This is a genomic window from Prevotella sp. oral taxon 317 str. F0108 (assembly GCF_000162415.1).
Lineage (GTDB): Bacteria > Bacteroidota > Bacteroidia > Bacteroidales > Bacteroidaceae > Prevotella > Prevotella conceptionensis.
Genome location: NZ_GG740077.1, coordinates 6,996 through 64,666 on the forward strand (window position 1 = coordinate 6,996; position 57,671 = coordinate 64,666).

General features: G+C 48.7%; 41 protein-coding genes, 1 tRNA gene and 1 pseudogene. 24 read left to right on the forward strand and 19 right to left on the reverse strand.

Features of this window, described 5'->3' with window-relative positions; translation table 11 throughout:
- The 15 genes and pseudogenes from HMPREF0670_RS17235 to HMPREF0670_RS13595 all read left to right on the forward strand — a co-directional run.
- Window positions 1-340 (forward strand): annotated as a pseudogene (locus HMPREF0670_RS17235) (IS5/IS1182 family transposase); the annotation flags it as partial.
- A gap of 75 nt (window positions 341-415) precedes the next feature.
- Window positions 416-739, forward strand: coding sequence for a hypothetical protein (locus HMPREF0670_RS13530; RefSeq protein WP_009231711.1), 324 nt, complete (start codon window positions 416-418; stop codon window positions 737-739).
- A gap of 1,774 nt (window positions 740-2,513) precedes the next feature.
- Window positions 2,514-2,819: a hypothetical protein gene (locus HMPREF0670_RS13535; protein ID WP_044078348.1), complete on the forward strand. Its 306-nt coding sequence runs from the start codon at window positions 2,514-2,516 to the stop codon at window positions 2,817-2,819.
- Complete coding sequence (locus HMPREF0670_RS13540; RefSeq protein WP_009231713.1) at window positions 2,803-3,423, forward strand: hypothetical protein; 621 nt, start codon at window positions 2,803-2,805, stop codon at window positions 3,421-3,423. The genes HMPREF0670_RS13535 and HMPREF0670_RS13540 overlap by 17 nt, the downstream gene beginning before the upstream one ends.
- 1,151 nt (window positions 3,424-4,574) lie before the next feature.
- Window positions 4,575-5,813, forward strand: coding sequence for an exo-beta-N-acetylmuramidase NamZ domain-containing protein (locus HMPREF0670_RS13545; protein ID WP_009231714.1), 1,239 nt, complete (start codon window positions 4,575-4,577; stop codon window positions 5,811-5,813).
- A 116-nt stretch (window positions 5,814-5,929) separates the two neighbouring features.
- Window positions 5,930-7,381, forward strand: a complete 1,452-nt coding sequence (locus HMPREF0670_RS13550) for a sodium:solute symporter (RefSeq protein ID WP_009231715.1) — start codon at window positions 5,930-5,932, stop codon at window positions 7,379-7,381.
- A gap of 12 nt (window positions 7,382-7,393) precedes the next feature.
- The gene (locus HMPREF0670_RS13555; protein ID WP_009231716.1) at window positions 7,394-10,144 is read left to right on the forward strand and encodes a xanthan lyase; all 2,751 of its coding nucleotides are present in this window, start codon (window positions 7,394-7,396) and stop codon (window positions 10,142-10,144) included.
- Between the two features lie 286 nt (window positions 10,145-10,430).
- Entirely contained in the window at window positions 10,431-11,843 is a 1,413-nt protein-coding gene (locus tag HMPREF0670_RS13560) for a glycosyltransferase family 2 protein (RefSeq protein WP_009231717.1), read from the forward strand.
- Window positions 11,844-12,083: 240 nt separating this feature from the next.
- On the forward strand, window positions 12,084-13,448 hold the full coding sequence (locus tag HMPREF0670_RS13565) for an MFS transporter (protein WP_009231718.1): 1,365 nt from the start codon (window positions 12,084-12,086) through the stop codon (window positions 13,446-13,448).
- Window positions 13,438-14,688: an exo-beta-N-acetylmuramidase NamZ domain-containing protein gene (locus HMPREF0670_RS13570; protein WP_044078349.1), complete on the forward strand. Its 1,251-nt coding sequence runs from the start codon at window positions 13,438-13,440 to the stop codon at window positions 14,686-14,688. The genes HMPREF0670_RS13565 and HMPREF0670_RS13570 overlap by 11 nt, the downstream gene beginning before the upstream one ends.
- A 19-nt stretch (window positions 14,689-14,707) precedes the next feature.
- Entirely contained in the window at window positions 14,708-15,907 is a 1,200-nt protein-coding gene (locus HMPREF0670_RS13575) for an acyltransferase family protein (protein ID WP_009231720.1), read from the forward strand.
- A 240-nt stretch (window positions 15,908-16,147) separates the two neighbouring features.
- On the forward strand, window positions 16,148-16,987 hold the full coding sequence (locus HMPREF0670_RS13580) for an ATPase (protein WP_009231721.1): 840 nt from the start codon (window positions 16,148-16,150) through the stop codon (window positions 16,985-16,987).
- A gap of 224 nt (window positions 16,988-17,211) precedes the next feature.
- Window positions 17,212-18,033 carry an N-acetylmuramic acid 6-phosphate etherase gene (gene murQ / locus HMPREF0670_RS13585; RefSeq protein WP_009231722.1) on the forward strand — a complete coding sequence of 274 codons (822 nt, stop codon included), beginning with the start codon at window positions 17,212-17,214 and terminating at the stop codon, window positions 18,031-18,033.
- Between the two features lie 21 nt (window positions 18,034-18,054).
- Entirely contained in the window at window positions 18,055-19,908 is a 1,854-nt protein-coding gene (locus HMPREF0670_RS13590; protein ID WP_009231723.1) for a serine hydrolase, read from the forward strand.
- 34 nt (window positions 19,909-19,942) lie between these two features.
- Window positions 19,943-22,246 (forward strand): GH92 family glycosyl hydrolase, encoded by a 2,304-nt coding sequence (locus tag HMPREF0670_RS13595; RefSeq protein WP_255346301.1) that lies wholly within the window; start codon window positions 19,943-19,945, stop codon window positions 22,244-22,246.
- Window positions 22,247-22,273: 27 nt separating this feature from the next.
- Here the strand turns inward: HMPREF0670_RS13595 and HMPREF0670_RS13600 are convergent, their stop codons facing one another.
- From HMPREF0670_RS13600 to hpt, 11 genes are all read right to left on the reverse strand, one after another.
- The gene (locus HMPREF0670_RS13600; RefSeq protein WP_009231725.1) at window positions 22,274-23,413 is read right to left on the reverse strand and encodes a DUF4369 domain-containing protein; all 1,140 of its coding nucleotides are present in this window, start codon (window positions 23,411-23,413) and stop codon (window positions 22,274-22,276) included.
- A 1,359-nt stretch (window positions 23,414-24,772) separates the two neighbouring features.
- Entirely contained in the window at window positions 24,773-25,783 is a 1,011-nt protein-coding gene (locus tag HMPREF0670_RS13605) for a class II fructose-bisphosphate aldolase (protein WP_009231726.1), read from the reverse strand.
- 198 nt (window positions 25,784-25,981) lie between these two features.
- Window positions 25,982-27,817: an SLC13 family permease gene (locus HMPREF0670_RS13610; RefSeq protein WP_009231727.1), complete on the reverse strand. Its 1,836-nt coding sequence runs from the start codon at window positions 27,815-27,817 to the stop codon at window positions 25,982-25,984.
- Between the two features lie 265 nt (window positions 27,818-28,082).
- The gene (locus tag HMPREF0670_RS13615) at window positions 28,083-29,285 is read right to left on the reverse strand and encodes a sugar MFS transporter (RefSeq protein ID WP_044078350.1); all 1,203 of its coding nucleotides are present in this window, start codon (window positions 29,283-29,285) and stop codon (window positions 28,083-28,085) included.
- Window positions 29,286-29,910: 625 nt separating this feature from the next.
- A complete protein-coding gene (locus tag HMPREF0670_RS13620) occupies window positions 29,911-31,722 on the reverse strand; it encodes a MutS-related protein (RefSeq protein ID WP_009231729.1) in 1,812 nt (603 codons plus the stop codon).
- Between the two features lie 203 nt (window positions 31,723-31,925).
- Complete coding sequence (locus HMPREF0670_RS13625; protein WP_009231730.1) at window positions 31,926-32,480, reverse strand: hypothetical protein; 555 nt, start codon at window positions 32,478-32,480, stop codon at window positions 31,926-31,928.
- Between the two features lie 5 nt (window positions 32,481-32,485).
- Window positions 32,486-33,778, reverse strand: a complete 1,293-nt coding sequence (locus HMPREF0670_RS13630; RefSeq protein WP_044078351.1) for a M23 family metallopeptidase — start codon at window positions 33,776-33,778, stop codon at window positions 32,486-32,488.
- A gap of 75 nt (window positions 33,779-33,853) precedes the next feature.
- Window positions 33,854-34,642 carry a peptidoglycan editing factor PgeF gene (gene pgeF, locus HMPREF0670_RS13635; protein WP_232213936.1) on the reverse strand — a complete coding sequence of 263 codons (789 nt, stop codon included), beginning with the start codon at window positions 34,640-34,642 and terminating at the stop codon, window positions 33,854-33,856.
- Window positions 34,620-35,786 (reverse strand): GTPase ObgE, encoded by a 1,167-nt coding sequence (gene obgE, locus HMPREF0670_RS13640; RefSeq protein ID WP_044078352.1) that lies wholly within the window; start codon window positions 35,784-35,786, stop codon window positions 34,620-34,622. Before obgE ends, pgeF begins: the two co-directional genes overlap by 23 nt.
- A gap of 7 nt (window positions 35,787-35,793) precedes the next feature.
- Window positions 35,794-36,366: an adenylate kinase gene (locus HMPREF0670_RS13645; RefSeq protein ID WP_009231735.1), complete on the reverse strand. Its 573-nt coding sequence runs from the start codon at window positions 36,364-36,366 to the stop codon at window positions 35,794-35,796.
- Between the two features lie 69 nt (window positions 36,367-36,435).
- Window positions 36,436-36,975, reverse strand: a complete 540-nt coding sequence (hpt, locus tag HMPREF0670_RS13650) for a hypoxanthine phosphoribosyltransferase (protein ID WP_009231736.1) — start codon at window positions 36,973-36,975, stop codon at window positions 36,436-36,438.
- Between the two features lie 1,803 nt (window positions 36,976-38,778).
- On the opposite strand from hpt, the gene HMPREF0670_RS13665 reads away from it, so the two are divergent.
- The 3 genes from HMPREF0670_RS13665 (at window position 38,779) to HMPREF0670_RS13675 (ending at window position 42,497) form a co-directional block, all read left to right on the forward strand.
- Window positions 38,779-40,293 carry an NAD(P)H-hydrate dehydratase gene (locus tag HMPREF0670_RS13665; protein WP_009231737.1) on the forward strand — a complete coding sequence of 505 codons (1,515 nt, stop codon included), beginning with the start codon at window positions 38,779-38,781 and terminating at the stop codon, window positions 40,291-40,293.
- A 398-nt stretch (window positions 40,294-40,691) separates the two neighbouring features.
- Window positions 40,692-41,744 carry a DUF4831 family protein gene (locus HMPREF0670_RS13670; RefSeq protein ID WP_009231738.1) on the forward strand — a complete coding sequence of 351 codons (1,053 nt, stop codon included), beginning with the start codon at window positions 40,692-40,694 and terminating at the stop codon, window positions 41,742-41,744.
- 165 nt (window positions 41,745-41,909) lie between these two features.
- On the forward strand, window positions 41,910-42,497 hold the full coding sequence (locus HMPREF0670_RS13675; protein ID WP_044078354.1) for a TlpA family protein disulfide reductase: 588 nt from the start codon (window positions 41,910-41,912) through the stop codon (window positions 42,495-42,497).
- A 218-nt stretch (window positions 42,498-42,715) separates the two neighbouring features.
- On the opposite strand, the gene HMPREF0670_RS13680 is transcribed toward HMPREF0670_RS13675, so the two are convergent.
- From HMPREF0670_RS13680 to HMPREF0670_RS13705, 6 genes are all read right to left on the reverse strand, one after another.
- Window positions 42,716-45,226, reverse strand: a complete 2,511-nt coding sequence (locus HMPREF0670_RS13680; protein WP_232213937.1) for a TonB-dependent receptor — start codon at window positions 45,224-45,226, stop codon at window positions 42,716-42,718.
- A 532-nt stretch (window positions 45,227-45,758) separates the two neighbouring features.
- Entirely contained in the window at window positions 45,759-45,926 is a 168-nt protein-coding gene (locus HMPREF0670_RS13685) for a DUF362 domain-containing protein (protein ID WP_009231741.1), read from the reverse strand.
- A gap of 353 nt (window positions 45,927-46,279) precedes the next feature.
- The gene (locus tag HMPREF0670_RS13690; RefSeq protein ID WP_044078355.1) at window positions 46,280-47,026 is read right to left on the reverse strand and encodes a porin family protein; all 747 of its coding nucleotides are present in this window, start codon (window positions 47,024-47,026) and stop codon (window positions 46,280-46,282) included.
- A 68-nt stretch (window positions 47,027-47,094) separates the two neighbouring features.
- On the reverse strand, window positions 47,095-47,931 hold the full coding sequence (locus tag HMPREF0670_RS13695) for a bifunctional metallophosphatase/5'-nucleotidase (protein WP_009231743.1): 837 nt from the start codon (window positions 47,929-47,931) through the stop codon (window positions 47,095-47,097).
- 140 nt (window positions 47,932-48,071) lie between these two features.
- Window positions 48,072-48,836, reverse strand: a complete 765-nt coding sequence (locus HMPREF0670_RS13700; RefSeq protein ID WP_009231744.1) for a 5'-nucleotidase C-terminal domain-containing protein — start codon at window positions 48,834-48,836, stop codon at window positions 48,072-48,074.
- Window positions 48,837-49,398: 562 nt separating this feature from the next.
- Window positions 49,399-49,797: an START-like domain-containing protein gene (locus HMPREF0670_RS13705; RefSeq protein ID WP_009231746.1), complete on the reverse strand. Its 399-nt coding sequence runs from the start codon at window positions 49,795-49,797 to the stop codon at window positions 49,399-49,401.
- Between the two features lie 227 nt (window positions 49,798-50,024).
- Between HMPREF0670_RS13705 and HMPREF0670_RS13710 the strand changes: the two genes are divergently transcribed.
- The 4 genes from HMPREF0670_RS13710 to HMPREF0670_RS13725 all read left to right on the forward strand — a co-directional run bounded on the left by HMPREF0670_RS13710 (window position 50,025) and on the right by HMPREF0670_RS13725 (window position 52,015).
- Window positions 50,025-50,098 (forward strand) — tRNA-Met (locus tag HMPREF0670_RS13710).
- 212 nt (window positions 50,099-50,310) lie between these two features.
- Window positions 50,311-50,679 carry a 50S ribosomal protein L19 gene (rplS, locus tag HMPREF0670_RS13715; RefSeq protein WP_019187423.1) on the forward strand — a complete coding sequence of 123 codons (369 nt, stop codon included), beginning with the start codon at window positions 50,311-50,313 and terminating at the stop codon, window positions 50,677-50,679.
- A 305-nt stretch (window positions 50,680-50,984) separates the two neighbouring features.
- Window positions 50,985-51,317: a hypothetical protein gene (locus HMPREF0670_RS13720; RefSeq protein ID WP_009231749.1), complete on the forward strand. Its 333-nt coding sequence runs from the start codon at window positions 50,985-50,987 to the stop codon at window positions 51,315-51,317.
- A complete protein-coding gene (locus HMPREF0670_RS13725) occupies window positions 51,314-52,015 on the forward strand; it encodes a nucleotidyl transferase AbiEii/AbiGii toxin family protein (protein ID WP_009231750.1) in 702 nt (233 codons plus the stop codon). Before HMPREF0670_RS13720 ends, HMPREF0670_RS13725 begins: the two co-directional genes overlap by 4 nt.
- Window positions 52,016-52,126: 111 nt before the next feature.
- On the opposite strand, the gene HMPREF0670_RS13730 is transcribed toward HMPREF0670_RS13725, so the two are convergent.
- A complete protein-coding gene (locus tag HMPREF0670_RS13730) occupies window positions 52,127-52,411 on the reverse strand; it encodes a hypothetical protein (RefSeq protein WP_044078356.1) in 285 nt (94 codons plus the stop codon).
- A gap of 448 nt (window positions 52,412-52,859) precedes the next feature.
- Between HMPREF0670_RS13730 and HMPREF0670_RS13735 the strand changes: the two genes are divergently transcribed.
- Together HMPREF0670_RS13735 and HMPREF0670_RS13740 are read left to right on the forward strand one after the other, a co-directional pair.
- Entirely contained in the window at window positions 52,860-54,296 is a 1,437-nt protein-coding gene (locus HMPREF0670_RS13735; protein WP_009231752.1) for a leucine-rich repeat domain-containing protein, read from the forward strand.
- Between the two features lie 107 nt (window positions 54,297-54,403).
- Complete coding sequence (locus tag HMPREF0670_RS13740; protein ID WP_009231753.1) at window positions 54,404-55,999, forward strand: leucine-rich repeat domain-containing protein; 1,596 nt, start codon at window positions 54,404-54,406, stop codon at window positions 55,997-55,999.
- Between the two features lie 83 nt (window positions 56,000-56,082).
- On the opposite strand, the gene HMPREF0670_RS13745 is transcribed toward HMPREF0670_RS13740, so the two are convergent.
- Complete coding sequence (locus tag HMPREF0670_RS13745) at window positions 56,083-56,355, reverse strand: hypothetical protein (RefSeq protein ID WP_044078357.1); 273 nt, start codon at window positions 56,353-56,355, stop codon at window positions 56,083-56,085.
- Between the last annotated feature and the right edge of the window lie 1,316 nt (window positions 56,356-57,671).

Sequence of the window (57,671 nt, forward strand, 5' to 3'; positions counted from 1 at the left end):
CGCGGATATTAAGGACTCAAGCTTGTCCGTATCGGGACTCTTTCTCAATGCAGACGCCGGTTTTGACTCTGCACAATTCAGGCTGGATTGCCATCGGCAGGGGGTGTTCCCAAACGTCGCCTTCAATAAGCGTAGAGGAATGCGGAGAGATGACGAGTTACTTGATGAGTTGCTTTACAAGGAGAGATACAGCATTGAAAGGACCAATGCGTGGATGGACTCATACAGGAGCGTACTCAACAGGTTCGATACCACACAAACCAGTTGGGAGGGATGGAACGATATCGCATTTATACTGATTTTTCTGAAAAAGATAAGAAAGAGGGAAAAGTCTAGATGACTTCATTATGATTCAATAAAGAATTTTATAGAAAACACGAAGAAAATAAGAGCCAAAATAAAGGGTGTCCCGGAAGTGTACCTTAAAACAAAAAGTGGAATTGTGTTTTTAACGCAGTTTAACCCGCTAGCGGTGGATATTGACGGGAATCCTATTGCAATTAGTATGGAGATGGCCTATCGAATAAACATCTGTAGTAAAATGTATAACTACTATACGAAAGAAGAAATTTCCTGGGATACACTTTTTAGAAAATACACCCTTCCCAAAGAATACCGCTATTATTATGATAGGTACTATCAAGAGTTTAAAAACAATGGTCGAAAAATAGATTCGATATTTGTTTCAAGAAAACGTGGTGTAAAGTTATGGCTAATCGCAAGAGAGAGTAATCCCTAAAATATCTCGGGATAGAAGAAATTACAAAATCAAACCGAGACAGTATCCTCAAGCGTGAACGAATTAATTCGGATAATGCTTATTTCGTGAGAAAATATTATCGCAATAAACGAATGGCGGGAAAGGGATATGCGGTTATAAATAGGGAGAGAAAGAAAATGGATATAAGGAATGTCGGTATATGGACAGTATTTACTGCTGACGGAAGAAGCTTCCATGTTGCATATAGTGAGAATCATAAAAGAGGTACTGTTATAGAATATATAGATATAAATTTTGATCTTTGAGAATACGGAGGGATGTTCTCAAATCGAGGCCGTCTTGACTTTTAATGTTTCTATGAGTTGAAAGGAGTTTGTTGTCTTTGTCATGCCAACACAAGATAAACACTCCGCTCATGTACGAAGTGCATAACAAAACAGCCCACTGGCTGATAAACTCATGAAAGCCCAAACAACTCCCGAATACATTAACTCAATAAAATCATCAATTCACAAACTCATCACCTCACCACCTCATCACCTCATCAACTCAAAAACTCTCAAACCCATCACCTCACCACCGCACCCCCTCACCAACCCTCCACCTCACCAACCCTTCACCTCACAAACTCATCACCTCACAAACTCATCACCCCATCCCCTCACCTCCTTAAAATCTTAAATTATTATTTTTATTTTTACAATATCATTCTGGTTTTCGCTCCGTTCTAGCGAAAATTTAGGTTAAAAAGTAGGTAGATGGGCACTATTTTCTAGCCTTTCATGCTTTTTCTTTTGTCTGTTTTTAAGAAAAAACCTGCATTTTGCACCATTTTACCTTTCTAGATTGGTCGCCACCTCATATCTTTTTACGCCCAATTACCCACTTTTTACCCCTAAAAACCCACTTTTTAACCACTATTTTGCCCTTTTCAACCATGTGTTTCATGGTTCTAAAAGGTTTTATTTATACCATTTCAGTGGATATTTATGCTTTTCGCCTCGCATTTTGCAGCATTTAGCACTGCATTTTGCACCATTTTACCTTGTGTTTAGCACCAAAACGCACTGCATTTAGCACCAAAACGCACTGCGTTTAGCGGCATATTGCTCTGCGTTTAGCACCAAAACGCACTACATTTAGCACCAAATAGCCCAAAAACGGGTGTCAGTGGCGGTTGGTTTAAATAAAAATTCATTTTGCTTGCATGCACAACTACCCCCCCCTTGGCATCAAAACAAACCTTCGCGAGAATCGATTTTTTGCGGCAAGGTGAGCGGTTGGTGGACAAAAAGGGCACTTATTATGTTAAAATTCTTGCTAAAAACTAGACAAAACGATTGTTCCGCAGACATGTGCATGGGCAACGACACGGAGAACTCGTAGGCTTACAACCGCCAACGCAAACGGTTGCAGGGCATACTGCTCATGGCCAACAGGGGCAGCATCTTGGAAACGCAGAAGTAATTGGACATCGGCAGCTAGTTTTCAACTTGTAGGGCATGGGTTGAATGACTTCCGCCAGAACGCTTTTTGCGAAATAACCACATTTTGCCGTAGACAAATGGGGCAGAATTTAAGACTTTATCGTATCTTTGTTCTGTACTTCGTACATGAGCGGGGTGCTTATCTTGGTTTTATTGCACAAGGACAATAAACCTTTCTTCATTTATAAAACATTAAAAGTCAAGATGACCTCACTATAACAAATTGTGCACTTAGTTGCGTAATTAAGGGCAAATGTCACCACTTTCTCGTGAATTATTATTATTTTTGCATAAAATATTAATCAATGCCTTCTAGGAAAAAGAACTTGTGTGAATTGCTTGATCAAGGACAGGCTTTATGTAAGAGGTATGGAATGATAACTGCTTTCTATTTCTCTTCTATTGCTATTTCCTTTTCGTTAGGAAGATATTATGAAGAAGTAAAGAAGGAGAAAGAATTTAATAAACTTACAACAGAGCAATCAAAAGAACTCTTAAATCAAAAAGAAAAGTATATGAACCAAAAGGAAGAATATGTAAATAAATATCTTGACTTAAGAGAAAAATATATGTCAGAACGTAATACTTTACAAAATGAAAACAAGAAATAGAAAAGAAATACTTGATGATATTAGAAAGCTCTCCTTAGATGAGGGTATAGATTTAGATAACTATAAGCTATCTATTTCTAATTATATAGAAGAACTTGAAAAGATAGAAGATAATGAGAGAAAAGAAAACAAATACACTCTCATAATTCTTTTGTTCGTGTCTCTTTTCACAGGCGTTTTCGCGTATATAACTTTCACCTCTAAAGAGGATTTGGCAGATAATTTAAAAGAAAAATCTAATATAATAGATCGGTACGAAAAGATTCTCCCCAGAGATACACTGAACCAGACAACAACTGCTGTAAAAGGAATTGTAATCTATACGGATGAGAAAGGTAGGAAGTTAACAGTCCCTGATCTCATTAAAGAAAATACTCATTTAATGAATGAGCTAACTTCAGCTTTAGGTAAGTTAGATTATATCAAAGAAACTTATGGCGTTTATGTTGAAACAGATAAAAATGGGGATTGGCATCTCAAGGCTGACAGAGTAGATTCAGCCTTACTGCTTTTACCTCATTACAAAGATTGTATCAATTATAATCCTCAGAAAAAACATTGGACTATATATATAAGCAAGATAGATACTCTTAAGCATAAATAGTAATTTCTCCTTGCTGACTTGATCACCCATTGCTTTGTGTTTGTAGAAGTATAAAAACACGATGATAGTCCTTTGTAAACATAGTAGTTTTTGAACTGTTATTGCTTTTTCACATGAAAAGATCAGCCTATATAAAAGTACTTATTAGCTTGGTTGTTTGTCGCCTTATTTTAATAATTGCAATGCCATTAAGATAAAGGGTTCTTTACTTTATGAAAAAGGGTTCTATGTTGATTTGTGTGGAGTAACGGAAGCTTTCACCTCCATTGATATTGTATATCATGTCCATGAAATAGATTACATTCGTATAGCTACTAGTTCTTCTTTCCGCTAGAAATGCGAGACGTATGTGGTGTATGTCTTGTAAAATTGATAACTAATTTTTACAGGATAGTTGTAGGTTAAGAGCGGTTTTTATAGTCAAACTGAATTTAATTTGGAAAGCCATAAATGCGGTTCTTCCGTTAAATGCGTAGATATGGCCATTTAATGTTTATAAGCTATTAAGGAAAATGGCATTGCGTGTTATTTATATACAATGTATTATATTCAGTTAGTTGAAATCTACCAAACTGTATTTTAAGAAGGTGCTCCCTAAATCCTAATAAATGTACAAATCTATCCATTTAACAGATGAACCATAAATGCTGCGTAAGAAAACCAAGATGCCTACTTTTACTCCGCGTAAACGTTTGTTAATGTCATACTGTGCATGTGTAACATTCTTCTGACAGCAATTTTGCAAAAGCAATTCCGTTTGACTATAAATGCCCATATTGAGCAATGTGGGAATATAGGACAGCCAAGCACCTTAGGTCGTGAGGTCGTTTCTTTTTCTCGCTCCAAGTTTGCCCTTCATCATTATAACATGCACGCATGTGAGTTTTTTGCTAAAATGAGAAGTAAGAGCTATCGGCACGGAACACGCCTAAAAATACAAAGAAGATAATTTTTTTACCTGTCTTTACTGATGTTGGCCATGCGGGGCGTTGCTTGTGCCATTGCCGTTAAGGGGCGAGCTTTTGTTGCACTCAACCATTTCTGCCTTTTGCAAAACATTAATAACAAATATAAAAATACCTAATTTGCTGTTTCTAATTCTAAAAATTATCGTTAACTTTGCCATGTAAGCAACTAGAAACCGCCCTGACATGAAAAAAATTGTTACGATATTGATGCTCTTTTGTCTTGCTGCTGTTGTCGGTAAGGCACAAAAAACACGCGTGATTTGCGGCGACGAACGCACGGATGCGTATCTGCCCAAACTGAAAGACAAGCGAGTGGCATTGTTTGCCAACCATACAGCCGTGGTGAAAGGCAAGCATATCTTAGACTTGCTTATTGATAATAAGGTGAATGTGGTGGGCATCTTCGCCCCCGAACATGGATTCAGGGGTACTGCCGATGCTGGCGAACATGTTAAAAACTCCACAGATAAGAAAACGGGCGTGCGCATCTTTTCGCTCTATAACGGAAAAAACGGTACGCCCAACATTGACGTGTTGAAGGAAACAGACGTGTTGGTGGTCGACATTCAGGATGTGGGACTGAGGTTCTACACCTATTATATATCCATGTTGCAATTAATGAACGCCTGCGCCAAGACCAAAACCACGATGATGATATTGGATAGGCCTAACCCAAACGGCTGCTATGTAGACGGTCCGGTACTCGACATGAAGTACAAGTCGGGTGTTGGCGCTTTGCCCATTCCCGTTGTTCACGGACTAACGTTGGCGGAAATGGCGGGCATGATAAATGGCGAAGGGTGGTTGGAAGGTGGCGAGCCATGCCAGCTCGACATCATTGCATGCCGCAACTATACGCATTCCACGCGCTACAAGCTGCCTATTGCGCCCTCGCCAAACTTGCCTAACATGCAGGCCATATACCTATATCCCTCTATTTGCCTGTTCGAAGGCACGGATGTGAGCCTTGGACGTGGCACAGGCTTGCCGTTTCAGCAATACGGACACCCCCAAATGACGGGCTATAAATACAGCTTTATACCCCGAAGTGTGCCTGGCGCGAAAAATCCGCCGCAGATAAACCAGCTGTGTTTTGGTGTAAACCTAAGCCACAAACCCCAAGAAGAGATTATTAAACGGGGCTTCGACCTCACGTATGTTATCGATGCTTACCGCAACTTAAACGTCGGCGAGCGCTTTTTCACACCCTTCTTCACCAAGTTGGTGGGCGTGGACTATGTGCAAAAGATGATTATGGAAGGTCGTTCTAACGAGGAGATACGCGCTGTTTGGCAGCCCGAACTGGAAAAATATAAGGAGATGCGGCGAAAGTATCTTATATATAAGGAGGAAGGAGTAAGTAGTAAGGGAGTAAGTAGTAAAAGGAGTAAAGGACGAAGGAGTAAAGGAGTAAAGAGGTAAGGAGTAAAGGAGTTAAGCCAATAGTTCGCTACTCTTTAACTTTAAACTCATCAACTTGTAAAGCCTGTCAACCCCTAAACTTGTCAACTCGTCAACTATATTTAAACCAACATGATATGACCCCACTAGCAATCTTAGCAACCGTTTTGGCCTATTTCGCCGTTTTATTCATTGTTTCGGGTCTTGCCCGACGCAATGTGGATAATGCCGCTTTCTTCACCGGCAGTAGGCAAAGCAAGTGGTACATGGTGGCGTTTGCTATGATTGGGGCCAGCATATCGGGCGTAACCTACGTTTCGGTGCCAGGCATGGTGGCGCAAAGTGGCTTTGGTTATCTGCAACTGGTGTTGGGATTTATCGCCGGTCAGCTCATTGTAGCCTTCGTACTTACGCCCTTGTTCTATCGTTTGCAGCTTACATCGGTTTACGAATACCTGCGCAACCGCTTTGGGCAGCAGGCCTATCACACGGGTGCCTGGTTCTTTTTCATCTCAAAGATGTTGGGTGCGGCCGTTCGTCTCTTTCTCGTGTGTTTCACCTTGCAGCTTTTGGCTTTCGGTCCGTTGGGCATACCCTTCTGGGTTAACGTGGCCTTGTCGGTGGGTTGCGTATGGTTTTACACCCACAAGGGCGGCGTTAAGTCGGTAATTTGGGCCGATTTGATTAAAACAGCCTGCCTTATCGTGTCGGTGGCATTGTGCATTTGGTTCATCGCGGGCGACTTACAGCTATCGTTTGGCGGTGTGGTGAGCCACATTAGCCAAAGCGACATGAGCCGCATGTTCTTCTTCGACGACGTAAACAACAAGCAATTCTTCTTCAAACAGTTCTTTGCCGGCATCTTTACCACCATCGCCATGACCGGCTTAGACCAAGATATGATGCAGCGCAACCTGAGTTGCCGCAACAGCAGGGAGTCTCAAAAGAACATGGTGATTAGCATTCTGCTGCAATTTATTGTGGTAGCGGCCTTCCTTATGTTGGGTGTGCTGCTCTACGAAGAGGCTGCACGCCACGGACTAACGGCTACTGGCGACCAACTTTTCCCCACAATCGCCACAGGAGGCTTGCTGCCGGGCGTTGTTGGCGTGCTGTTCATCGTTGGTTTGTCGGCCTCGGCCTACAATGCGGCAGGCTCTGCACTCACCGCCCTCACCACATCGTTCACCGTAGACATACTTGGGGCAGGCAAGCGCAGCGAAGACGAAGTTACCCGAATGCGCAAACGTGTACACGTAGGCATGGCCGTGGTGATGGGTTTGTCCATAATCGTGTTCAACATACTGAACAACACTAGCGTGGTAGATGCCGTTTACACCCTTGCCAGCTACACTTACGGCCCCATATTGGGCCTCTTTGCCTTTGGCATACTGATAAAACGGCCTGTGCGCGACCGCTGGATACCCTTCGTGGCCTTGGCCTCGCCCTTACTCTGTTGGGTGTTGGACCGCCATTCGGAGGCTTGGTTCAACGGCTATCATTTCAGTTACGAGTTGTTGATACTCAATGCCCTGTTCACTTTCGTGGGTCTTTGCCTGCTTATCAAGCGTGGCACGTGCCCCCAATAAATATCATAAACAATGCTTAGACCCGTCCTTACACTAGCAGCTCTTTGCCTTACGGCCCTTGCAACACGGGCACAACAGGCAGCCCCAACGACCTTCGCACCCCATTGCGACCAGCCGTTGGTAACAAACATGTCGGCTCCCACCACGCCCACACAAGGCCTTTCGGGCAGACACATCGCCGTTTGGCAAAGTCACGGCCGATATTATGAGCGCACACTAGACCGCTGGGAGTGGCAGCGCGCACGCCTGTTGCAAACCGTAGAAGACCTCTATACGCAGAGTTATGTGTTGCCTTTCCTCGTGCCCATGCTCGAAAATGCAGGCGCAAACGTGCTGGTGCCGCGCGAAAGAGATTGGAACACGCACGAAGTGGTGGTGGATAACGATGCCAGTACCTTGTCGCCGCACACCATATATAAGGAACGCAACGGCCAACAAGCATGGCAACAGGGGCAGGGCGAAGGCTTTGCCTATCGGCATAAGGTGTACACCGATTTTCAAAATCCTTTCCGCGATGGAACGTTCCGCACCATTCAGTCGATAAAGAAAGGGCAGGAGAGCCTTGCCGAGTGGGTGCCAAACGTGCCAAAGACAGGCGAATATGCCGTGTACGTGTCGTATAAAACCGTGCAAGGAAGTACCGCCACGGCACATTACACGGTGTATCATCAAGGCGGAGAGAGCCATTTTCGCGTGAACCAACAAATGGGTGGCGGCACTTGGATTTACCTTGGCAAGTTTGTTTTTGATGAAAAGGCGGGCCAACAGCATCGTGTTTGCCTAAGCAACAACACGGGGAAAGTGGGCGAAGTGGTGACGGCAGATGGCGTAAAGTTTGGCGGCGGCATGGGTAACATCGGCCGGCCAGACGTTAGTGGCTACCCTCGCTTTACCGAGGCAGCACGCTATTGGCTGCAATGGGCTGGCGTGCCAGACAGCGTTTACTCGGAATCGCATGGCGAAAACGACTATACCGACGATTATAAAAGTAGGGGAATGTGGGTGAATTGGCTTGCTGGCGGATCGCAAAGCTATCCCGAAGGGCAGGGACTTAACGTGCCCATCGACCTATCTTTGGCTTTCCACAGTGATGCAGGAGTTACCAAAGACGACCGCACCATCGGCACATTGGGCATATATTACACCCAGAGTTACGACAGCGTGTTTGCCAATGGCGCCTCGCGATACCTCTGTAAGGACCTTACCGAGAGCGTGCAAAACAGCATATTGAACGACATTCGCGCACTGTACGAACCGCTTTGGAACAGTCGTGGCAGTCGTGATGCCTCGTATTTCGAGGCCCGCACGCCGCGCGTTCCTGCCATGTTGCTCGAATTGCTTTCGCATCAGAACTTCGCCGACATGCGTTACGGCCTCGACCCGCGCTTTCGTTTCACCGTGAGCAGGGCCATTTATAAGGGCATGTTGCGCTTTATATGCGCCCAACGGGGGCAAACGCCCATTGTTGCACCGTTGCCCGTAGACCATCTTTCGGCATCGCTTAAAGGCAGAGACCAAGTGGAACTGACGTGGAACGCCGTGGCCGACACGCTGGAACCATCGGCCATGCCCGACCGATATATTGTTTATACCCGTCTGGGTAACGGCGCATTCGATAACGGCAAGGTGGTGAAACGCAACCGATATGTGGCTCGCATTCCTGCCGATGTGGTGTGTAGTTTCCGCGTTGAGGCCGTGAACAAGGGCGGAAAGAGTTTTCCTTCCGAGACGATGGCCGTGGCGCGATGCTCGGCCAGCATGGGAAAGAAGGCGTTAGTGGTAAATGGATTCGACCGCGTTTGTGCGCCTGCCGACTTTGTTGCGCCTGCGCCCATCGACACTTTATATGCCGGTTTCCTCGACAACATCGACCATGGCGTACCTTATCTGCAAGACATCAGCTATACGGGGAGCCAAAAGGAGTTTAACAGAACCTTGCCTTGGCTTGACGACGACTCAGGCGGATACGGCGATAGCTATGGAAACGAGGAGACAAAGGTGATTGCCGGAAACACGTTCGACTATCCTGCGTTGCATGGCGAGGCCATATTGAAGGTGGGTTTGAGCTTTGAATCGTGTGCTAACGAGTGCTTAGACAAGGCGGAAGACGGCTACGTATTTGTTGATTACATATTAGGTAAGCAGTGCCAAACCAAGATGGGACGTGGAAATGTGCGCCCCTTGATGTTTAAAACCTTTGATGCGAAGGTGCAAAAGGCTTTGGCGGAGTATGCACAGCGTGGCGTTCACCTGTTTGTTTCGGGTGCATACGTGGGTAGCGATCTTTGGTGTAACCCGCTGGCCAAGGCCTTAGAGAGCGACCAACGCTTTGCCACAGAGGTGCTTAAATATAAGTGGCGCAACTCGCGCGCTGCCCTTACGGGTGGTGTTCGCATGGTGCGTTCGCCGCTACAACTGGGCGTGGGCGAGATGAACTACGCCAACACGCTGAACTCGGAGCAATATATAGTGGAGTCGCCCGATGCTATCGAGGCGGCCGACTCAACGGGATATACCGTGATGCGCTATCCCGAAAACAACCTCAGTGCGGCCGTTGCCTCGCAAGGTAGCTACAAAACGTTCGTTATGGGGTTCCCTTTCGAGAGCATCACACAGGCCTTCTGTCGCGAGAAACTGATGAAAACCATCGTAGATTTCTTTATGCGTCAGCCCCACGAAGACATTTCGCACGACCCCAAAGGGGATGGGAAGAAGGCTAGACACATCACTTCGTTTACCGGAGAAGAGAAAAGGGAAAGGTGAAAAAGTGAAAAGGTGAAAGGGTGAAAAGGTGAAAAAATGGCTAACGCCCTCTAAAAGTGAAAGGGTGAAAGAGTGAAAAGGTGAAAAAATGGCTAACGCCACCAAAGCATTTGGCTTAACTCCATAACTCCATAACTCCTTAACTAGAATGTTAGTTAACGAGTTAACAAGGATTATCGTCCACTCTGCCACCAAGCATTTGGCTTAACTCCTTAACTCCCTAACTCCTAACTCCTTAACTCCTTAACTTCCCAGCAGAACTCGTAAACTAATAAATAACAACGATATGAAGAAAATAACTTGTTTCGTACCTTATATAGATGAGTCGCAGGCAGGCAAAACCTTGTCGGCCTTGCGCGATTCGCAGTTGGTAGACAAGGTTGTTTGCCTTGACGAACCTGTGTTTAAGTCGGAAACCATCCGCCGAATTGCCGCCGAAAGCAAGGCCGATTATGCCTTGGTTTATACCAAAACCACCACGTTAGAGTTGGGTTACATGGCCTTAGAGCGTCTTTTGCAAATTGCGCAAGACACGAATGCAGGCCTAGTTTATGCCGACCATTACCAAGTAAAGGGTGGCGAACTGGTTAAGGCACCCGTTATCGACTACCAAAAAGGTTCGTTAAGAGATGATTTCGACTTCGGTTCGGTGCTCTTCTTCGATGCAGCTGCCTTGAAAGAAAGCGTGCAACGCATGACTGAGAGTTACCAACACGCTGGCCTTTACGACCTACGGCTGAAACTAAGTCAACGCTATGCGCTGGTGCACGCCAACGAATACCTGTACAGCGAGGTTGAGGAAGACAACAGAAATAGTGGCGAAAAGCAGTTTGATTACGTTGACCCACGTAACCGCGAGCGACAAATAGAGATGGAAAAGGCATGTACCCGGCATCTGAAAGAGATTGGCGGATACCTTGAACCCCATTTCGAGGATATTGATTTCAACCAGGGCGAGTTCGAAGTTGAGGCATCGGTGATTATCCCCGTTCGCAATAGGGAGGCCACTATCGGTGCAGCCATCGAGTCGGTATTGAAACAACAGACTAAGTTTAAGTTCAACCTCATCGTCATCGACAACCATAGCACCGACGGAACAACCGAAGCTATCGACGCATTTAAGGCCGATGGACGCGTGATACACCTTGTTCCCGAACGCAACGACTTGGGCATTGGCGGCTGTTGGAACTATGGCGTGAACTCCAAACACTGCGGAAAGTTCGCCGTTCAGCTAGATAGTGACGACCTTTATAAGGACGAACATACGCTGCAAACCATCGTCGATGCCTTCTATGAGCAAAAGTGCGCGATGGTGATTGGTTCGTATATGATGACCGACTTCGACCTTAACGAACTTCCCCCAGGCGTTATCGACCATAAAGAATGGACGCCCGACAACGGCAGAAACAACGCTTTGCGCATTAACGGACTGGGTGCGCCCCGCGCTTTCTACACGCCCGTGCTGCGTTCCATCGGCTTGCCCAACACCAGTTATGGCGAAGATTACGCGATGGGGCTGAACATTTCGCGCCATTATCAAATCGGACGCATCTATGATGTGCTCTATCTGTGCCGCCGTTGGGGTGGAAACTCCGATGCCGCACTGAGCATTGAGAAGGTAAACGCCAACAATCTGTACAAGGACAGAATAAGGACTTGGGAGTTGGAGGCGCGAATTGCACTAAACAAACAGCGCTAAAAAAGACAATAATTAGGTACTAAGATAAAAAGAATTACAGGAAAACATCCTTGCATTAATCCGCCTGCCGTCTTCACAAAGAGGGCAGGGCGGATGGCAAGGTAAAAGATGTGGTCGGCAAATTAAATGCCTAACCACAAGTTTCATCTTTCAAATCGCAAGTACCAACACATCTCGATGCAAGCAAAAATTTGCGTAAACAAAGTAGCGAAAGCAATATAACGAAGCAATATCAGCAAAATGAAGAATGTAACAAAGAATATAAACCCGTGGCTTTGGATACCCACACTCTACTTTGCGGAGGGCATTCCTTACTTCATTGTGAACAACATCTCGGTGATTTTGTTCACGCGTATGGGCGTACCTAATGGAGAGATGGCCCTCTTCACCAGCCTTATTTACTTTCCTTGGGTGATAAAGCCCCTGTGGAGTCCCTTTGTAGACATCCTGCGCACCAAGCGTTGGTGGATTATCATGATGCAAATCGTGATGAGCATAGCCTTCATCTTGCTCACATTCTCCATCCCTCACCCCTCGCCCGAAGTGATTTCGGCTACGGCCACGCCCGTTAGTCTCTTCACCTTCACGCTGATACTCTTTGTGATAACGGCCTTTGCATCGGCCACCCACGACATAGCGGCCGACGGTTTCTACATGCTCGCCCTCAATCAGCAACAGCAATCGTTCTTCGTTGGTATTCGAAGTACCTTCTATCGCCTGTCGTCCATCTTCGGACAAGGCGTGTTGGTGTACGTTGCAGGCGTGTTAGAAACCCGAACAGGCGACATTCCGTGGGCTTGGACCATCACGATGGCCATCACAGCCGTGATGTTTAGCTGCATTACCATCTATCATACGTTCTTTGTTCCGCGTGCAAAGGAAGACGCGGAGAAAGATGCTGAGGCCCCTGCGGGCAAGGAAACGCGCAAACGGAGCACGACAGAAGAGATATTCGATGAGTTTGCACGCACGTTCAGTCTTTACTTCAAGAAACCCGGTGTGCTGCTCGCCATTGTCTTCATGCTGCTATATCGACTGCCCGAGGCGTTCTTGCTCAAGATGGTTAGTCCCTTCTTGCTCGACACACGCGCCAATGGCGGATTGGGATTGAGCACCGAGAGCGTGGGCTTTGTATATGGAACTATTGGCGTTATCTTCCTAACGGTGGGCGGAATAATCGGTGGAATGGCCGCCTCTCGTTGGGGATTGAAGAAAAGTCTTTGGCCAATGGCGGCCTGCATGACGCTGCCCTGTTTCACCTTTGTGTACCTAAGTATGGCCATGCCCAGCTCGCTGACGACAATTAGCGTGTGCGTAGCCATCGAACAGTTTGGTTATGGATTCGGCTTTACGGCCTACATGCTCTACATGATGTACTTTTCCGAAGGCGAATTTAAAACCGCCCACTATGCCATTTGCACCGCTTTCATGGCCGCCAGCATGATGATTCCGGGCATGGCGGCAGGCTATCTGCAAGAATTATTGGGCTACGAACACTTCTTCTGGATGGTTATCGCCTGCTGTATTGCCACGGTGGGCGTTACGCTAACCATCAAGGTGAACCCCGAATACGGACGTAAACGAATAACGAAAGATGAAAAATAAAACCCTCTTTGCCCTCGTTTTGGCCCTCGCAACGGTGTTCTTTCCCCTCGAAACGTGGGCAAAGAAAACCGTGCTGACGGGTATTGACGTGCTTACGCAGCAGCATTTTAAGTGTTTGCAGGGCAAACGCGTGGGGCTGATAACCAATCCCACGGGTGTAAATGCCAACCTTGTGTCTACTGTTGATGTGCTGAAAGCCGCCCCTGGCGTAAACCTCGTGGCTTTGTATGGACCTGAACACGGCGTGCGCGGCGACATACATGCGGGCGATAAGGTGGAAACGGCGCGCGATGCAAAGACGGGATTGCCCGTGTTTTCGCTCTACGGCAAGACCCGAAAGCCAACACCCGAGATGCTAAAAGACGTTGATGTGCTGGTGTACGACATCCAAGACATCGGTTGTCGCTCGTTTACATTCATCAGTACGATGGGCTTGGCTATGGAGGCTGCGGCCGAAAACGATAAGGAATTTGTGGTGTTAGACCGTCCCAACCCACTTGGCGGACTGAAAATAGAGGGAAATATCACCGACGACGACTGCATGTCGTTCGTCAGTCAGTTTAAGATACCTTATATATACGGACTAACCTGCGGCGAGTTGGCCCGCATGCTCAACGATGAAGGCATGCTTAAAGGCGGCGTTCGCTGCAAACTGACGGTGGTAAAGATGAAGAATTGGAAACGCTCAATGGGCTATGCCGACACGGGGTTGCAATGGATTGCCTCGTCGCCACACATCCCACAGGCCGTAACCGCTTACTATTACCCCACCAGCGGCATTCTTGGCGAACTGGGTTATGTGTCTATCGGCGTAGGATATACCATTCCTTTCCAGATGTTTGCTGCACCTTGGATAGATGCCGTGCAGCTTGCCGATGCCATGAACGCCCACCAAATGCCGGGCGTTACCTTCCGTCCCATCTTCCTCAAACCCTTTTATAGCGTGGGTAAGGGCGAACTGTTGCAGGGCGTGCAGATGCACATCACCAACTTTCAACGCGTTGAACTAACGCCCATGCAGTTCGTTTTCATGGAAGAAGTGGCGCGCCTTTACCCCAAACATGCTGTTTTGGCGAACGCCGATGCCAAGCGTTTCGACATGTTCGACAAGGTTTCGGGTTCTAAACAGGTGCGCATCAAGATGGCCATGCACAACCGTTGGCCCGACCTTAAACCGTTTTGGGATAAGGATGTGGCCCAATTCCGCACGCTTTCAAAGAAGTATTACCTATATAAATAACCCCCCAAACACCCTACCTATGGAAAAGAATAAGACCACCAGTAGGATTTTATCCATTGACATTTTGCGTGGATTAACCATCGCGGGCATGATAACCGTGAACAATCCAGGCAGTTGGAGTTACATGTATGCACCGCTTGAACATGCCGAATGGAACGGACTGACACCCACCGACCTTGTCTTTCCCTTCTTTATGTGTGTGATGGGGATGTGCATTTACATCGCCATGCGCAAGTTCGACTTTGCTTGCAACCGCGCCACCGTGTACAAGATAGTCAAGCGTATGGTGCTAATCTACCTCGTAGGCTTGGCCATAGGTTGGTTTGCCAAGTTCTGCTACCGCTGGAACAGTCCACAAGAAGGGGCCGATTTCTTCTCCCAATTGTGGTACATGGTATGGTCGTTCGACAAAATTCGCTTAACGGGCGTGCTTGCACGACTGGCCATTTGTTACGGCATAACGGCATTGTTGGCCATCACCGTGCGGCATAAGCACTTGCCCTACATCATTGTAGGTTTGCTGTTAACCTATTTTGTTATACTGATGGCAGGCAACGGATTCGCCTACGACGAGACAAACATCCTCTCGATTGCCGACCGTGCCGTGCTTACCGATGCCCACATGTATCACGACAACGGCATAGACCCCGAAGGTTTGCTGAGCACACTGCCCTCGATAGCGCACACGCTGTTGGGCTTTATCATTGGCAGCTTGCTTTTCCGCAAGGCAGATGTTGGCGAGCAACAGCTTGATGCACGCACCAACATCACCCTAACCAAGGTTGTTCCGTTGTTCGTTGTGGGTACGTCGTTGCTCTTCGCGGGCTATTTGCTTAGCTATGGTTGCCCCATCAACAAGAAAGTGTGGTCGCCCACCTTCGTATTGGTTACCTGCGGACTAGCATCCATGCTCTTAGCCCTGCTAACATGGATTATCGACGTTAAGGGTAAGAAGTCGTGGAGCAAGTTTTTCGAGGTGTTCGGCGTTAATCCGCTCTTCCTTTTCGTGCTGAGCGACTTCTTCGCCATTGTCTTCGGCGCATTCACTTTCCCCGTTGGCGACAAGCAGATGAATGTCGTTGGCTTTGTCTACTCGCAGTTGTTGTCCCCCGTCTTCGGGCAATACGGCGGTTCGCTAGTCTATTCGCTACTCTTTATCGCCCTCAATTGGGTTATTGGTTATCAACTGTACAAGCGGAAGATATACATTAAGTTGTGAGAATTTGAGTTTTTAAGTTTTTGAGTTATTGCGTTCATGAGTTGTCGACAAATTGTTTTAGGCGAACCCAAACAATTGCCTTATCATCAACTCGAATTGAAAAGCGACTTAAAACCCGCAAGCCAAAGAACCCATCAACCCAAATGTTCAAAGGCCATTGGCTTAACACCTTTAACTCCATAACCCCTTAACTCCCGATACAGAATTAGCAATCTCGTAAACAATTAAAAATAAAATCTTATGCAATATATACTCATCGCCGATAGCGGATCTACCAAAACAGACTGGTGCGTTGTGCAAAACGGACAGCAACAAGCGCGCTACGAAACCAAGGGCATGAACCCTTTCTTTCAGTCGCAAGACCAAATGGAAGACGAGATACGCCAAAGCCTCTTGCCCCAGCTGCCCAACGAACAGCCCGCTGCCGTGTATTTCTATGGCGCAGGATGCACACCAGAGAAGTCGCCACTAGTAAAAGAAAGTCTTGAGCGTTGCTTTCCCACCGCAACTACCATTGAGGTAAACTCCGATCTTTTGGCTGCTGCCCATGCCCTTTGCGGTCGCCAACCGGGCATTGCCTGCATTTTGGGCACAGGTTCCAACTCTTGTTTCTACGATGGCAAGGGCATTTCGTTCAACGTTCCTGCACTAGGTTTCATCCTCGGCGACGAAGGTAGCGGGGCGAATCTTGGCAAAAGACTGGTGGGCGACATACTTAAAAATCAGTTCCCAGGCGACTTGAAGGCGGCGTTCTTCGAAGAATACGATACCAGCATGGCCGACATCATCGACCATGTTTATCGTCAACCCTTCCCAAGTAGGTTCCTTGCCGGTTTCAGTCCGTTCCTTTCGCGCCATCGCGAGCACCCTGCCGTGCACCAATTGTTGGTTAACGCTTTCAAATCGTTTATTCGTCGCAACGTGCTGCAGTACGATTACAACACGCACGCCATGAATTGTATCGGCTCCATTGCCGATGTTTACCGCAACGAGGTGGCCGAAGCAGCACAGATATTGGGCGTAACCTTGGGGCAGATAATGAAAAGTCCGATGGAAGGATTGGTGGAATATCATTCATAGCCTCACCCCCAGCCCCTCTCCAAGGGGAGAGGGGAGTAGTATGCAGTGCAACTACACAATGCAGCTACAAGGCAAACAAGCATCGTAAGCAAAGCTAGCACAAGTAAATAAGTATAGAATACAAAGCCATCACACAGCACATCACTCCCCCTCTCCCTTTGGAGAGCGGGCGGGGGTGAGGCTGGTAGCAGGTTGCCGGTGAGGCTTTTATACCCACAATCATTATGTCATTCACAAAGATAACAGAGCAGCCGTCGCTCTACAACAACCTCGAAACCAAGACGGCAGAAGAATTGTTGAGGGACATCAACGCCGAAGACCGAAAGGTGGCAGAGGCGGTTGAGAAGACCATTCCACAAGTGGCGAAACTTGTAGAACTAATTGTGCCGCGCATGAAACGCGGTGGACGCATCTTTTATATGGGCGCAGGAACGAGCGGAAGGCTCGGCGTGCTAGATGCTAGCGAGCTGCCACCCACCTTCGGCGTGCCTAAAACGCTGGTCATTGGCCTCATTGCTGGTGGCGATACGGCACTTCGTAATGCTGTGGAAAATGCCGAAGACGATGAAGAACGTGGGTGGGACGAACTCACGGAGTTTAACATCAACGAGAAAGACACCGTCATTGGCATTGCCGCATCGGGCACAACGCCCTACGTAGTGGGTGCCCTTCGCAGTGCCAGAGAGCACGGCATACTTACCGCTTGCATCACAAGCAACCCCGATTCGCCAATGGCAGCCGAGTCGGATGTGGCTATCGAGATGGTGGTTGGTCCCGAATACGTTACGGGAAGTTCGCGAATGAAGTCGGGAACGGGCCAAAAAATGATACTCAACATGATTTCAACCGCCGTGATGATACAGCTTGGCCGCGTAAAAGGCAACAAGATGGTGAACATGCAGCTAAGCAACAAAAAGCTGATCGACCGCGGAACACGCATGCTTGTTGAGATGCTTGGCCTGGGATATGGCAAGGCTAAGAGTCTGCTTTTGCTGCATGGGTCGGTAGAAAAGGCCTTAGAAGAATATAAACGTCCACACGAGTAACCTCTAAAACAAAGACAAACGATGTTTAGGATTTTGCTCTTGGCACTTTGTGCCTTTACCTTTAACGTCTGGGCCAACAACGTTCCCACGGCTTCGCCCGAAGAGGTGGGCATGAGTTTGGCGCGTCTGCGCGCTGCCGACGAGGTTATATTGCGCGCCATCCGCGACAAAAAAACGCCTGGGGCGGTGCTGGCTGTGGTGCGCCACGGCAAATTGGCCTACCTTAAAGCCTATGGCAACCGCCAAACTTATCCCTCTACACTGCCCATGACCACCCAAACGGTGTTCGACATGGCATCGTGTACCAAGCCTATGGCAACGGCCATTTCGGCCATGTTGCTGGTGGAGCGAGGGCTGTTGCGCCTTTCCGACCCCGTCAGCAATTACCTGCCAGAGTTCAAAAACTGGCATGGCGAAGGTAAAGATAGTGCAACAATACGCGTTGAAGACCTGTTTACGCATACCTCGGGACTGCCTGCTTATGCCCCGGTAAAAACCTTAGCCGAGGCCGACGGCAAGCCCAACCCTGCAAAACTGATGGCCTACATCGCCGGTTGCAAACGCGAATTTAGGCCGCGTTCAGACATGCAATACAGCTGCCTGAACTACATCACGTTGCAAAACATCGTAGAACGCATTACGGGACAATCGCTCCGCACCTTCGCGGCCAACAACATTTTCATCCCACTGGGCATGAAACACACCGACTTCTTGCCCTGCACGTCGGACAAGAGCGGCAAGTTGGTCAACACTTCTCAACCGCGTTGGGTTGCAAACGGCGAACAAGCAGGCCTTACGCCCATCGCTCCTACCGAACGACAGCCCAACGGCGTGGTGAAACAAGGGCAGGTACACGACCCCTTGGCCTGCACGCTCAACGGTGGCGTGTCGGGTAATGCCGGGCTGTTTTCCACAGCCGAGGATGTGGCCACGCTCTGTGCCATGCTCCAAAACGGAGGCGCATGGGGCGGAAAGCGCATCCTTAGCCCGCTAACGGTGAAGGCCATGCGTTCTGTTCCGCAAAACTTCAACAGCTTTGGGCGCAGCCTTGGCTGGGATGTTAGTTCGGCATACGCCTCCAATCAGGGCGACTTGCTAAGTTCCGAGGCTTACGGACACACGGGCTACACAGGCACATCTATCGTTATCGACCCCGTTAACGACCTCTCCATCATTCTGCTTTGCAACAGTGTTCACCCCGTAGACGCGTCTAATGTGATACGCCTGCGCGCCCAAGTAGCCAATGCCGTGGCTGCAAGCATAACCAACGAACCCGCCGCATTCCCCCCATATTACTACGTAAGGATGCGCACTTTCGAGGACGAACCGCCCATACGCTCCACCGATATTGTGATGTTGGGCAACAGCCTTACCGAAGGGGGAAAGGATTGGGCTGAGAAATTGGGCAAACCCAACGTGCGTAACCGCGGCATTAGTGGCGATGTGGCCCTGGGCGTTGATGCTCGCCTGTATCAGATTACGCCCCACAAGCCTGCTAAGATTTTCTTGCTAATCGGCATAAACGACGTTAGTCACGATGTAACGGTGGATAGCTTAATGACGGACATACGCACATTGGTGGACCATATCCGCGCACAAACGCCCAAAACAAAGCTGGTGTTGCAGAGCCTTTTGCCCATTCGCGAGAGTACGGGGAGATGGAAACGGCTGCAAGGCAAAACCGACATGATACCCCAAATCAATGCGCGCATCGAGGCTTTGGCACGCGAAAAGGGACTGACGTTTATCAATCTCTATCCCCATTTCACCGAGCCTGGCACCAACATTATGCGTGCCGAGCTAACTTACGATGGGTTGCACCTCACCAAAGCGGGCTATGATGTGTGGGTAAAGTTGCTTAAACCGCACCTGTAAGGGGTTTGGCTGCTGGCGCATGCCTATTATAGTAATGCCTAAAAATATAAAAACAGCAAAGCGAACAGTGGGTGGGTTAAGGCCAAATGCTGTTCGCTTTGCCCAATATCACAACGCAATGAAGAAGTTATCTGTCTTGGCATTTGCCTTTATTTCTGCCAGTGCAGGCATGGCACAGCGCCAACCCGTTGATTATGTAAGTACGTTGGTGGGCACGCAGTCCACGTTTCAGCTTTCTACTGGCAACACCTATCCCGCCACGGCCATGCCCTGGGGCATGAACTTTTGGACACCGCAAACGGGGAAGATGGGCGATGGGTGGACCTATGGCTATCAGGCCAACAAGATAAGGGGACTGAAACAGACACACCAACCCAGTCCGTGGATTAACGATTACGGCCAATTCGCCATCATGGCCACAACGGGTAAGCCCATTTTCGATGAAGAAGGGCGCGCCTCGTGGTTCTCGCACAAGGCCGAAACAGCTAAACCCTATCATTATAAGGTGTACCTGGCCGACTACGACATTACGGCCGAAATGGCACCTACCGAGCGTGCGTGCCTGATGCGCTTTACTTTTCCGAAGACCGACTCGGCAAACGTCATCGTAGATGCTTTCGACAAGGGTTCGTTCGTCAGGCTATTGCCCGACAAACGCACCATTGTGGGCTACACCACCAAGAACAGTGGGGGCGTACCCGATAACTTCAAGAACTATTTTGTTGTCGTGTTCGACCACGACTTTGCCGCAGCGCGTTTGGCCGATGGTAAGAAACTACTTGCTGCCGACAAGCAAGAGCTGCAAGCCAACCATGCAGGAGCCATCGTTACTTTCAGTTGCAAGCGTGGCGAACAGGTGCATGCGCGTGTGGCCTCGTCGTTTATCAGCGAGGCGCAAGCCATGCAAAACCTTAACGAATTGGGCAACAATTCGTTTGAAACGCTGCTGCAAAAGGGTAGGCAACGCTGGAACGACGTGCTGGGGCGCATCAGCGTGGAAGACAACAACGTTGATAACCTGCGCACTTTTTACTCTTGTCTTTATCGTTCCACGCTTTTCCCACGCAAGTTTTATGAGATTTCGGCCAGTGGCGACACGCTGCATTACAGTCCGTACAACGGGAAAGTGCTTCCAGGAACGATGTTTACCGACACGGGCTTTTGGGATACATTCCGCAGTCTTTTCCCTTTGGTGAACCTGATGTACCCTTCTATGGCGCGCGAGATGCAAGAGGGACTGGTGAACACCTATAAGGAGAGCGGCTTTTTACCCGAGTGGGCGAGCCCAGGACATCGCAATTGCATGGTGGGCAACAACTCTGCATCGGTGGTTGCCGATGCTTACATCAAGGGCATACGCGGTTACGACGTTGAAACGCTGTGGCAAGCTGTGGTGCATGGCACGAAAGCGGTGCATCCGCAAGTGCCTTCTACGGGCCGATTGGGGTACGAATATTACAACAAGCTGGGCTATGTGCCTTGCGATGTGGGCATTAACGAGAGTGCTGCACGCACCTTAGAGTATGCTTACGACGACTGGTGCATCGCCCAATTGGGTAAGGCACTGGGCAAACCAAAGAAAGAATGGGCCGAATTTGAACGCCGCGCCGAGAACTATCGCAACCTATTTAGTAAGGAGTTCAACCTGATGCGGGGCCGAAAGAAGAACGGCGAGTGGCAGAAACCTTACAACCCATTGAAGTGGGGCGATGTTTTCACCGAGGGAAACGGCTGGCATTACACGTGGTCGGTGTTTCATAACCCACGCGGCCTTATCTCGTTGATGGGCGGCAACAAGGCTTTCACGGCGATGCTCGATTCTGTTTTCGCCCTTCCGCCCCTGTTCGACGACAGCTATTACGGGCAAGTGATACACGAGATACGCGAGATGCAGATTATGAACATGGGTAATTACGCCCATGGAAACCAGCCTATACAGCACATGACGTACCTTTACGATTGGAGTGGCGCGCCTTGGAGAACCCAATATTGGGTTCGCGAGGTGATGGATAGGCTTTATAGCGCACACCCCGACGGCTATTGCGGCGACGAAGACAACGGGCAGACTTCTGCTTGGTACGTGTTTTCGGCTCTGGGCTTTTATCCCGTGTGCCCTGCAAGCAACGAGTATGCCATTGGCACACCGCTTTTCGCCAAGGTTTCGTTGCACTTGGAGAACGGCAAAACAACAGTTATCACCGCCGACAGGCCACAATGGCGCTACATCAAGCGGTTAACCGTTAATGGTACGCCTGAAAAAGCCCATTGGCTGAACCACAAGACAATTACCGAAGGAGCGAAAATTGACTTTTACATGAGCGAGACACCTGCCCTGTGATGACAGTGAAAGAAGAAAGTAAAGAGCTTACGTCTTTTTCTTTGATTGCTTGGTGTTACGCGTACCCTCACTTTGTTCGCCTGCCTTTTTTTTCTGTTGTTCGTATGCTCTAGCCAGTTTCATGGCCGTTTTGTCTAGCAGCTTTTGCATGTCGCCCAAGTAGCTGCTTGCCCTCACAATGGTGCCATCGGGCGCAAGCATAACGAAGAGGGGCGTGGCATCAGGCCCAAACGTGTCTGTAAACTGCTTCATGCCGCGCTTGGTAAGCCGGTATTGCGGCCACGACAGCTGCGTTCGTTCCAAGAACTTTTGCCACAGGTAGTCTTCCTTGTCGTCGGCCACACATAGAAAAGCCACTTCGGGGTGTTTGGCCACCATGTTTTTAAGTTCGGGTATGAGTTTTTGGTTTGGTTTTCGCCATGTTGTCCAAAAGCAAATAAACGCTACCTTTCCCGTTGGAATGGCCACAAGTAGGGATGTCGTGCGGTTTTTCTGGGTAAACATGGGTATGTCTTGAAGTGATTCGCCCACGGCCATAGCTTTTGCTGTGGCCACTGCTCGGCGATAAGCATTTACTCGTGGATAATCTTCGGGGCAGGCAAAGATGGTGGCCGTGATGTCTTCTATCTGCCGTTTGGTGAGCGTACGATTGTTTAGCACCATCTCTGTGGCCATTTTGATGGCCAGTGGCGATTGCGGATTTTTCTTCATCCACGTTAGGGAGTCGTTTTTTCGTTGGTTGAAGTCGTTGAAGTCAGCTTGTGCTTTGCCGCCCGTAACACAGAGGTGTTTGCTGATGGGCAGGTTAGATGCCAAGTATTTGTACTTGTCGGCCTTTACCGTCATTGTTGTGTTGCTAACGAAGATGGGGGTGTAGGTCCATGTTGGCTCTTCTTTCGACTCCATGGCGTAGAGCAGCTTGTAGTTGTTGGTAGACAAGGTGCAAAGCGTGGGATGTGTCAGACGGCCGGTAAGAACGAACTTGCCGTCTTGAACAACGGCTCTGGCCACTTCGTCGTAGTTCGAACCCTCGGCCGTTTCCAGCTCCACCTCGATGCCGTCGGGCAGGTCGGGAATGTCGCTTGTAATGACAAAGCTGTTTTTTGTTTGCGCGAAAGATGTGCAGGCGCAAAGTGTGCATAACAGGGTAAAGATTATTCTCTCCATATTTTCTCTTTTTACTTTTTTGCAAAAATAACGATTTTTTTGAGATAACGAGGCCTTTGATTGGCACTTTATTTAGTTACCGAAACGTTAAAAATAAAATTGGGGGAGTGCAGACAAGTAAACCCGTAGTTTGGAACTAAGTGCCTACTTGGTTGGGGATGAATTTGGGTAGGACGCATGTTGATTTGTTGCAAAAAGAGGAAAGCCAAATGTTGTTAGGAGAGCTGGAAGATTTGGTTTAACTGGAAGTGCTAATGTAGCCAGATAAACTAACCTCTATCAGCCTACCAACCCCAGAGCCTATTAGCCTACTTATAGTCAAACCAAATTGCATTTGGAAAATTGTTGTCAGCAACACGCAAGGCGTGTGTTGCCTGGAATGAATAAACCTTTACGCGAAGGAAAGTGAGTTTTTTTGCTTGCTTACGATGCGACTGTGGCTTTTCAAATCCAATACTGTATGACTATAACTGGCAAATTCGCAAACGTTCTAACCCCTTTTATCTTGAATGCTGTAATGTTTTAAGTATGTTTTTTAACATTATGAGTGCCTTTTTTCTTCACCAATCGCCCGCTCGGGCGCAAATAATCCATTCTCGCGGAGGTTTATTTTGGTGCAAAAAGAACTTGCATGTTGATACCAACAAAATGAATATTTATTTAAATAAACCGCCAATTGCATCCTTTTGGGGCTATTTGCCACTAAATACACTGCAATTTGCCGCTAAATGCACTGCGTTTTGGTGCTAAATGCAGGGTAAAATGCGGCAAAACGCAGGGTGAAATGTATATAATTGCACAGCGAACAGGGGCTTAAAGCATTTTAGATTGGTTGAAAAAGGGTGGAAAATAGGGGTAAAAAGCTCTTAAAAAGTAGGTTTTTGGGGGTAAAAAGCCGATTTTTGGGTGCTGAAAAAATGCGAATGGGTGACTAACTAGAAGGGTAAAGTGGTGCTAAATGCAGTCGGAATTCTGAAAAACGGATAAAAGCGGTGGCGTGTAAGGTCGAATTTTGTAGCTAATTGCCTGCTTTTAGGCTATTTTTTCGCTAGAAACACGTGGCAAGAAGGGTGTGTTTTGTAAAGGATTATTACTGAATTTAACTAAAAGTAGGTTCGTTAGTTAAAGACAAGAAAAGGATTTCTAATGCGCTGCTTGGGCTTACATGCAGCACGCCTGCTTTCTATAAAGCCCTTGGTTGGCTGTTGACACGCCGCTCTTTGCTGTTGGCAGTTTGCTTGTTGTTGTCAGTTTGCTTGTTGTTGGGCAAAGGGCAAAAATATGAGGATGTGCCCTCGGTAGTGAGGGCACATCCTCTAAGACTTATTAAAAAATTAGTCTCTAAGACTTATTAAAAAATTAGTCGAGTTGTGCCAGCTTGTTGTCAGAACCAAGCACCTCTTTAATCTTGTGCTTGTAGAGTTCTGTCATCAGGTCGCGAGCAGGACCGCAGTATTTGCGGGGGTCGAACTCGGCAGGCTTTTCTGCAAACACCTTGCGAACGGCAGCGGTGAAAGCCAAGCGCGAGTCTGAGTCGATGTTGATTTTGCAAACGGCACTCTTTGCAGCCTTGCGCAGTTGCTCTTCGGGAATACCTACGGCATCGGGCAACTTACCACCGTATTTGTTAATCATGTCAACGTACTCTTGTGGTACGGAAGACGAGCCGTGAAGTACGATGGGGAAACCAGGAAGTTTCTTCATGATGGCATCGAGAACGTCGAAAGCCAAGGGAGGAGGAACAAGACGGCCAGTCTTCGGGTCGCGGGTGCACTGTTCGGGGGTGAACTTGTATGCGCCATGCGACGTACCGATAGAGATAGCCAGCGAGTCTACGCCGGTCTTCGTAACGAAGTCGATAACCTCTTCGGGTTTGGTGTAGTGCGATTTCTCTGCCACAACGTCGTCTTCAACGCCAGCAAGAACGCCCAACTCGCCTTCAACGGTTACGTCGAACTGGTGTGCATAGTCAACAACCTTCTTCGTCAGGGCCACGTTTTCGTCGTAGGGAAGTGACGAACCGTCGATCATCACCGAGGAGAAACCCATATCGATGCAGCTCTTGCAAGTTTCAAAGCTGTCTCCGTGGTCCAGGTGGACAACGATTTCGGGGTGATTTACTCCAAGTTCTTTAGCGTATTCAACAGCGCCCTGTGACATATAACGCAGAAGGGTGGGGTTAGCGTAGTTGCGCGCGCCCTTCGATACCTGTAAGATTACGGGTGATTTGAGGTCGGCAGCAGCCTTGATGATGGCTTGCAGCTGCTCCATGTTGTTAAAGTTGAATGCCGGAATTGCGTATCCGCCATTGATGGCCCTTTTAAACATCTCGCGAGTGTTTACTAGACCTAGGGATTTGTAATCTACCATAATTTTAATTATTATAAAGTTGGATGTGATGTCGTTATCTTATTTATACGTATGCAAAATTAATGCTTTAATTTGTCAACACAAAGATTTATAGGTGTTTTTATTGTCCAATTTGGTGGAAAAGTGACATTAATTGATGCTTATCATCCTGTGGCTTACGTTTTGTTAGCTTTGCTTTACATTTTCTTCATTTTGCTTTTAGCCCAACGGGAAGAACAAGGGTAGCAGGAATATCATGACAATGCCGATGATGAGTTGCAAGGGGAAACCCACTTTTACATAGTCCATGAAGGTGTATTGGCCTGCTCGCATAACCAATGCGTTGGGCGGCGTGGAGAACGGCGACATGAAACACATGCTTGCTGCGATGGTTACGGCAAACAGGAAGGCGTAAGGGCTGGCCCCAATCTCCTTTGCGGCCGATAGCGCGATGGGTGCCATCAACACGGCGGTGGCGGTGTTGCTGATGAACATCGTTAGGATGCTGGTGGTGAGGTAGATGCCTGCCAAGAGCACGATGGGACTCATACTGCCCAAGGAGTTTACCAAGGTATGGGATATTTCTGCCGACACACCCGTCTTTTCGAGGGCGGTAGACATCGGCATCATGGCCGCAATAAGTACTACGCTTTCCCAGTTAATGGTTTTGTATGCGGCCTCTACGTTTCGGAAACAGCCCGTGAGAACCATCAGCAGACCCGCAATGATGACGGCCGTTACGGGGGCGATGGGGATGAAGTCGAACATCATCATGGCCACCATCAGCAACATGATGGCGCCGGCGATGGGTGCCTTGTTGGTTAGTATCACCTTTTGGGCCTGTTCTTTGGGCTGACCCAGCACCACCCAATCGTCGTTTTCGTTTGCCAGTTGCCCGATATTGGTCCACGAACCCTGAACCAATAGCACGTCGCCTGCATGTAGGCGTTCTTCGGAAAGGTCGTTAAGGATGTAGTCGTGGCTACGTCTGATGCCCAGGACATTAATGTTGAAGTGTTCGCGAAGGCCCGAATTTTTAAGTTTCGTGCCGTTAAGTTGCGACGTGGGCATAAGTACCAGCTCGGCAATTCCCAGGTCGTAGAAGTCGATACCCGTGTTGTCCAGTTGCTCGAGTTTCATTTCTGCGGCGAAGAAGTCCATGTGTTCGTTGTCGCCTGTTATGTAAATAACGTCTTCGGTTTGCAAGATGCTGTCGGGCATGGGCATGCTTTGCTTCACGTTACGTATGAAACGCCCGCTGCGTGCAGCCTTTCTTCTGATTTCCATCACGCTGAGTCCATAGCGGTTGCGGAGGTCTAGCTCGGCTAGTGTTTGTCCGGCGATGGGCGATTCGTGGGTGATGTGGTATCGGCGAAGTTGATGTTGCAGGTTGTATTCTTCAACCAGCTGGTCGAGTGTTTTTCCAACGTTGGCCGCGTCGCGGCCTTTCTGCTTGCGTTTGCCAAGGAACATGCGCGAGAGCGGCAGCATCAGGGCCACGCCCAAAAGCACAATGACGATGCCCACGGGGGTGAACGAGAAGAAGGTTAGCGGCTGTTGGCCTGCTTTGGTTAGCACATCTTGTATCACAAGGTTAGGGGGCGTACCGATAAGCGTGAGCATTCCGCCCATGCTGCTGGCGAAGGCAAGGGGCATGAGCATGCGGCCGGGGTGTGTTCCCTTTTGTGTGGCCATGCTTACAACGACGGGCATCATGAGGGCTATCGTGCCGGTGTTGCTGACAAAGCCGCCAATAACTGCCGTTGTGAACATAACGAGGAGGAACATGAAGGTTTCGTTGCCGCCTGCTAGTTTCATCAGGCGTTGGCTAATGGCCTTGGCCAATCCTGTTTGGAAGATGGCACCGCCCACAACAAATAGGCCTACCATCATGATGACTACGTTAGACGAGAACCCCGCCAACGCTTCGGTCGGGGTTAGAATGCCAAAGATAAGAAGGGCAGCCATGGCGCACACTGCCACTACATCCGAACGGAGGCGGCCGATGATGAACATGGTTACCGAAACGGCAAGAATAACTAATGTTGTGATCATGTCTTGAACGATTGTTTTGTGTTTTGCTGGCCGTGTTTTTAAAACTCTCTGTGGCCTGCGTTGTTGGTGAATAGGGATGTAAAGTTACAAATAAAATCCCGAACAAAAGGCTATTGGCAATTATATTATGTTCTTTTATGGATTGGGTGCGGGCGTGGGTGGAGCTTTTGGTTGTTTTGGGTTTCGTGGTTGTTCTAGATTTCGTAGTTATCCTAGTTTTTTAGTTGTTCTAGGCATCTTAGATAGCCTATAACAACTAGTAGCCTTAGCCTTTGCTGGCCATTTTCCACGCGTAAGCCAGCACAACAGCAAACCCTGCGAGCGGTAAAACGAAAGGCAAGACGGGGTTGCCGCCATCGGCTATCATCCCCATAAGCAAGAAACCGCAACCGCCAACGGGCGTCATCATCAAGATAGACGATGCACTTTTGGTTAGTTGGCCTAATCCTGTAAGTGCCAAAGAGAAGATGGTGGGGAACATGATGGCCTCGAAAAAGTAGTTGGCCAGCAAGCCAACGAGCGACAATGTGCCGAGGTTGAGCAACACCAAGCACATGCTGCACACGCAACCAATGGCACAAACCAACAACACAAGCTGCGCACGAACTCGCCGCATCACCCAACTACCGCCAAACCTACCTATCATAAAGAATGCTAATGCCGCGGTAAGCACCATCGATGCGGTTTTGTCGCTCATCCATCCTTGCCCTGTAACGAAGTTGATGAAGTAACTATTGATGGATATTTCGGCCACTTCGTAGGCCAAAAGTGCTGCCAAACCTAATACGAACATGGGGTGGCGAAATAGCTCTGAAAGGTTTTTCAGGCCGCTACCGCTCGTGTTTTCGTCGCTTGTGGCTTGTATTTCGGGCAGTTGTACGCGCGAAAAAACCAGTGCAATAGCTAAAACCACTACGCCTAACACTACGTAAGGGATTGCAACATTGCCCCCTTCGCTGTCGCTGCGGAAAAGAAACAACCCCACGCTAAACGTTGCGAAGATGCTGCCAAGACCGTTGAACGATTGCGAAAGGTTTAGTCGGCTGGTGGCTGTTTGGGGCGCGCCCAACTCTGTAACGTAGGGATTGGCGGCCGTTTCGAGGAAAGTTAGGCCGCAACCGATGGTGAACAGCGCGGCCAAGAACACTTCGAAAGTTCCGATTTGAGCCCCTGGAACGAAGAGAAAGGCACCCAAAGCGAAGAGCGAAAGCCCGAATACCACGCCCCGACGATAACCAAAGCGGTTGATGAACAGCCCGGCGGGGATGGCCATGATGAAGTAGCCCAGGTAAGTGGTTACTTGAATGAGGGCCGACTGTGCGATGGATATGTGTAACTCGTTTTGAAAATGCTTGTTCAGCACGTCGAGGATGGCGCGGGCAAAGCCCCATAAGAAGAAAAGAGTGGTAATGAGTACGAAAGGCAGAAGAAATCTGCGCTCTGTAAGAGAAGCTTGTTTTCTGTTCATTTTGATATGTTGATGCAGGGAACAAGTTGTTACCCCATTGTTTCGTTGGGTAGACTAGGCACGCTAATCAAATTGGTACAAAAGTAATAAAAATTCGTGACATTCTCGCAAAAACAATCGTTTAATTGCAAGTAAAGCAGCTGAGCTGTGTTGCGAAAGGGGTTGGTTTGAGGCAGTCAATGTGGTAAATTGACCATAAAATCTTTTGAATTAGGCAATAAAAGGGCGATTATACGTGTGGTTTGTTCGTTTTAAGGCATGAAAAAAGGGCTCCGCTGAGCCCCAACCTTTTGTTAACCTTAAATCTAATACTATGAAAAACACATTACAAAGTTAATTCTTTATTATTTACTTTGCAAACGTTTTCCTAGATTTATGCCCCTTTTTAGGGTTTGTTATGTTAACGGCCGAGGACTTTAATACAAATTAAATGTTTAAGCCCTTTCGCCTTTTGCAAGGATGTTGCGTGGTTTTGCGGTGCAATTCTGCGCTTAGGCGTATGCGTTAAGTGGCGAATTTCAGTGCTTTATCTGTGCTTTCTCAGTGTTTTATCCGTGCTTTCTCAGTGCTTTTGCGCCTGATGCGCATGGTGTTCGCCCCCTCTCCGAAGGAAGGAGTGGGGGACTTAGGCTTTCAATATCTTCTTTAATAAGAAGGTTGCGTTTTGGTTTTGAGCCACGCCACGCGTAATGCGATACGAGTAAGTAACGTCGTTTCCGAGTTCAATCTCAAAACAATAGTTGGCAAAACGACTTGGGTTTTCGTCTTCTAGCTTAGACAGTTCAAGGTCGTGGGTGGCCACAATGCCGCTAGCAGGCAGCTGCGACATGGTTTGTAGAAACAGACGCGAACCGTTGAGCTTGTCTAACGAGTTCGTTCCCTTCAATATTTCGTCGAGAATGATGAAGGTGTTGGGGTGATTGTGGCAGTAGCCGATGAGTTGTTCGAGCCGAAGTAGTTCGGCATTGAAGTAAGATATGCCGTGCGTAAGGTCGTCGGTGGTGCGCATGCTGCTGAAAAGCCAAAAGCACGACACCCTCATCTCGTCGGCAAACACAGGCAATCCGGCCATAGCCAGCACGTAGTTCACGCCCACACACCTGAGAAACGTGCTTTTGCCTGCCATGTTTGCACCCGTAACGATGTGGTATTGCCCTTGTTCAATGCACAAGTCGTTGCCAACGGCCTTTGTCCCTAAGAAGGGGTGGCGAAGGTTTGTGGCTTGATAAACGATTTTTGGTGCGTCTTCGATTTGTGGCTGAACGGTTTCGGGATGATTATATCGGAAAGTGGCCAGCGATACAAGTGCATCCGCTTTGCTAAGGCAGTCTACCCACTGCTCGAAGTGTTTGAGGTGACTGTCTTGCCATTTAAGAAACTTGCGTACAAGAAAGAAATCGCTTAGAAAAAGGGCGTTGGCGAACATCAAACCCAAAACATTGCTGCGGCGGTCTAGGCTAGCCACCGTTTGTTGCAGTTGTTTGAAGGCGAGCAATGCACCTTCCAGTTCGGTTTGCAGTTGCTTGTTCAATGCGGCTTGCATGTCTTCGGTGGTGATAAGACTTAGCAATTGCACGCAGGCCGTTAGCTCAGCGTGCAACAGGTTGGCCGTTTTGCTCACCATGCGCAGCGGCTTGGTGCATATCAACATCACCACAAAGAAGTTGATAATGCCCCACCAAACGGGCACATTGGCACTAAGCGGCGTAAAGACGGCAAGAAACAAGGTGGCGAAAAAGCCCACAATGGAGGCGCAAGCTATGGCGAAGGGTAGGCGGGCGGCGGCAAAACGGGGGATGGAAACCTTTGCGGCGGCTTGCATTGTTTGTGTAAGGCGTGTGCTGTCTATGCCGCCTGCCTTGCCTTTTCCTTGGGCAATAAACTTCATTCGCCACGTTTGTTTGGCGGCCAACTCGTCTATGGCCTCGCGTTTTCGTTCCACTTCGGCCTTGGCTTGTGGCGTATGGCCCGGCAAACGGGTGAGAAATTCTGCCAAAGACCTACTTCCCCCTGTTGAAACAGTTCGGTTGAGCCGATGGAAAAGCGACGACGGGCCGAAGATGTCAAGGTCGAGGGCGAAAGGATGGCGTGTATCTGCGTGGCGTGCACCATCATCGAAGGGGGTAAAATCGCCTTCTAGGTAGCGTGCCTCGTCTTCATAGGCTTGCCTTAGCTGGTCGACAGCAGTTATTCGGGCCTCGTTTTGTACGTCAAAGCGCCTGATAACAACGTATAAGGCCAGGCAAACAGCGGCCAGCCACAGTGTCCACGTGGCATTGTGAAGGGTGGTGGCCAAGACAACAAAGCCTAACATGGCAACGAACGAGGTTATTTCGCCGGCCACGAAGTAGAGATTGCGGCGCTTTAAACGAACGAGAAGAGCCGCCAGCAATGAGCTTTCGGCAAGATATGCAGTTTTTAGGGAGGTTGTTTTCATAAGTGGAAAGGTCTTTTTAAAGTTTATTTTGGTGTGGAAAGGATGGGGTTTCTGGTTCTTTTAGAAACTTTTGTTAGCCTAAGTAGCCCTAGTTGTCTTAGAATTTCTAAGCTAACTAGGGTTGCTTAGGCCGTAGAGCGTGTCCTTGGAAAACTGGGAATGTAAGCCCACAACAAAGGCGGAACGCAACGTATAGTTGCCTTTCATTCCTCCATCCAATAGTCTACGTCGGGGTTTATGTCGCGAGCCACCTCGCCTTCTCTGCGTTCATCGTAGTCGAGCAGGCCGTAACGGTCTACCGAATACACCTTACGTTCGTAGTTAGCCACGAGCGTTTGCAAGAAGTTGAGGGCGTTAAGGCTAACGGTATCGATGAATGCGAACTCGTCTAGAAAGCTTATTGCCACTTCGTCTGTTTCTCTATTGATGGCATAATAGCCTTTGTCGCCATCGAACAAAAGCGGCAACCATTGTTCGCCATGCACCAATTTGAAGGCCTCGTAGGCGGCGGGCCACTCGCGTAAGTGGGGTAGACGGAAACCTGGAATAAAGTCGATGAGGCCTTCGCGCTTGCATTGTCGGGGCGTACCCGACACCTTATTATATATATACACAAGCAAAGGGGCTAGCGGTGTGCCTGCCGCTAGTTCCAATTGCTGGGTAGAATCGGGTTCGGGAAGCCCAAGGCTCTCGATATATCCAGGGCGTTTAACCTCCGACAGTTGCAGATAGCGGTCGAAAAGCAGTTCTATGTTCATCGTATTTATTGTACGTTTGTTGTTTCTTGTTTGCCGCTTGCTTGTGCTATGGGCAGCCTAGCCGACTTGTCAATGCGCACAACACCGCTAGCGTGCACCAGCGTATGCTGGTGTAGCGTCTTAGCCGCGTGGTTGAAAACCAATGCAGGGTCTATGCGCTTACCCTTAAACGACACCTCGAAGTGCAGGTGCTCGGTGGTGGCACGACCCGTACGGCCCGTCAGTCCGATAACGTCGCCGGCCTTAACAGCCTGTCCCACCTTCACGAAGTTGCGCGATTGGTGGCTGTAAAGCGTTTCTAGGCCGTTGTCGTGACGTATGACGATGCAGTTGCCATAACCGAAATATGGTCCTGAACGAACCACAATGCCACTGAATGCGGCCAATATCTTGTCGTTAGGGCGGGTCTTGATGTCTACGCCCGAGTGCCTTCTTTTGCCTCCGTAGGGGCTGATTACATGGCTACCCGGTAGCGGGTAGGCCCATTCGTTGGGTGAAAACTGGGACAAGAAAAGCTTGTTGTTTACGCTGCCCCTCACGTCTTTTTGGGTTTTAAGCAGCGTTTTGTTGGCAGCTTTCTTCTCTTCGGCCAGCAGCTTTTGTTCTTCTTTCAGCCGTTTGGCCTCTTCGCGTTTGGCCTTCTCTTCCTCTTTGGCGGCCTTTTTGACCTCGGCTTTTCCCTTTTTGTCGGCCAAAAGCTTTTCTTCCAGGTCTTTTTCTGTGGCCTGTCTAACGGTTACGTGTTGTCCGTTTTTCTCAAATCGTATCACCCCCTTGTTCAGTTTATGACTTTTGGGGTCGACGATGGTTTGCGGATTGATGCGCCCGCCGTTAACCATCGTTAGGAAAAGGCAACGCCCCTGGCCGTCTTTCTTACCCACGATGGCAATAGATTGGCCTGCCTCTACCGTTTCGTTGGGTTTCACCAGGTTCTGCGCATTGTGCGCATACACCGTTTCCAGACCGTTGTCGTGGCGTATCACCACCACGTTTCCCCACTGTTTGTTCTTTCTTGCCAGCCTAACTCTTCCAGGCATCATGGCCTTAACCACATCGCCACGCTTGGTTGTAATCTCCAATGCGTTGTTTTTAGCCACCTTAGCTTTGCCCACAGGTAGCGGAAAGGCATAGTTTTTGTGCGCGATGGTGTTGAGATCGATAAAGAAAACGTTGCCTTTATCGAACAATCCAGGCGTGGCAATACTGATCTGTTGGGTTTCGGCAGGTGTGAAATGGTCCTCAGCGGGCTTACCCGAACTGAAGAACAGGACGAGGAGTAATGCAATAAGCTGTTTCATTTGTGTAAAATATATATGCGAACAGGCACAAGCCAATGCCGCCACGCAAAGTGGCAACCAGCCATTTGGCCATGTTCAGCGGATGGTAACGCCCGTAAAAATGCGGCCAGAGTTGATGCCTAGCCTTCGGGCTGAAAAGAAATCGTTGCAGCGGTTGTAGGTGCAGATGTCCGTTGCGTATATGTTTTCGGCTTTAACGCCTAACTCTTGCAGTTGCAATTGGTTGCAAAGGGGTAGATTGATGTGCCATTTGTCGTGCCGTTGCGCAATATCGTTCATTGGGAAAGCGGCTTTGGCAAAGGCCTCGTACACTTCGTCGCCCACTTCAAAGTGTTGTAGCGAGATGCCGGGCGCAATAACAGCGCGTAGTGTACGAGGGTTGGTGTCGAATGCTGCGCGCATCTGCGCGATGGCGTTTTGTGCGATGCGTTTTACCGTTCCGCGCCATCCTGCATGTATGGCAGCCGTGGCGCGATGTTCGGCATCGTAGAGAAGGATGGGGATGCAGTCGGCCGTAGACACGCCGATACAAACGCCAGGCACGTTGGTAATGAGTGCATCAACGCCTTCCAGAACCATTTGGCGCACGTTCTGCGGCATCGAAAGCAGCTTGCTGCCCACCTGCCGCACGGTTGTTTCGTGGGTTTGGTGGGGCATAACGAGGTTAGAAGGGGCGATGCCCAGCACGCGGCACAGGCTATGGAGGTTTTGCGCCACGTGTTCGGGGGCATCGCCACAATAGGGATTGATGTTAAATTGGGCGTAAGCACCTTGGCTTGCGCCATCGGTACGCATGGTACTGAAAGCGTGAATGCGGTGGCCAAGGGCGTATTCCAGCAATTTAGGGCTCATCTTCGTCTTCATATTCAAAGTCGTCAAGGTCTTCGATGTCGGCGTCGATGTACTCCACGTCGATGTCTTCGCCCTCGTCGGCCAGTTCTTGTGCAAATATTCTGATGTCTTTGTCTCGGTGAACGAGGGTGTCTTCGGCCATGATGCTTTGCAGTTTGTTGCTCTCGCTGTTCAGCTCGCGCCAAAGGATGTCTTTTAGTTCAGACAGTCCTTGCCCCGTGACAGCCGAGATAAACACCACGGGAAGGTCGGTGGGCAGCGTTTCGCGCAACATCTCAATCAGTTCGTCGTCTAGCAAGTCGCATTTGGTTATGGCCAATACGCGATGCTTGTCGTTCAGTTCGGGGTTGAAGTTGTTCAGCTCGTTAAGCAGCACCTCGTACTCTTTCTTTATGTCGTCGGTATCGCCGGGCACCATGAAGAGTAAAAGCGAGTTGCGCTCGATGTGCCGCAGAAAGCGCAGCCCCAAGCCTTTTCCTTCGCTTGCTCCCTCGATGATGCCGGGGATGTCGGCCATCACAAACGACTTGTGGTCGTGATAGGCCACGATGCCGAGCGATGGTTCGAGGGTGGTGAAGGGGTAGTTGGCAATTTTAGGACGTGCCGAAGAGAGCGATGAAAGCAGCGTTGACTTGCCTGCATTGGGGAAACCCACCAGTCCTACGTCGGCCAAAAGCTTCAATTCCAGTATGATGGTCATCTCCTCCATAGGCTCGCCAGGCTGTGCATAGCGTGGCGTTTGGTTGGTGGCCGTGCGGAATTGGAAGTTGCCCAGTCCGCCCCGGCCACCTTTTAGCAGCATCACCACCTGCCCGTCGTGCATTACATCGCAGACATACTTGCCTGTTTCGGCGTTGTACACCACCGTTCCGCAAGGCACATCAATATAAACGTCCTTGCCGTCTGTGCCGTGGCATTTGTCTCTTCCGCCGTTTCCGCCATGCTCGGCGAACACGTGCCGTTGGAATTTAAGGTGCAACAGCGTCCAATAATTGTGGTTTCCGCGCAGGTAGATGTTGCCGCCGCGCCCGCCGTCGCCCCCATCGGGACCGCCGTTAGGGTTGTATTTTACGTGTCGGAGGTGCATGGAACCCCTTCCGCCCTTACCGGAGCGGCAGTAAATCTTTACGTAGTCTACGAAGTTTGATTCGGGCATGAGCAGTTTAGATGTTGTCAATCACAGCGCACACGTCGGCAAAGATGCGTTCCAGTTCGCCCAATCCGTCAATGTGGTTGTGGATGTTTTCTGTTTTATACCATTCGATGAGCGGTGCCGTTTGGTTGTGATACACGCCCAGTCGTTTTTTAATTGTTTCTTCGTTGTCGTCTGTGCGCCCGCTTTGTTGTCCGCGCAGCACCAGTCGTTTCATCAGTTCGTCTTCGGGAACGTCCAGTTCAATCATGGCAGCCACCTTGTGTCCGCGTTTGTCGAGCATTTTTTTAAGTGCCTCGGCTTGGGCAATGGTGCGTGGAAAACCGTCGAAGATAACGCCTTTATGCTCTTTTCCAAAGCTGTCGTACACGTTGGCCAGGATGTCAATCATCAGTTCGTCGGGTATCAGTTGCCCGTTGTCGATATATTCCTTGGCCGTTTTGCCCAATGGCGTGCCGTTCTTTATCTCGTTGCGCAGAACGTCGCCCGTTGAGATATGTTCTAAACCATACTTGGCGATCATCTTGTCGCTTTGTGTGCCTTTGCCCGAACCGGGTGCACCGAAGATAACGATATTCTTCATTTCGTTGTGTTTATTGTGAAAAAATTATTATGTGGTTTTTTACCATTGCGTGCGTAAAGCGTTGTGTCCTTACTCTTCCACCACGGTATAAATGTCTCTTAGGTTGCGCCCTTGCTGGTTATAGTCTAAGCCATAGCCCACGATAAAGTCGTTTGGTATTTCGAAGGCGGCATATTCCACATCGAGTGGAACCGTAAGTCGGTCGGGTTTAATCAGCAATGTGCAGATATGTATCGACTTGGGCGAGCGCGTTCCCAGCGATTCAATCATGCGTTTAATGGTCAATCCCGACTCAACGATGTCTTCAACGATGATAACCGTTCGTCCGGCAAGGTCTTCGTTGATGCCAATCACCTCTTTAATTTTTCCCGTTGATGTTGTGCCTTGGTAGGATGCCAGCTTAACGAAGGATATTTCGCAGGGTATAGTGAGCATGCGCATGAGGTCGGCGGCAAACATAAACGAGCCATTTAGTACGGCCAAAAGCAGCGGGTTCTTATCGGCCATGTCTTTGTTTATCCTGTCTGCAACGGCTTTAACGTGTTCTTGTATTTGGGTTTCCGTGATGGAAGTCTCGAAAACCTTATCTATCAATTTAATTCGAGCCATATAATCTTTTTGCTATTAAGCTGCAAAAATACGAAAAAAAAGTGGAACACGGGGACTTAACTAACGTTATTTAGGTTTTTATGGAGCTGAGGACGGCGTTTAAAGGTGAAAGGGTGAAAAGGTGAAAAGGCGAAAAAATGACGTTTAAAGGTGAAAGGGTGAAAAGGTGAAAAGGTGAAAAGATGACGTTTAAAGGTGAAAGGGTGAAAAAGTGAAAAGGTGAAAAAATGGCTGCGCCCACAAACTTATCAACTCATCAAATTCATCAGCTTGCCAACTCATCAACTCACCAACTCACTAACTCCTCAACTCATTAACTCCTCAACTTAACAACTCATCAGCTTACCAACGCATCAACTCGTCAACGCATCAACTCGTCAACTTAACAATTTATCAGCTTACCAACTCACCAGCTCACAAACTAACCAACTCACCAACTTAACAACTCACCAACTCCTTAACTCACCAACTCATCAACTCATCAGCTCATCAACTTACCAACTCATCAGCTCATCAACCCACCAACTCAAAATCTTAAATTCTTATATATTATTTTACAAATGCACTCTGGGTTTTATTCCGTTCTAGCGAAAATGTAGGTCGAAAAGTAGGTAAATAACTACTGTTTTTGGCTTTTTACTCCTTCCGTCTTGTCTATATTTAAGAAAAGAACCTGCGTTTTGCACCATTTAGCCTTTCTAGTTTGGTTGCCGGCTCGTAATTTCCCAAGCCCAATTTCGCCCTTTTAACCCCTAAAATCGCCCTTTTTAATGGCTGTTTTGCCCTTTTCGGGCATGTGTTTCATGCCTCGGAGGGGTTATGTTTATACAATAGTGGTGTATTTATATGCTTTCCGCTTTGCATTTAGCGCCATATTGGGCCGCATTTTGCACCATTTTACCTTGCGTTTAGCATCAAAACGCACTGCATTTTGCATCAAAACACACTGCATTTTGCACCAAAACGCACTGCATTTTGCACCAAAACGCGGTACATTTAGCAACAAATGGCCCAAATTCTGGTGCAAATGGCGGTCTCCTTAAATAAAAATACATTTTGGCTACATGTACAACCAACCCCTTTTCGCATCAAGGCAAACCTCCGCGAGAATCGATTTTTTGCGACAAGGTGGGCTGTTGGTTGACGAAAAGGGCACTTTTTGTGTTAAATTTCTTGCCGAAAACTGGACAAAGGTAACTGTGCAATGTAAGCGCGCATGAGCAAAGGTACAGGGAGCAAGTGCGCTTGCTACCCCTCGGCGCAAGCGGTTGCATGGTATGCAGAGCACGGCCAACGCAGGCGGCATCAGGCAAATGCAGCAGTAATCTGCCGTCGATAGGCAGTTTATGGCTTGTTGCGCATGTATGGAATGCCTTCCGCCAGGTGGCCTTTTGATGCACAACCATGTTTTGACATAGCCGAATGGAGCGAGATTTCAGGCTTAAACGTATCTTAGTCCAGGTGTTTCGTGCATTAACGAGGGGTGCTTTTCTTGGTTTTGCATCACAAAGCAACAAGCCCCTCCCTATCTATGGACATCTTAATAAGCAAGACCGCTTTGTGCTGAATGATGGTGGATTTGTAAAACATTAACAATGCGTTTGGCCTAAATCGTTCATCAGAAAAAGGTTTAGGGCTGTTGTAAGAGGGCTGATTGAGGGGCGGCAAAGCCTGTCGCCGTACCTGCCATAAAGCATCTTTATGGTGCATTTTGTTAGCATTTCGGCACAAAGAACATAATAATATGTAAATGTTAGGTGCTTTTGCTAGTGAAAAGTAATTTAATTTGTATTTTTGCACATTATGAAGATATTCACCGGCACTCAGATTAAGGAGCTAGACAAGTTTACGATTGAGAACGAACCCGTGGCAAGCATCGACCTAATGGAACGTGCGGCCAAGGCCATTGTGCGCGTCTTGCGAGAAGAATGGGACAATAGAACACCTTTTGTGGTGTTCGCTGGCCCTGGAAACAACGGTGGTGATGCGCTGGCTGTGGCCCGTTTGATGGCCGAGGCTGGCTATAAGGTGGCGGTGTTTCTCTTCAACGTTAACGGTAAACTGTCTGACGACTGCGCCACGAACAAGCAAAGGGTGATGGATTGTAAGCGCATCAAGGCCTTTACGGAGGTTGTGGTGGACTTCGACCCGCCTGAACTGACGGCCGAAACGGTGGTGATTGACGGACTTTTCGGTGCCGGACTGAACAAGACACTTACCGGCGGCTTTGCCTCTTTGGTGAAATACATCAATCAATCGCCTGCCAAGGTGGTGAGCATCGACCTGCCTTCGGGGCTGATGACCGAGGACAATACGCACAATGTGAAGTCGCATATTGTGAAAGCAGACCTCACACTGACGCTGCAACAGAAGAAGTTGGCCATGCTTTTCGAAGACAACCAGCAGTTTGTAGGTCGTTTGCGGGTGCTGGACATTAGGCTTAGCCCAGAGTACATCGCGCGCACAGATGCCAAATACAAGGTGTTGGAGGAGGCCGACGTGCGCAGCCGAATGCTTAAACGCGGCGATTTCGTTAATAAGGGCCTGATGGGGCATGCGCTTGTTGTGGCCGGTAGCTACGGCATGGCCGGAGCAGCGGTGCTGGCCGGGCGTGCTTGCATGCGTTCGGGGGTGGGGAAACTAACCATCTGCACCCCTCGACGTAACTACGACGTGATGCAAATATCTCTGCCCGAGGCCATTTTAAGCGCTGGTAAAGAAGATTATTTCTTTACCGAACCCCTCGACACCGAACATTATGATGCCGTGGGGATGGGGCCAGGACTGGGACAACACGAAGATACGGCCATTGCGCTTATCTCGCAGATACGACGGACGCAATGTCCGATGGTGATTGATGCCGATGCGTTGAACATACTGGCCTCGCATAAGGCGTGGATGCAACAGCTGCCACAGAACTTGATACTGACACCACACGTTGGCGAGTTCGACAGATTGGGCAACGGGGGGAGCGAAGGCGACTACGACCGACTGTCGAAAGCACTCGACTTGGCACAGCATTTGCAAGCCTACATCTTGCTTAAAGGACACTATTCTGCGCTTTGCTTGCCCTCAGGAAAGGTGTTTTTCAACCCCACGGGCAACGCCGGGATGGCCACTGCTGGCAGCGGCGATGTGCTGACGGGCATCATAACAGGACTGTTGGCGCGGGGGTATAACCGCGAAGATGCTTGCATCGTGGGTATGTATCTGCACGGACTGGCTGGCGACTTAGCGGCAAAACAACTGGGAAAAGAAAGTCTGATGGCAGGCGACATCGTGGCTTACCTGCCGCAAGCGTTTGAATTTCTGGCTTAGTTTTAAAGTCTCTAAGTAGTAAGTAGTAAGTAGTAAGTAGTAAGTAGTGAGTACTAAGTAGTAAGAAGTAAAGTAGTAAGTGCTCGATATTAAGCAATAAAGTAGTAAGCGGCAAACTTTTAAGTAGTAAGTCGTTAATAGACGAACAGTAAGGATGTAGAAGAAATAAAGGAATAAAGCCAAATGCTTGTGAACTTTTAACGCATTTAAGGCGTAGGTTTGTGGGTGTGGACAAGGTTTAAACCAAGGGTTAATTGGCCTAGGCAGCGTTCCTGATAAGCTAATAAACGTGTCAACAGGTCAACTACGATACCACAATAAAGTATCTCATTCCACTCGCCCTTTGGAGAGGGGGTGGTGGTGAGGCTTTTTATTATATAATAAAATCAACAATAGATATGAAACAGCTATTCGTTACCATTGCAGCCTTGGCATTTGCCGCCCTTCCTGGCTTTGCACAAGGCAATTCACAAGCAGAGGGCATCCCTTATTTCTTGCCCAAAACAGGAATAAGGCTCGCCGTTATGGTGGAGAGAACCACCTATACGCCAGGCGAACTGGCCAAGTATGGCGAAAAGTACATGAAGCTTTTCAACACATCTATGGAGAAATCCACAGAGTATCGCGTGGTTGGCATCAACATTACCGACTTTGGCACGCCCGACTCTACCAAGCATTACGTGGCGGCTATGGACAAGAAACACAGCATTAGCGACGTAAAGTTGGCCGATAATGGCTTGTTGCTGGCTATCAACACCACGCCGCCTGAACCCAAACAGCCCAAAAACTTTGTGCCAGCACGGGCTAAACGCCAGCTTAACCCCAAGGATTTCATGAATCAAGAAATTCTTTCGGCTGGCTCGTCGGCTAAGATGGCCGAGCTGATAGCCAAGGAAATATACGACATACGCGAAAGTCGAAACCAACTTTCGCGCGGACAAGCAGACGCCATGCCCAAAGATGGCGAACAATTGCGGCTGATGCTTAACAACCTAGACCTGCAAGAACGTGCACTGCTGCAAGTGTTTGCCGGAACAACGGTTAAAGATACCACCGAAACCATCATCAACTTCGTGCCTACAAAGGCCGTAGAACGCGAAATCCTGTTCCGCTTTTCGCGGCATTATGGTATGGCCGATAAGGACGATTTGGGCGGAAAACCTTATTATATAAGTGTAGAAGACCTGCATTCGATACCCACTATGCAGGCATCTATCGACCGAGGAAAGGTGAAAGACAATGCAGGCGTGTATGTAAATCTGCCCGGAAAGGTGAAGGTTTCTGTGGCACAAGAGAACAACATGCGTGCCGTTATCGAACTTTACATGGCTCAGTTTGGCAAAACCGAACCGCTTAGCGGCGAACTTTTCGGCAAGAAACAGCTTACGCAGATTGTGTTTAGTCCTGTAACGGGCGCAATTGAGAGCGTAAAGACTGAAAGCGTGAAGTGATGCCAGGCAGCAAGCTTTGCGCGTAAACCTGCCGAAAACGGCTTAACAAGCTTGTGGTCGGCAAAAACAACTAACACGATATTGTGCGCATTTGTCCAATGTTTGGCTTTGTGTCTAAAACTTTGCGGCAAACGCGCACAAGCTTTTTTAAAACAAAACAACTATATGAAGAAAACAATCCTTTCTGCATGGGTATTGGCGATAGCCTTTACCTTTGCCTCGTGTACTTGCAAAAAACAAGACTGCAACAACCAAGACTCTGCCGCAGCGCAGACAACCGAGCAGACTGCTGATACGGCTAGTGCTGGTGATGGCGCCCAAACAGCCCCTGCCGAAGGGGGACGATATGCCGATTTTACGTTGCCCACGCTTGATGGTAAGCAGGTGAAACTGTCGGATGTGGTGGCTAAGAACAAGATAACGATGGTAGACTTTTGGGCTTCGTGGTGCGGACCATGTCGCATGGAGATGCCCCATGTGGTGCAAGCTTATTCTAAGTTTCGCGGAAAGGGTCTTGAAATAGTGGGCGTTTCGCTCGACGAAAAGAAAGAAGACTGGGAAAACGCCGTGAAAGATATGGGCTTGGGTTGGATTCAAGCCAGCGACCTGAAAGGTTGGGAGTGTGCTGCCGCACGTCTTTATCAGGTGCAAGGCATACCTGCATGTGTGCTTATCAACCAAAAAGGCGAGATTGTTGGCAGGGACTTGCGCGGCGACGAACTGCTGGGCCGCCTTAGCGAATTGCTGAAATAAGGTTTGAAGAAACGGTCGTAATATAAGTTACGTCTGTTGTGTAGGCCTTGCCGGTCTGCCGAAATAGGCTTAATAAGAGCGGTCGTAATACATGTGGTTGGACTGGCATGGCTTCTCTTAGCCCATGTTTTATGAGCTTTAAGCAATGAAACGAATTTGGCCAACAACGTCGGTTAAACCGATGTTGTTGGCCAAATTCGTTAATTGCACCAAGCTCTTTAAAACCTGTAAGTGGCTGTTGCCTTTATAAACAAAGGAGCACCAGGGAACGAACGTAGCTTATCGTAACCGCCAACCCAATAGGTCTTGTTCAGCAAGTTGTCGGCATTTAGTTGTAGTTGCATACTTCTCACCCGATAATACAAGGCCGCGTTCAGTATGGCATAGCCTGGATAAACGATGGTGTTGGCGCGTTTGCCCACTTGTCCGTAACGTTCGCTATTGGCATTTACGCCGATGCCGAAACCAAGATTGCGCAATGCACCATGCCGAAGGATGTATTTTGTCCATACGTTGGCGGCGTGTCGCGGCGTGTTGGGCCGTTGAGTGCCAAAGTCGCGCTCCTTATCCGTTGCCGTTTTGGTTATCTTTGCATCTGTATAAGCGTAGTTTGCCACCACACTCCAGTTCGGCAATATCTCGCCTGCAACATCAACTTCCACGCCCTTGGCCACTTCTTCGCCCACTTGCATCATCAAGTTGGGGTTGCCTGCATCGCCGGCATTATATAAGGTGTTGTTCTTGGCGAGGTGAAAGAGTGCCGCTGTGAGGCTAAGCCTGCGGTCGAACCAATCGCTCTTGATGCCCATCTCGAGCAGCTGCGACTGCTCTGGCGAGAACGGACCGCCCGTATTCGGGTCGCTTTGGATGCTGGCAGCCTGCGGTTCGAAACCCTTAACCCATGTTCCGTACACGTTAATGGCCTTGTTGAGGGCCACAACTGCGCCAACGCGCGGTATCAGTGCGTGTTGGGTGGAGCGGCTTTCGTTGGCCAACCGCCTGTTAAGGATGTCGGTAAAGAACTCTTGCCTTAGGCCCAACAGCAGCTGGAGCCTGCCGTATTTAAGCTGTTCTTGCACGTAAATGCCGTGCGAGTATTGTCGATAGGGGTTGATGGGGTCGGTAGTAAACACGTACTTGCTGATGTCTTTCATGCCATTTCCCGTTGTGGAGTTGAGGTCGAAGTAGGGAACGTTGGTCTTTGGGTTGCCGTCGGCATCGAGTACATAATTGTTTATCTTTCGTTTGTCGAACCGTGTTGTCGTCTTTCCATTCTTTAAAAGGTAGCCCTTGGCAGTCATCGACGATGTTCCGGCCAGCAAGTCGGTTTGGAAATAGTCCCATCCCACCAGCACTGTGTGGCGCACACGGCCCGTATTGAAGTCGATGTTCAGATAGTTGTTGAAGCTGTTGTTGCGAAAATGGCGTTTCCTTACCATCGCCTGCATCATTACGCGGCTGTTGTTCTGGGTGCTGTCGGCGTTCAACACATAGGCGTTGGCCTGATTGTGCTCTTGCATGTCTTCGTCGTACGAAGAGTTGAGGTATGTGCTGTTGAACGAAACGTGATTGGAAAGCTTGTGAGATAGTCCGAGCGTAATGTTCACCAGCCGTTCTTTCAAGTAGTCGTTGGCCGCCGACAATGAGCGCGAGATGGGCACCGAGTAGAGGTCGCCATCGCCGAAAATACTTTGTCCACGGTCTATCTTGCCGTTGTATTGTTGGAAGAAAACATCGACATTGAATTGTGTGCGGCTGTTGGGAACGTACGAAAAGGACGGCGCCGCAATGAAGTTCTGCCCTCCTTGCAAGTCGCGATACGAGTCGGTGTTTTCATAACCCAGGTTTAGGCGATAGAGAAGGGTTGCTTTTCGGTCGAGCGGCCCGGTGAAATCGCTGTAAACATTAAACGTAGAGTAGCTCCCCACGGTGGTACTTACCTGCCTGCGGTTCTCAGAGAGCGGCTTTTTCGTAACCCTGTTGACTACTCCGCCGGGCGATGCGTTGCCGAAGAGCGCCGATGCAGGGCCCTTTATAACCTCAACACGCTCGATATTTGCCAGAGATTGCTGTTTCCACAGGCTTGTTTGGGCGCGCATGCCATTGATGAGGTTTCCTGAATTGCGGTTTCCTGTGGTGCGAAAGCCGCGTATGGAGAAATCGTTGTAGAAGCTATATTGGTTAACGCCGCTGATGTTTTTTACCACGTCGTTAACTGTTGTGGCACCTTGGTCTAGCACGAGTTCCTTAGTTACGTAGCCAATGGATTGAGGAACATCCTTTATGGGCGTGGCCGTTTTGGTGCCAACAAACGATAGCGTGTTTTTGTACGACCGCTCGTTGCGGCCCACCACCTCAACGCCTTGGAGCATTTCGGTGGCCTCGTTCAGCTGAACATCTTGCTTGCAGTTTTGCGAAAGGTCTACTTGTCGTTCGGCGGGTTTGCATCCAATATAATGGAAAGTAAGTGTTATGTGCGCCCCTTGTGGCGCGGAAAGCGTGTATGCGCCCTGCTCGTCGGTTATGGTACGGGTGTTGGTGCCTTTTACTTGCACGACCACGCCTATCAGTGGTTCGCCTTGTTTGCCCGTAACGTGTCCGCTAAGCTCCATCGGATGCTTTGTTTCCACGTCGTTCGCGTTGGCGTCTGTCTGGGCGTAAGCCGTTGGTGCAGCGCAAATGATCATTGATGCAAGCAACAGGTGCTTGCAATGTGAGATACATATCATATTGTTGTTGTTGGTTGTTATCCTTTTTTTTGGCTGCAAAAGTAGAAGTTTTGCAGATTTTTCACAATACTTATTATTAGGTAATTTGTAGGACGTTTGACTAAGAAGAAGGACACGTGTGTGGGAAAAAGTTCGGCAGCTCTTTGCTCATTGCAGGCTGTTCAGCCCATGTGTATGGGATTTTATGGGTTAACGAGAAGGCAAGGGGATTAGTTGGCGAGGGGACTAGTGGACGAGAAGGCAAGTGGACGAGGGGACAAGTAGGCTGGTTAACAGGTGGACAAGTTGGCTGGTTGACGGATGTACAAGTTAATAAGCTGACGAGAATATAGGTTGGCAGGTTGATGATTTGGTTGGCTGAGCCACTCTTTCGCCGAGCTGTTGGCGGCTAACCTAACGAAAAGGCATAAAAAAGAGGCCAATAAGCAAGGTTAGCTTATTGATGGCCAGGGGCTGTTTGCACCTAGATGTGCAAGCCGTTGTCCATCTAAACCTTGTTTATTGACCTCCTCGGTAATCTTTAAATTGTTCCTTAGGGCAGGCTGATAGCCTCGCTGGGACATACACTAGCGCATGTGCCGCACTCGGTGCAAGCGTCTGCGTCAATCTTATAAATGTCGCCCTCAGAGATTGCTTCAACGGGGCATTCGGGCAAACAGGTGCCGCAAGCGATACAATCGTCACTAATAACGTAAGCCATAATAATGTTCTTGTTTAAATGTTTTTGTATAATATGTTCTGTTCGTTTTGCTCAAAAGTTGCGTTATCTGGCTGCGGAAAGATGCAAGCATACTTGCCTTTTCTCCCTTTACCCTAGCAAACGTTTTTCTTGTAGTTGCGCTTTTCGTAGTGCGCGGTACTAACTTTTGATGATGCAAAGTTAGTAAATGTTTTGTTATATACCTACAAATAATGAGTGTTTTTTTGCTCGATACCTAAATTTTGTTGATTAAGAACAAGTGGAGAGGCGTTTTAAAGGTGAAAAAGTGAAAAGGTGTAAAGGTGAAAAGATGGCTGCGCCTACCAGCTTGTCCACTCGTCCACCTGTCTGCTTCATTCAAAATAAAACGATAGTGCAATCATTTTACTGGTTGCGCGCGATGTGGAACGAGCATAAGACACAAGGTTTTTGTCGCGAAGTCGGTCGACATGCTTAGCATCCAAGCAGTCGATAAGACTGAACATAAACTTCAATTCGGGGCGAAGTTTGAAGTAAGGCAGGTAGAAATCGCAACCAATACCCACCTCGGCAAACACATCGTGGCGTTTAAATCGCAAAATGTCGGTATCGCTTCCGCTGAGGTTGAGCATGGGATTAATGCCCGCCACAAGGTACGGACGATGGTTGTTGAACCGTGGTGCGGCAAAAATAAGGTTGAAAGCCGTAGAGATATAGACCGTTTTCATGTCTTGCCGGTGTACGATGGGTTGGCCGTCGGCATCCGTTTGACCTTGATTTTTAAACACCAGATGCCTGTTTCCGAAGTACATTGCAGGCACGGCGCGCAGCTGGAAGTGTCGGTTAAGGCGCAGTTCGCCCGTTACGCCCACCACGAAACCTGGGTCATAGCGGTCTTGTTCGGCGGCGATGTTGGTCTCAACAACCTGTCCGCCGTCTAACGTTAGTGTCTGTGGACCAGCGTTAAACAACTCCACATCCTGCATGTGGACACCCACTACCACGCCAAAATGAAATGGGCGCAGGTCGGTGTAGGGCCTGTTCTCCACGCGCCGTTGTTGTGCCATCGATGCGATGGGCAACAAACACATATATATAATAAGGTATATAAGTTGTTTCATACGTTATATGTAAACGCAAAAGGTGGGCGGTTATTGTGTGGCTTTTTGCTTTGCGCCTTGCTCTGCGCTTACTTCTTTCCCACTGTCAGCACGATTTTGCCCACATATACGGCGTTTTTCCCGTTCTGGTCATCGGGCACGGGCTTGCCGTCGAGGTCGTTGGCATAGCGTAATTTCTCGAAGAACGTGTGCGAATGGCCACCCAAAACCAGGTCGATATGGCGCGAACCTGCTATCATCTTCTGGTCGTCGTCGCCCCCAATGCCCCAACCTAGGTGCGAAATGCAAATCACCACGTCGCATTTCATCTTCTTTTTTAGCATCGTAGCCACCTTCAATGCCGTGGCGGCAGGGTCTAGGTACTTCACCGTTTTGTACATCTTAGTGAGCACAAGCCCCTCTAGCTTGGGGTCTATACCGAACACACCAATCTTTAAACCATTGCGATGGATGATGGTATATGGCTTAACTACGCCTTCGAGAGGCGTGCCGGTGAAGTCGTAGTTGGCGCAAAGGATGGGAAATTTTGCCTTTTTGAAGATGCGCGCCATGTTCTCCATGCCGAAGTCGAACTCATGATTGCCCACCGTACTGGCGTCGCAACCCATGCGGTTCATCAGCTCTATCTCGACATCGCCCTTGAACATGGAGTAATAGGGCGACCCTTGCGAGAAGTCGCCGCTGTCGAAATACAGCAAGTCGGGATGCTTTTGTCGTTCTTGCTTTATCATTTCCACGCGCCTAAGAAATCCTCCGCGCCCGGCGATGGCTGTGTCGGCCAGGTGTTCGCTCAAAGGCATGATGCAGCTATGCGTGTCGTTGGTGTGTAGTATAACCAGCTGTTTCTGTGCTTGTGCTGTAAGCAAGGCCATGCAAGCCACGGCCATTAACAGGTATTTCTTCATCTTTTGTGTCGTTTATTTTGAGGTTGTGGGCTGTTCGTTTGTTGTGGCATTACCCCATTGTTTAGCGGAATTGTTCTTTTCTCGTTCCAGGGTTGGGGTGTGGTAAAACTCATGGGTTAAGCACCGTTCACACGCACAAACTATTCAATTATAATTCTTCCCTCGCGTTTTCCGCACACGGTTTTACCCGCTTTCATTTGCTCGCGAAAGTAATCCATCATCACATAGCGCACGTTGTTTTCCTCCGATTGGGGCGCAACAAGCTGTGTTCCTTCCTTAAAGGCAGGCATGCCGTCGTTGCCTTGCACCACATAATCGTTGGTAACCACGCGATATTGCGCCTTGGGGTCGATGGGTTTGCCGTCTATGGTGGCGCGTTTCAGTTGTCGGTTCTTGTCGATAACCAGTCTCACGCTGTGGCTTACGCCTTCTCCGCCGCGTTTGGCTATCTGTTCGAACAGACGTTGCACTTGTTCGCCGGTAAGCGTAATGAAACACACCTTGTTTTCGAAAGGGGCCACGTTGATGATGTCGCCGCGCGTAACGTCTCCTTCGACGATGGCCGCGCGCAGACCGCCAATGTTGTAAACGCCAAACTGTGGCTGCTCGCCATAGCGTTGTCCGGCCCAGACAAGAATGTCGGTCATGAGGTTGGATAATGTGCTTTCGGGCCTTCCTGCCGACATGTTACAGCCCGCGCGCCCCACAATGGGTGCCACCAGACTGTCTACTTGTTGCTTATAGGGTGCGATGAAGGCCTGCAATTCGGCATCGTTGGCGGCATCGTAGCGTTTGTCTATCAGCACTCTGCTGCGCTCTATGCCCGTAACGGCATAGTGTGCGCCGCATCCGCACAACGTAGCGGCCGTTATTAGAAGCGAAAGAAAAACTTTTCTCCTGTTCATTTCTTAGTATAATAATAGGTGATTATGATGTTAAAACCATTGTTTGAGGGTGCGTTCTTGCCCCATATCGGCTCGTTGAAGGCTGTTGTCTGAACCGCAAAAAGGCATAGACCGCATCGCAAAGGTACGCATTTTTTGGCAAGCACGTGGTTGTGTGCCGCCATTTTCTTGTGCCTAGGTACGAAAAAAATGGTGTATTTGCCGTGGTGTGGCAAGCGAAATGGGTGCAGTGAGTGTCCTCTCGCCGATGGTGTTCGGCGATAAAACCAATGGCCAACAGCTCGCTGTTGTGCAAGGTTTTGCACCGAAACGCCAGCCGTACGCCCCTAAACGCAGTTTAAACGATGGAGAACGGCATGCAACAACAACGAGCGGATGCGCAGAAAAGCTTGTAAGTGGTATGCCTTATGGTATAAAATGTTAGAGGAAAAGTGTACGTGTCATACTGGTTGAAAGGTTAACTGGCGCATGATAATGCGCAAGAAAGTCTGGCCGACAGGCTGATGCCACCATCAGGAAAAAGTGGCTAACCCCTCGCTCGCAACATGGTTTAAGGCTTTTGTTAGATGCCGCAGGTGTTGCGCAGCCTGGCCAAATTGTCTGTCCAAATGGAGTGAAGGCTGTCCATTTCATCATCCCAAGCAAAGTCGGTAATGGTCAGCATGTAGTCGTTGGTGATGTGACTCTTGTCCATTCGCAGTTCAAAAAAGTTGTCGGGTCCCTCTTCGTCGTCCCAACTTACCTTGATGTATTGGTTCTTAACCTTCTCAACAATGGTGGCCGTTCGCACTTCGTGGTGGCTCCATAGTTCGCCCCACACGAAGGTTAGTCGTTCCCCCTCTTGCGTTACGCTGTCTGCCATCCATCGCGCCAGCCCCGAATCGGTGCTGATGAGGTCCCAGATGATTGCTGTCGAGTTAGATGTTAGCTCGTGCTCGATGCACAGTCTTTGCTTGTCCATAACAATACAGATAGTGGTTTGCTATTAAATATAATGTATGCTTGCCCTCCTTTTGCCCCTTGGACATACGTTGGAGAGGTGGCACGGGTGCCTCGCCGACCCCCTGCTTTATTTCATATCGTGTACAAAAATACCACTTTTTTACGGTATTCGCCCGAAAAAACACATTTTTTTTTGCTCGTTTCGTATTTTTATCTTACCTTTGCACCCGCAAACAAGCAAACGTTGGCGGGATAGCTCAGCTGGTTAGAGCGCATGATTCATAATCATGAGGTCCCCAGTTCAATCCTGGGTCCCGCTACAAAGCAGTCAGGCAAACGGCTAATGTCGCTTGCCTGACTTGTTTTTTTGCGGCTATCTCGTACTGCGCAAGTTCACTTTTTCGTGCCAATCATTTGGCCAAGAACGATAAAAGCAGTACCTTTGCACCGCTTTTCGGCGTAATCGCTGGCAGGAAGAAGAGTTACCTAGCTATGTTACGTTGGGCGATAAACAATTTAAATATCAAGCAAAATGGATTTGATTAAAGTTGCTGAAGAAGCATTTGCAACCGGCAAAAAGTTCCCCGAATTTAAGTCGGGAGACACGATTACTGTCGCTTACAAAATTATCGAGGGTACAAAAGAACGTATCCAGCTTTACCGCGGTGTTGTTATCCGCATCTCTGGTCACGGAGACAAGAAACGTTTCACTGTTCGTAAGATGTCGGGAACGGTGGGTGTTGAGCGTATCTTCCCCATCGAGTCGCCTAACATCGACAGCATCGAGGTGAACAAGCGTGGTAAGGTTCGTCGCGCAAAACTGTACTATCTCCGCGCACTCACGGGCAAGAAGGCTCGTATCAAGGAGAAGAGAAGCGGCGCTGTTGCTCCTCAACAATAAAAAGAACAACTAGTTATGGCAAAGGCCCGGCATGTAAATGTCGGGCTTTTGATTTTTTATGTGGGGCTGTAAACGCCGCCAATAACGTTTTTGTGGGCTTGAAAGGGTAGGGGAAAGGTGCTTTTCTGTTTACGTTATTTCATAAGAAAAGCTGTTAAAACAAGTCGGCATGCGTGCCAGTACGTACGAGGTTTAGTATGTGCAGTTGCTTTATGGCACGATTGTAGTTGATTTGCTTACCGCTTAATTTGTTCGTAACATTTGTTTTGCGTATATTTGCAAGTGGGTAAACATCGTTGTGTAGTATGCAAAAAGCAGAGATAAAGCGGCAATTATTGACGAAACTGAAGCAAGAACATTGCTTTTGGTCTTACGATTCCAGTTCTATCAACAACATCACGGACGAGTTCTTGATAGAATTGGTGATGCTGCACCTTGACCTTAAAGACATTAACAAGCTTTTTCTGATTTACCCCTACAAGCAAATTAAGGCCTGTTGGATTAGAAATCTCATCCCGCAAGGCAGCTATCTCTACACGCTCAACAAGTTTTTAGCTTTCTATTATTTCAATGCCAAGAGACCTGGCGCATACGTAAAGGCGATGGCGACAAGGCAATTAAATAAGATTTCGACATGAAAGGATTGGCACCGAATGTATCTAAGATATTCAGTTCTGTTTCAAAATTGGAGTGTATAAAGCCCTTTGTGTTAGTGGGTGGAACCGCCTTGTCTCTTCAATTGGGCACACGCCTAAGTGAAGACCTTGACTTTATGAGATGGAAAGCCGACAAAAACGACAGGCTAGAAATAGATTGGCCAGGAATAAAGCGCGGACTTGAAACGATTGGAAAGGTGGAACATGTAGACATTTTAGGCTTTGATCATGCGCTTTTTACTGTTGATGGCGTAAAGTTGTCTTTCTATGCTGCACCCAGAAAGAAACTCTCTGCAATGCGCGAAATCACGATTCAGAACAATTTGAAGGTGGCAGATGTTGTTTCTATTGGAGCAATGAAGATGGAAACGATGTCAAGGCGCAGTAGATTTAGAGACTATTACGACCTCTATTCGATACTTAAAGCAGGGGCGGATTTAAGAGAAATGGTTGCCATGGCCATATCGCATTCGGGTTATATGCTTAAAGAGAAAAACCTACTTGCCATTTTGAGCAATGGCGAAAGGTTTCGTAAGGAAGGCAAGTTTAAGCAGCTGGCCCCAATCTACGATGTTACTGCTGCAGATATACAAGCGTGTATAACGGAAGAAATAAAGAAGATGCGCGACAAAGGCGCGAGTACTGCAGCCGTGGGAGAGTTAGATAGCCAGACCAGTTAGGGAATGATGCGTTGCCACTTCAACAGCTGTCGCTCCCCACTCTCCGTAGGAGGAGGGGGGTGTAAAGCGGCTTTTGTTGCCCATACGTGGCACTAAGCGCGCACAAAAAAGCTACACTTCGTAATTGGTTTGTCCGTCGTCGTCGCCGTGCAGCGCGTCTTTAAAGTCCTTCCAGCTTTGGAAACCCACAAACAACGCCACCTTATCCAGCACTTCGGCCGAAGGTTTCTCGGCTCCCGAAAGGTGTGCCCAAAGCCGTTTCAGCGAGGTGGGCTGCAACATAACATGCTGTCGAGCAAACGCCAAGGCCAGTTTCTCGAAGTCGGTTGCCACCGTTATGCTCTGTCCTAATTTCTTTTCTACGGCTTTCACCAATGCCATTAAATCCTGTTTCATTATCTTAATGCCATTATCGGGTTGGCATGCAGTTGCCAACCATTTCGTTTCTATCGTTGCAAAGATATAAAAAAGGTTGCAAATTATACCTCATCATGAGCCTGTTTCCTCCGAAAATATTTCCGAATGTTTCGGTGGGGTGGTGTGTTGGCTGCCACCCCGCTGTTCATTTACTTCTCTTTCTCGCCATTTCCGCGGCCGTTGCACCCCGCGTTTTTATTTTAGACAAGGTATAAATACCATCTTTTAGGTATTGCCCAAAATGGTAAGAAATTGTATTTTTGCAGCTGCAAACAAGTAATAAGGCTTGCCTTTTGCCAAACGCCTTCCGCGCGTTTTAAGCTTTTCTGCCGCGCAAATGCAGGCACGAAGGCCAGTCAACGCAATGCCTTAGGCGCGCACGAGGCAGCCGCAACACAAAAACATTTCATTTAAAAACAAAAGCGACATGACACAAAACATATCCCAAACGCCAAACACGAACGACGAACAAACGTTTGGCTACCGACAGGATAACGACACGTTTTTCAACGCCTTAACCATCAACATCGAGGAACCAGGTACCCTTGAAGACCTCTTCCACGCCCTTAACCCCAAAGATATGACGGGCATCCGCGTGGTGGGTCCCATCAATGCTACCGACATCGCCTTCCTGGCCAAGCTTTCGGCGGGCAACGAACTCGACAGTCTGCACAGCATCAACCTGCACGATGCCTTCATCGAACGCCTTCCCGACCATGCGTTCGAAGGCTTGGTGTTTCTCACCCACTTTTATTTCCCCACCCAGCTGAAAGCCGTTGGCGACTTCGCCTTTGCCAATTGCAACGCCCTGCTAAGCATCGAGTTGCCCCAAAGCCTGGAAAGCATCGGCGAACAGGCTTTTGCCAACCTACACTTACGCACGCTTAGCCTGCCCGCAGGCATCAAACACATCGGCGAAGGCGCATTGGCCGGCATGAAAGAGCTAACCCAACTGCACATTGCCGAGGGCAACGCACGCTACGATGTGCGCCAAGGGCTGCTCTTCGACAAGGATACGAACACCCTGCTGCAATGTTTCAACTACCGCAAAGGCCCGGTCGACGTTCCCCAAGGCACGCAGGCCATCGGCGCATTGGCTTTTAGCAAGGCGCAAGAGGTTACGCAGGTGAACATTCCCGCATCGGTAACGCGCATCGGCCACGATGCTTTCGCCTCCACATACAGCCTTGCCCGCATAGAGGTGGCGGCCGATAACCCACGCTATTCCTCGTCGGCAGAGGGTGTTCTCTTTAATAAAGACCGCACAAAGCTTATCGCCTACCCCGCATCGCGCAACGGAAACAAGTACGAAGTGCCTGCAACGGTGAAGAAGTTAGCAGCTGGCGCGTTTCAAGAGGCGGGCGGACAAAACACACATGCGGCCGCAAAAGATAAGGCCGAACTGCGCTTAAAGACCGTGGCTTTGCCCGAAGGACTTGAAATTATCGGCCACGAGGCCTTCCTTTTCGCCGGCGTTCAGCACGTAAACATCCCTTCAACGGTGAGGGCCATCGGCTACAACTGCTTTTATTACACCGACATCGAAGAGGCCGTGCTGCCCGAAGGCATTAGCCGACTGGAGGATTGCACCTTCTACGCTTGCTATTCGCTGCGCAAGGTGGTGCTGCCTGCCAGCCTTGAATATGTAGGGCGAGGCGTGTTCGACCTCTCCGACGGACTGAAAACCATCGAGATACATGCCACAACACCGCCTAGGTGCCACGCAGAAGCATTCGCAAACATTGGCACGAACCCCAAGCTGGAAGTGCCAAACGGCGACAAAAAGCCTTACCACGACAACGAAACCTGGGCTTCGCTCACCGACCATAAGGCCAAAAGCCAACGAAAGGCATTTGTGAAATAAGGGCTCATAGAGGGGCTTGAACGGCAACATCGCATGCCGCTCAGGCCCCTTTCGCTTACCTTGTCATGATAACTGCATAACATATCACACCTAAATATTTACACCTTATGAGAAGAATTATACTGCAATTGTTTTGCATCGCCTGCACGTTGAACGTAATGGCGCAAAAAGGAAAGTACAGCGACAAGGATCCTTACTTTAACCAAACCACCTTGCAAGTAACCAAAGCGGGCACGTTGGAGCAGGCTTTTGCCGAGGCCAACCCCGACAAGCATCAGGGATTACGCGTTATCGGACCGCTAAACGATGCCGACATGCGTTTCATCGCCAAGCTTGCCCAGCCCAGTTTGTTGGATGATTTGCACAGCATCAACCTGCAAGAGGCGCAGCTGGAGCGCATTCCGGCGCATTGGTTGCAGGGGTTTACTTACGTAACCCACGTATATTTCCCCACCACACTTAAAGATGTGGGGGCGTATGCCTTTGCCTACACCAATTCGCTTTGCAAGGCCGACCTGCCCGAAGGCCTGAAAAGCATTGGCCAATGTGCCTTTGTAGGCACGAACATACGCCGCGTAAACCTGCCTGCATCGGTAGAAAAGATTGGCGAAGGGGCTTTTGCCCACCTCAAAAGTCTTACCGAGGTGAGCGTGCCTGCCGCCAACAACAACTTCGACCTTGTGGATAGCCTGCTTATCCGCAATGCCGACAACACGCTGTTGCAGTGCTTTAAGAAAGGCACAGGCGAGGTGCAAGTGCCCGAAGTGGTTCAGCGTGTGGGTAGTTTGGCCTTTGGTGGGGCAAAATACATCAGTGCCATCACCCTTCCAAAAGCTGTAACTTTCGTTGGCGAGGATGCTTTCGCCTCCACCTACGCACTCGAAAGCATCAACGTTGCCGAGGGCAATGCACAATTTGTGTCCACAAATGGCGTGCTGTTTGATAAGGGCGCAACCCTGCTCATCTGCTATCCCACGTCTAAACGGGGCAACAAGTACACCGTTCCCGCCACTGTTAAGGAGTTGGCAACGGGCGCTTTCCAAGAGTGTGGCGGCGGCAATGCCTATAAGCTTATCAACGACGAGGCCGAAAAGAAGAGGGCCAGACTGAACGAAGTGGTGCTACCCGAGGGGCTGACAAAGATAGGCAAGTGGGCGTTTACCTTCACTGGATGCCAAGTTAACATCCCTTCAACGGTGCGCGAGATTGGCGACAGCTGCTTCTATTTCTGTGAGATAGAGGAGGCTACCATCCCCGAAGGCGTTCAGCGCATAGGCGATGGCATGTTTGCTGCCTGCTATAGGCTCGCCACCATCACGCTCCCCTCTACCACAACGTATATTGGCGCAAAGTTTGTGGCATACAACAGTTTGGAAACAACGCTCAATGTATATGCCCTTAACCCGCCCGCTTGCCACCAAGATGCCTTTGCCGACTTTTCTAGCTCTATCAATCTGCATGTGGTTAAAGGCCAAAAGAAGGCTTACGAGAAGTCGGCCGACTGGACCAGCTTTATTTTCAACGGCGTAGAAGACGACCTGAAAGCGGTGGTTACAGGCATTAATGCGCCTGCTGTGCCTGCTGCCGATGCCGTTGAGGCTGCTCGTTACAACCTACAAGGCGTGCGCATTTACGCCCCACAACGCGGCGTGAACATCATACGGATGAGCGATGGCAGGACGAGGAAAGTGCTGGTGAAGTGAGGTTGCGTGTTATGAGTTGGCAGGGACCGTGGAGTTGATGCACCTTTAAAGCCTTTGTTAATGGGCTTGTGCTTACTTTAAGCTTACGCGCTTGTGTGGCTTTGGGCTTGCCTGCCCTTAGCCGGGTGGGCTTGGTTTAGGCTGCGCATGCCTTGGCAACCATAAAAGATACCAACTTGATTGGGCAAACAGCTTGTGATAGTCTCTATCTTGGCGGCGTTTGATGCGCCCGTAAGCAGGCCATCATAAGCTGTTTGTGTGTTTGTTGGGTTTAAGCACATGGCAACGTTGCGCATTTGTTGCTGAAAGAAAATGGCTTTCGAACTCCAATCGCTGTTGGCTAATTGCTGCACCATTTGTATGTGGCAAAATGTGGTTGTGCATCAACAAGGGGCTTTGGTTGAAGTCGTTCCGTGTGTTTTCTACAAGTTGAAAGCCGGCGGTAGATGGCTGCATGCCTCTGCTTTTGCATGATGCTGACTTCGTTGGCCGTGCGTGGCCTGCCCTACAACCGCTTGCGCTGCTGGTTTAAGCGTACGTGTTGTCCGTGCCGTTGCCCACGGACGTGTGTGCGGCATAATTGTTTTTGTCTAGTTTTCAGTAAGAAATTTAACATAATAAGTGCCCTTTCTGTCCACCAACCGCTCACCTTGTCGCAAAAAATCGATTCTCGCGGAGGTTTGTTTTGGTGCAAAAAGGGGGTAGTCGTGCATGCAGTCAAAGTGAATATTTATTTAAAGACATCGCCATTAACACCCGTTTTGGGGCTTTTTGCGGCAAAATGAAGTGCGTTTTGCTACTAAATACCGCGCATTTTGGTGCTAAACGCAGTGTGTTTTGGTGCTAAATGAAGTGCATTTTGGTGCTAAACGTAGTGCGTTTTGGTGCTAAATGCAGGGTAAAATGGTGCTAAATGCAAGGCAAAACGCATAAAAATGCGCTGCAATGGTATAAACAAAACCTTTTAGAACCATGAAATTCATGGCTGAAAAGGGCAAAATAGTGGTTAAAGAGTGGGATTTTAGGGTCTAAAAACGGGTAATTGAGCCTGAAAAATGATGAGTTAGCAACCATTCTGGAAAGGCAAAAGCGTGCAAAATGCAGGTTTTTTCTTAAAAACAGACACGTTGGGAGAAGTGAAAAGCAAGAAATAGTAGTGTTTTACCTACTTTTTAACCCCGATTTTCGCTAGAACGGCGTGGAAAATAATGTGCCGTTGTAAAATAAAAACAAAGATTTTAAGTTTTTGAGTTGATGAGTTGGTGGGTTGATGAGTTTTTGAGTGGATAAGCTATGCGTTGTTGGGATTGTAAATTGATGAATGGATGTCTTTGGGAGTTTTGGTTTTCGTGAGTTCATAGGCTGGTAAGTTGATTTGCCCTGCACTTCGTATATGGGAGGAGTGCTTACCTTGTGATGCCACCACGAAGACAACAAACACCCTTCTGTTCGTAGAAACATTAAAAGATAAGATGGCTTTTTCTAGCCTAATGCTCAACAACCATTCTGATAAAAAAATCTAGAACGTTTTCGTTAAGCCAAATGAACAATGTCGAGCTTGCTCGGACATTGTCATGGCGAGAAAACGCACTTTTAGAGGAACGGGAAAAGAACAATAAACTTAAAAACGGAACGAGAAACCTTTTTTGTAATAAAAAATGTGTAACTTTGC

Excerpts from the sequence above, each read along its gene's own strand:
- HMPREF0670_RS13740 (WP_009231753.1), top strand. The coding sequence starts at position 54,404 with ATGAGAAGAATTATACTGCAATTGTTTTGCATCGCCTGCACGTTGAAC.
- HMPREF0670_RS13670 (WP_009231738.1), top strand. The coding sequence starts at position 40,692 with ATGAAACAGCTATTCGTTACCATTGCAGCCTTGGCATTTGCCGCCCTT.
- HMPREF0670_RS13625 (WP_009231730.1), bottom strand. The coding sequence starts at position 32,480 with ATGAACATAGAACTGCTTTTCGACCGCTATCTGCAACTGTCGGAGGTT.
- HMPREF0670_RS13610 (WP_009231727.1), bottom strand. The coding sequence starts at position 27,817 with ATGATCACAACATTAGTTATTCTTGCCGTTTCGGTAACCATGTTCATC.
- HMPREF0670_RS13540 (WP_009231713.1), top strand. The coding sequence starts at position 2,803 with ATGAAAACAAGAAATAGAAAAGAAATACTTGATGATATTAGAAAGCTC.
- HMPREF0670_RS13605 (WP_009231726.1), bottom strand. The coding sequence starts at position 25,783 with ATGGTAGATTACAAATCCCTAGGTCTAGTAAACACTCGCGAGATGTTT.
- rplS (WP_019187423.1), top strand. The coding sequence starts at position 50,311 with ATGGATTTGATTAAAGTTGCTGAAGAAGCATTTGCAACCGGCAAAAAG.
- HMPREF0670_RS13630 (WP_044078351.1), bottom strand. The coding sequence starts at position 33,778 with ATGAAACAGCTTATTGCATTACTCCTCGTCCTGTTCTTCAGTTCGGGT.
- HMPREF0670_RS13600 (WP_009231725.1), bottom strand. The coding sequence starts at position 23,413 with ATGGAGAGAATAATCTTTACCCTGTTATGCACACTTTGCGCCTGCACA.
- HMPREF0670_RS13730 (WP_044078356.1), bottom strand. The coding sequence starts at position 52,411 with ATGAAACAGGATTTAATGGCATTGGTGAAAGCCGTAGAAAAGAAATTA.
- HMPREF0670_RS13665 (WP_009231737.1), top strand. The coding sequence starts at position 38,779 with ATGAAGATATTCACCGGCACTCAGATTAAGGAGCTAGACAAGTTTACG.
- HMPREF0670_RS13705 (WP_009231746.1), bottom strand. The coding sequence starts at position 49,797 with ATGGACAAGCAAAGACTGTGCATCGAGCACGAGCTAACATCTAACTCG.
- HMPREF0670_RS13685 (WP_009231741.1), bottom strand. The coding sequence starts at position 45,926 with ATGGCTTACGTTATTAGTGACGATTGTATCGCTTGCGGCACCTGTTTG.
- HMPREF0670_RS13570 (WP_044078349.1), top strand. The coding sequence starts at position 13,438 with ATGAAAAATAAAACCCTCTTTGCCCTCGTTTTGGCCCTCGCAACGGTG.
- hpt (WP_009231736.1), bottom strand. The coding sequence starts at position 36,975 with ATGGCTCGAATTAAATTGATAGATAAGGTTTTCGAGACTTCCATCACG.
- HMPREF0670_RS13615 (WP_044078350.1), bottom strand. The coding sequence starts at position 29,285 with ATGAACAGAAAACAAGCTTCTCTTACAGAGCGCAGATTTCTTCTGCCT.
- HMPREF0670_RS13595 (WP_255346301.1), top strand. The coding sequence starts at position 19,943 with ATGCCTAAAAATATAAAAACAGCAAAGCGAACAGTGGGTGGGTTAAGG.
- HMPREF0670_RS13690 (WP_044078355.1), bottom strand. The coding sequence starts at position 47,026 with ATGAAACAACTTATATACCTTATTATATATATGTGTTTGTTGCCCATC.
- HMPREF0670_RS13720 (WP_009231749.1), top strand. The coding sequence starts at position 50,985 with ATGCAAAAAGCAGAGATAAAGCGGCAATTATTGACGAAACTGAAGCAA.
- HMPREF0670_RS13645 (WP_009231735.1), bottom strand. The coding sequence starts at position 36,366 with ATGAAGAATATCGTTATCTTCGGTGCACCCGGTTCGGGCAAAGGCACA.
- obgE (WP_044078352.1), bottom strand. The coding sequence starts at position 35,786 with ATGCCCGAATCAAACTTCGTAGACTACGTAAAGATTTACTGCCGCTCC.
- HMPREF0670_RS13675 (WP_044078354.1), top strand. The coding sequence starts at position 41,910 with ATGAAGAAAACAATCCTTTCTGCATGGGTATTGGCGATAGCCTTTACC.
- HMPREF0670_RS13745 (WP_044078357.1), bottom strand. The coding sequence starts at position 56,355 with ATGGTGCAGCAATTAGCCAACAGCGATTGGAGTTCGAAAGCCATTTTC.
- HMPREF0670_RS13590 (WP_009231723.1), top strand. The coding sequence starts at position 18,055 with ATGTTTAGGATTTTGCTCTTGGCACTTTGTGCCTTTACCTTTAACGTC.
- HMPREF0670_RS13555 (WP_009231716.1), top strand. The coding sequence starts at position 7,394 with ATGCTTAGACCCGTCCTTACACTAGCAGCTCTTTGCCTTACGGCCCTT.
- HMPREF0670_RS13725 (WP_009231750.1), top strand. The coding sequence starts at position 51,314 with ATGAAAGGATTGGCACCGAATGTATCTAAGATATTCAGTTCTGTTTCA.
- HMPREF0670_RS13680 (WP_232213937.1), bottom strand. The coding sequence starts at position 45,226 with ATGATATGTATCTCACATTGCAAGCACCTGTTGCTTGCATCAATGATC.
- HMPREF0670_RS13735 (WP_009231752.1), top strand. The coding sequence starts at position 52,860 with ATGACACAAAACATATCCCAAACGCCAAACACGAACGACGAACAAACG.
- HMPREF0670_RS13535 (WP_044078348.1), top strand. The coding sequence starts at position 2,514 with ATGCCTTCTAGGAAAAAGAACTTGTGTGAATTGCTTGATCAAGGACAG.
- pgeF (WP_232213936.1), bottom strand. The coding sequence starts at position 34,642 with ATGAAGACGAAGATGAGCCCTAAATTGCTGGAATACGCCCTTGGCCAC.
- HMPREF0670_RS13695 (WP_009231743.1), bottom strand. The coding sequence starts at position 47,931 with ATGAAGAAATACCTGTTAATGGCCGTGGCTTGCATGGCCTTGCTTACA.
- HMPREF0670_RS13550 (WP_009231715.1), top strand. The coding sequence starts at position 5,930 with ATGACCCCACTAGCAATCTTAGCAACCGTTTTGGCCTATTTCGCCGTT.
- HMPREF0670_RS13545 (WP_009231714.1), top strand. The coding sequence starts at position 4,575 with ATGAAAAAAATTGTTACGATATTGATGCTCTTTTGTCTTGCTGCTGTT.
- murQ (WP_009231722.1), top strand. The coding sequence starts at position 17,212 with ATGTCATTCACAAAGATAACAGAGCAGCCGTCGCTCTACAACAACCTC.
- HMPREF0670_RS13575 (WP_009231720.1), top strand. The coding sequence starts at position 14,708 with ATGGAAAAGAATAAGACCACCAGTAGGATTTTATCCATTGACATTTTG.
- HMPREF0670_RS13565 (WP_009231718.1), top strand. The coding sequence starts at position 12,084 with ATGAAGAATGTAACAAAGAATATAAACCCGTGGCTTTGGATACCCACA.
- HMPREF0670_RS13620 (WP_009231729.1), bottom strand. The coding sequence starts at position 31,722 with ATGAAAACAACCTCCCTAAAAACTGCATATCTTGCCGAAAGCTCATTG.
- HMPREF0670_RS13700 (WP_009231744.1), bottom strand. The coding sequence starts at position 48,836 with ATGAACAGGAGAAAAGTTTTTCTTTCGCTTCTAATAACGGCCGCTACG.
- HMPREF0670_RS13580 (WP_009231721.1), top strand. The coding sequence starts at position 16,148 with ATGCAATATATACTCATCGCCGATAGCGGATCTACCAAAACAGACTGG.
- HMPREF0670_RS13560 (WP_009231717.1), top strand. The coding sequence starts at position 10,431 with ATGAAGAAAATAACTTGTTTCGTACCTTATATAGATGAGTCGCAGGCA.